Genomic DNA, 57,671 nt, shown 5'->3' on the forward strand with positions numbered 1-57,671 from the left:
CCGGCACCAGCATCGAGCTCAACAGCAGCCCACGCACCACCGACGTCTGCGCCGGGAGCGGTACACCCCCCGTCACTACCGAGCCACCCACCACGACGGTAACCACCCCGCCCACGACGACCGTAACGACGCCACCGACCACCACGGTGACCACACCACCAACGACAACGGTGGTGACTCCGCCCGCGCCCAACGCCAGCTACCGCTCGTCGCTGGACCACGCCCGCTGCGAAACCGTTGGCGGCTGGATTCTGGATGCCAACAACCCCAACCAGTCGGTGAGCCTCGACATTTACATCAACGGTACCAAAGCGGCCACCATTACCGCCGATCAGCCCCGCAGCGATGTGGCCAGCGCCTTCGGCTACAGCTACAACAAGTTTGGCTTCCTGTGGACCATTCCGGCCAGTTACAAGTCGGGCGCGCAGCTGATCGTATCGGTTCGACCCACCGGCACGGACCGCAACATCACGAACAGCCCGCTCACGACGGATGTATGTTCAGGATCGGGCACTCCGCCGGTAACGTCACCCCCACCGAGCACGACCACCACGACCCCGCCGGTTACCACACCACCGATCGTGACCCCACCGCCGTCCACTGATTATCCGATCCTGGACAGTCCGCAGCCGAGCGACTTACGGCCGTTCATCCAGAACGAGCGGGTACGGGTAGCCATCGATCTGGCCGTAGGGGGCGTAGTTCGGGAAGTAACGGATCTTCAGGTTGGCGAGAACATGATCAACTGCCTCGTGAAGGACGGGAAGCGGGATACGGGGCGCGACGACCAGATTGCGATCTACGGACTTCCCGATGCTAATCAGGGCTGGACAACGGGCGGCAGTCAGCTCCATGACAACATTGGCTACAACCCGGTACAGGGTGGTGACGTGCTGCTGAACCGCTCGCCTATCCTGGCCTTTGGTAAGACCAACAACATGCTGTACTGCAAAACCCGGCCGCTGCAGTGGGGCCTGAACAACATCCCGGGCGATTATATCATTGAGCAGTGGATTCAGCTTCAGGGTAACATCGTTCGCCGGCACGTTCGGATTACGGGCAACCGGCCCGAAACCGGCAGCCAGTTCTATGACCATGCCCGCCAGCAGGAATTGCCCTGTACCTATACCAGCGGCTCGTTCTACCAGTACTACGTGGTTCAGGGAACGCCTTACACCAACGCTCCGCTGGTTAAGGTAAACGATATTCCCAACCTCGATGGTAGTGGCAAAACCCTGAACCAGTACGACGATTCGATGGGCCAGATTGCCCCGCTCAACGTCGATGCCTCTGAGCCCTGGATTGCCGCCGTACGTCCGCAGGATAACCGGGGTATTGCGCTGCATACGCCGTTCTCGAACGAGTTCAAGGTAGGTCTGTTCAACAGCGTAGGCTGGGGTCCGCCAGAAGCGCTCAACGCCGGCTATATCGCCAATGGCCTGAAACTGACCCTGGACCGGAACGGCGTTTACGAATTCGACTTCAACATGGTTGTGGGTAGCCTGAACGAAATCCGGAACACGATCAACTCGCTGCCGCAAAGCGAAACCAAGCCACACTACGTGTTTGCAGGGCAGAGCAAACGGCATGGATTCTCGTACCAGAAAGGCTATGATCAGGGCTATCCTGTGGGCGACGAACTGAGCATTACCCCGAAAAACCGGCGGTTCAGCTTCACCTCACCCCGCAAAGGCTACAAAGCATCTGACATCAACCGCATCTACATCAGAATACGGGCGCGCACCAACGAAACCCAGTTTGTGCTGAAGTGGCGGAAAATTGGTCAGTCGCCCATCGAATCCGAATGGGCTGGTCAGTCGATCTCCTTCCCCATTACGGGCGACAACCAGTACCGGACCATTGCAATTCCGGTCGGTAACCACCCGCAGTGGAACGGTATTATCAATGAGTTTTCGATCAACTACGCCAACCCCAATGAAGAACCTGCCAACAACCAGCAGATCGGCATCAAGTGGATTTCGGCCGAAAACCTCGAAAACCAGTAAGACACTCTTAAAATGAGTTCGGATAAAAGCTGATTACTTTAAAGCCGTTTCAGGTCATCTGAAACGGCTTTTTCGTAGTATCACCAGCAAGTTGTATACATCAGGCTGCCATGAGGCCGTCCGTTGCCTGACCTGACTCCAGCATAGGTGCTATGGTCGTGTTCATCCGCTCCCGCACGAAGCTCTCCTGCAGATAAGCGGGCAGCTTACTGACCAGTTGCCGGTACGCGTCCACGCCCAGCGCTTTGGCAATGTACGCTTCATGAACAGCGTTGACATGGGCAACGATATTGACCAGGCTCTGGTGAAACAGCTTCACATCGATCTCGGAGTCGACAAACCGCTCGATTTCCCGGTTGGTCGACGAGATACGCAGGCGGCTCAGCATGTCGAAATAGGTGGTATACCCGATCTGCCTGGCCAGCTGCTTGTATTGCTCAACGCTGAACTTCTGCAGAATCTCACCCGTCTTCGGGCTTCGCAGCGCCGTTTTGGGATTGTTCTGGATGGCATTACGCAGCGACTTCACCCGCTGGTCGCGGGTGGTTTTGAGAAACTGCGCCAGTTCGGCCTGGGCCGACCCCGCCCGCGACGGCAGCAGCAGGTCAGTTTTCGCCGTAACGCTGAATCGCCGGGCCATCGGCAACCGCTGAATGCGGTAGTTATTGATCGGGCCAAGCGCGTAGTAGCCGATGGACGACGGGTAATAGCCACGTACGACCATGTTTCCGATCCGCTTCCGGATCAGCTCTTCGTTACTCACCTGGATGCCCTGCACCGCCAGAAAAGCCCGGGCGCTGAACAGCGCACTGTAATAGGCCTGCGGAAACGTCCAGTGCAGTGAGCTTTGCAGATACTGTTCGTCGTTCACAACGGGCGTGATCCGCAGCGCATATTCGGCACTCCAGCTGTTGAGCAGCAACTTTTCCAGTGCCTTGTAGCTGGCCTCATTCACCCGTCCATGGAACTGTCCGAAGAGGGGAAACTTAGCCACATCGAACAGGTCGTTCTGGTGCTGGATGTGATAATCCATGGCGAAAAAATGGTTCAGAAACACCTGTGCCGGAATAGACTTCCGCCAGTTCTCGTCGAGCGGCAAATGGCTCGCCGGAGCTGGTGCAAGCGGTGCCTGAGCGTTCTGGGAATGCATCGTCACGTTGGTTATCTGTGTCATACTTTATCAACAAAAAAGGCATTCCAGGCGTTCCTTTTCCGACCCCAATTTCACGCATATAAGCTCTTTGAAAATCAATGAGTTACATTATATTTTTAAGCCTTAAAAAACACACATCCAAAGACATATAGAGTGGGTAGGCCGTATTGTATTTTTGCGCGAGCGAAGGCACTTTTGCTTTGCGTTTTTACGTTGAAAGAAAACATGAAACGAATACAGCCTCTCGTTATTTACTGTTGCTTACTAGCTAGTCCGTTGTTTCCACAGACTGGCTGGGGACAAACCCCGCCCATGTCGCCCTCAACGCTTCAGGCCGTCACCTTCGAGGGTTCCGTTGTCGATGCTTCCAACCGGAAGCCGCTCAGCGGAGCTCTTATTTCAGCCACGAATCAGGCCGGCGTGAAAGGGAGTTCGCAACGAACCGGAGCCGACGGTTCGTTCAAAATCACCCTTGGCCCCCGTCAGTCTTATGTAGTAACCATTAGCGCTGATGGCTATCATCCCCTCAACGAACAACTCACGTATACGTCTATCTACGTGAACAAGCTCACCAAAGTGATCCGGCTGTATCGTACCGGGACACAACCCCCTGTTCAGGAAAAAAATGTGACGCTGGCCGATACGCGCCAGACTATGCCCTCTTCAACCACCCAATCCACAGACATACTAGCCTCAGGTACAAACACGGCTAATGCAGCGACGGTACCAGCGGCAGCGGCTCCCGTGGCTACGGCCCCTCCGGCCCGACCGACTCCTCCTCCCGCCAGCAGCCCCCGCGTCACCCCGCCCAAAACTCTCGACGCTAAAGTGGTTTACACTCCTCCGCTCGTTGTGGCTCCGGTCGGAAAAACTACGCAGCTGCGGGCTATTCAGTTTGTACAAAGCAAAGCCGAGCTGTTGCCCGACGCCCAGCCCGCACTCGATCAGCTGCTGACCTTCATGCAGGCCAACACCACCGCCGAAATTGAGCTGGCCGGTCATACCGACAACCAGGGCGATTTCGACGAAAACCTGAAGCTCTCGAAGCAGCGGGTCGATGTGGTCAAAGAGTTTCTGGTAAAGAATGGCATAGCTGCTAATCGAATCAGCACCCGCGGCTACGGCCCAACCCGCCCCATTGCCAGCAACAACCACGAGTTTTCCCGCCAGCAGAACCGGCGCGTCGAGATGATCGTAGTCAAACAGTAGAGACGCGATCGCACCGGCGCACCGGCCCTCGCGTCTCACCCGCGTCAGCAACAAACCATATGGCTGGGTGGTCCGTGAGGACCGGAGCGCCGACCGCACGGACCATATGTAAGAACGTAGAAACGGACTACCCCGCCCTTACCGGCGGCCCAGCCACAGGCCGGATACGACCAGGGCGGTGCCAGCTACGGTGTACAGGGTGATGGGTTCGCCCAGCAGTACGTACGAATAGAGAAAGCCGAAGATCGGGCAGAGAAAGAGCCAGAGCGACGCCCGGACGGGGTCTTGCCGAACGAGGTAGAACCACAGTTGCAGAGCCGCCACCGACACCGGTATGATCAGCCAGAAGACCGACGCCCAGAACCGGGCATCGTAGTTTGAAGCGCCGAACACCGACGGGTCGAAAGCCGCGCTCAGGAGCGTGAAGGGTATCAGCAGAAAGCCCCCCAGCAACACCTGCCAGCCGTTGATGACCAGGTTGGGCAGACGCCATTCAAAACGCGCGTAATAGACCGTTGCGGCCGATACCGAGACCATACCGACCAGCAGGATCACCAGGCCCTCTACGGTAGCGTGCGCATCCTGCAGGAGCGGATACGTTGCCACCCCAACCCCAACCAGCCCCAGCATAAGGCCGGCCAGCTCGTTCGGACGCGGCATACGGCGCAGCCACAGCGCCGACAGCAGCGCAATGAACAGCGGATTGGTAGCCGTAGAAAGACTACCGATTCCGGCCGATACCTGCTTCAGTGCCAGCACAAACGCCCCCAGATAGATCGTCGTGTTCAGCAGCGCAAAAATCGTCAGCCGGCCAAACTCAGCCCGGTTGGGCCAGGCGTCGGTACGCTGTATGCCGTACGCGAACAACAACATGCCGGTACCGGCAATAAAAAAGCGCACATTGGCCAGAATGAGTGGATGCACCGACAGCACGCCAAATTTGGTTGCCGCCGATGCCGACGCCCAGAGAGCCGCGAAAAGAACACCGGGGAGCAGCTGTTTCATCGGCTCCCCCCGGGTTTAGCCACTCGTCGCAGGGCTGCGTGGTTCGTTTGTCTGTCTGTCACGGCAGAATCGTCGGGTTAAAATCCAATCTTACCCCGACGACCGTTGGGCTTTTGCTCGGCAGCCCAGTCGCGCATCTCGGCGAGTTCTTTTTCGTATCCGCCCGACAGAATCGGGAAACGCATCCACGAGCGCGGGTCGAGGTTGTGGTCGTCGAGGTGGAAGCTGGGGGCGTAGCGTTCGCGTTTCCACTGGTTGCGGCTCCAGAGTTTGAAGAACCGCTCTACCCAGATCAGCAGTTTTTCGCGCTCGTGGGTACCGGCAAACTGTACTTCTACGAGCTTCAGCACATCGACAGGGGGCTGCTTGTCGCGGATGGCGGCCTGCTCGATGGCGTTCAGCACATCATACGGCATCAGGTCATCCTCGTCGGTCTGTTTCTTGTCGAGTGGTCGCAGTTCGGCGGTGGGCTGCAGGTTGTTGACAGCGCGCAGTCCTTTTACCTTGATCAGCTCATCGGCCGCAACGGGGCCAATAGCCAGGCTGGTTCGGTCGGTGGGTTCCGTCGCATTTTTGATATTCAGCCCAACGGTTTCGAGCCATACCAGCCAGCTCCGCAGAAAATGCTTGTCGATGCCGGTAATGGGCGAAATACTGCCCGCCGTATCGCCATCCATAGTAGCGTAGCCGACAGCCGCTTCGGAGCGGTTCGACGTACTGAGCAGCAGCGCATTGTTGATGTTGGCAATCATCCAGATACCCGGCGCCCGCACCCGGGCCTGAATGTTCTGCAGCGCCAGATCATCGGTATCCCACGACAGCGTGCGGCCCAGTTGCGCTTCGATCAGCCCCCGGTAGGTTTCTACCAACCCGTTGATGTTGATAGAGAGGAAGGTAGCCCCAATGTCGTCGGCCAGTTCTTTGGCCGAGTTGAACGTATCGTCGGATGAGTTTTCGGTGCCCTGATACATGACCGTCAGCAGCTTCCCGACCATGGCCTCGGGCGTTTCGCAGTCCTGCAGCGCGCGGATGTAGTCGAGTTTTTTCTTGACACCCTCGATGCCGATGTTCTGCACGGCCATCCGGATCATCAGAAAAACGGTAGCCGCAATGGCCGACGAGTCGGCCCCGCCACTCAGCGACAGCACGTATCCCTGCGACCGGCTCTTGCGCAGGTAGTCGAACAGGCCCAGCGCCACGGCCCGGGCAAACTCTTCTTCTTTGAGGTACCCGCCCCGCTCCCAGGCTTCCAGCTCGGCTTTCTGCCTGACGGGCGCCACCTCGGGCCAGTCGAACCGGTCAGCGACGCGCAGGTTCGTCATGGCCAGGGCCAGGTTACCGCGGCTCTGCACCTGGTTGAGCCGCGTCGCGTCGATGTCGATCACAGCCGGCACAATGACGAAGTCGTGGTAGCTCAGCCGCGCGCCCGACACCAGCAGTTCGCCGTTGGAGGCTACCATGGCGTCGCCGTCGTAGATGACCCGCCCGGCTTCGTTCCCGAGCATGTTGGTATAAATGTAGCTGACCCCAAACGCCCGGCTGGCATCGATCACGAAGCGCTCGCGGGTTTGCGATTTGAAGAAGCCAAAGTGGCTGGCCGACGGGTTCATCAGAATATCGACACCCCGTTCGTACAGCGTACGGCCGGGCCGGTTGGCAATCCAGGCATCTTCGCAGATCTCGAACGCGATACGGACGCCCGACAGGTCGAAGACCAGGTCTCCGAACGGATAGGTAAAATCGCCGATCCGGGTTTCGTCGCGCAGGCCCATCTGCCAGGGCTGGAACCAGCGGGCTTCGTAATGGAGCCCATTGTTGGCCATGTACTGCTTGGCCGCAAACCCCAGAATCCGCTTGTTGGCCACCAGACATACCACATCGTAAATCCGGTTGTTATGCCGCAGCGGCATGCCGAGCGCTACGGCAATGTCATTGGTATGCTCAACGATATCGAGCAGTGAGGCAATGGCCTGGTCGATGGTATTTTGCGCAAAAAAGGCGTCCTCGCAGCCGTAGCCGGTAATGGCCAGTTCGGGCAGGCACAGCAGGCTGACGTGCTGCCGCTGCGCTTCCTCAATGGCGTTGATGATGTTTTGCTTGTTGTGTTCCCACGCTAAGGGGGTCTGGTTCAGTACACCGGCGGCTACTTTCAGAAGTTTCATGGATACAGGGAGTGCTTATCGATCCGGCTGGCCCAACGCAGCGGGGCGCTCTCACGACAAAGATGCTGTAAGAATAACAAAAAAGGACGGCAAATGGGTTTAGGTCAGAAATCGCCATAATCGACCTGCAGACAGGTAAGCCCCACCGTTCGGCGCCACATGTCGACAACCTGCTGGCGGTCATCGACCACAAACTCTACCCGGTACCGCCCCCGGATATGCCGATCGAACAGCTCCTGCTTGACGACGGCATCTTTCCGATTGTCGCGCTGGGGACGCATGAACAGCTGATAGTCGACCGTGGTCCAGCCAAAATGCCGGTTGAGCCAGTCCACCGTTTCGGCCCGGCAAACGGCGTCGCGACCGGAGAAAAATACGATGGCATAGCCCGAAGCCTGCATGGCCCTGACCAGACTGATGATGGGCCATTTGGGCGTATCGAGGCCCACCCGCTGCCAGTCATACGGTGAGCGATCGCCTTTGTCGGCTATGGTGCCGTCGATGTCGACCAGTATGCAGCCGGGCAGATGACTCTCCTGCTCGCGTTGAAAGGCGGGCCGGCGGATCAGGGTTTCGGGGGTAAATCGGAATGTCTTTTTCAGGGTTGCCAGCTGCTCGGCCTGCTTCCGGATCACGGCCTCCCCTACCGAATCGTCCCGGTTGCGGTCGCGCCGGATACACTCGTCGAGGGGCGTATCGATGAGCCGGTACTGGATCGTGACCTCGTCTAGATGCTCAGCCAGCAGCTTCCTGAATTCATTGAAATAACTACCCTTTAGGTTGGTATTATCGACCAGCACATGCCACCCCCGGCCCAGCCCCTCCAGAATAGCCGTCTCCTGCATGGCGCTGACAACCGTTTCGATCCGGTTTTTTTCCGAATCGGGGTAGTTTTGCCAGTAGTCGGGCAACGAAACCGGCAGCAGACTACGCCGGAGATCGTCGCGGTTGACCCGCAGCCAGTTGGGGTGGTCGGCGCAGAACTGGCGGGCGTAGGTAGACTTGCCGCTGCCGCTTAGGCCGGTCAGGATCAGCACCTGTTTCATGATTGACGTTTCGACGACTTCGCCTGCCTGCCCAATGCTGCGGGCGCATCGGTCAAGCCAGGCATCGTTTCGTTCTTACTGTTTTATAAAATCGTAGGAAATCAGGCTTTTGCCGTTGGGCATCCGGTAGGTCTGGCGCCCCTCGAAACGCAGGGCCGGAGCGGTATGAGCTAGCAGGCTTTCCTCGGCCACCTCGGTAGCGATAGCGGCTACCGGCTGCAGCGTTGTTACCCCCGTGTTGCTGACCCAGCCGCTGTTGTTGCTGCGCTGGAGTACCACATTCAACAACCCACCCCGCCGGAGGGTTTGCCGGATACTGGCAAAGGCCCGCTCCAGATCGACGTATTCGAGAAACAGGTGGCAGATGATCAGCTCGGCCGAATCCGGCGGAATCGGAACGGGGTCCTGGTTGATGTCGGCCTGTATCAGCACCAGCTCGTTCAGGATGGGGTCGTAGCGCTCGTGGCAGATGGCCAGGTAAGTCGGGTTCAGGTCAACGGCATAGACCCGCCGGGCGTCGGTGAAGTGAACGAAGCCGTTTCCGGTGCAGGCGCCATAAACAGCTATCGTCTGCGGATAACGCTGCTCTATTTTCTCCTGGGTAATCTCACTCAGACAGGCCAGCTGACCAACGGTGTCGTGGCTCATATGGCGTTCATAATCATCGGCAGGAACGTCGCTCCAGGGATTCATAGGTATCGGTTTATCGGTGGCAGCTCTCCCGGCGCAGCGGTCGGTCAGGCAACCATCGGCTCGGGACGGTCCCGAAACTTGCGGCTAAAGTACGCAAACGACGCGACGACCAGTATACCGTAAACGACTGCCAGGATGTACGCGCCGGACACGAAGAACTCCCGGTAGCTGATGCCGCCCTGCCCGAAGTTTTTATACAGCAGCACCCCAACGCTGCCCAGATACCCGTACCAGTCGGCCAGGGTGACGATGAAACCAACCGTGCTGACGTACCGAAAAGCCGCCACCAGCCGCTCGAAATACAGGCCGTTGCAGGGTACATAGCCCATGTACAGACCCAGCCCCGTCAGCAGAAACCAGGTGCCGGGGTCGAGGGTACCCGCGGTGTAGAGCCAGGTGCTGACGCCCACCAGCACCCCGCCCGTCAGCATGATGCCGTTCAGCAGGGCAAACGCCCGAAAATTGTCCGTCACGCGCTGCAGCAGGGCCATGACAACCAGAATTCCCAACGCAACCAGCGTTTCCGTACGGGCAAAAACCGCCGGGTTCTCCACACCCGCATCTTTCATAATTTCGGGCCCGAAGTTGTCGCGAAAGTCGCGGAAGGCGGTCAGCAGGACATAACTGGCGATGAGCAGGGCCAGGCCCGGCCCGAACTCGCGCACGAAAGCCTGCCGTTCGGGCTGGTTCATCGGCTTTCGCTCGGTACGCAGCGCCCGATCTTCGGGCGTAGGCGGAGGCAGCAGTGTTAGCGCGTAGACCGATACGAGCATCGGCAGTACGAACAGACTCCCCGTTACGAAAGGCAGCCAGAACTCCGTTACGCCCCAGCTGGCCCGGATCGACAGCGCCACGGTTTTTACGAAGCCCGACGCGAAGATGAACGAAGCAGTGAGTCCGGCAACCAGCGCATCGGTTTGTCGGCGGCCTTCCAGAAAGCCGAGGGTGATTCCGTAGACCATACCCAGCGGCAGGCCGTTCAGGAACAGAAATACGATATTCCAGGGGGCCGGAACGAGGGCAAAGCCCAGCAGCGCCAGCAGGGCCATGCCAACCAGCAGCAGCATATTGCCAGCCCGGCGCCCCGGCGACATCTCCGATACAAACTTGATACCCAGCCCTTTGGAAGCGGCATAGCCCAGTACCTGCGCCGTAACGAGCCAGATCTTATAGTTGATCCCCGCAAAGGCCATTCCTTCGAAGGTTACCGCCGTGATACCTTTGCGAAAGGCATACATGCAGGCGTAGGTGCAGAAAGCAGCCGTGGCTCCGAAGAGCATGAACGCGGTCGGGTGGCGAAGGAATCTGGGAGTCATGAATCGTCTGTTGACTGACAATAAATGACATTTCTACCAACTAACCAACACCGACAGCCACGCGCTGCGGCCAACACCGTCGACCCCTGACCCGTGGGTCCGGTAGGCTTCGTTGGTCAGGTTTTGCAGTTCGGCGCTGACAGTCAGCATTTTCCAGCGGTAGCCGCCGTTGAGGTTCAGTACCTGCCAGCCGGGAGTGCCGTTCTTGCCGATGCGGTTATCATCTTTGTCGCCCTGGGCCAGCCGGGTTTGTGCCTGTGCATACAGGTACTCGGCCCGCGCCCACCAGCCAGCCCGCTGGTACGTCAGCCCGGCGCGGCCGTTGAGGGGCGGAATCCGACGAAACGGCTCGTTGGCCGTCCTGTTTTCGCCGTAGGTGTAGGTGAGTCCGCCGTACGCCAGCAGGCCCGCCCCGAACTCGTATTCAACCTCCGCTTCGAGCCCGCGGATGACTGACTCCGAGCTGTTCTGCTTCAGATATACCGGATAGCCCTGGATGGAATCCCGACCCGACCGGACGCGGCTGATGAAGTCGGTCAGCCGGTTGTTATACACCAGCAGGGTAGCCGCCAGCCGGCCGGTCCGTACTTTTACGCCGGCCTCGGTTGTCAGTGACCGCTCGGGGCGAAGGCTGGCATTGGGCACTTCGTACCGGAAATCGACGATGCCGAGCGTACCCAGATCATCGACGTTGGGCGCCCGGAAAGCCGACCCCACCGAAGCCACCAGCCGAACCGCTGGCACGATAGCATAGGAGGCTCCGGCCGAACCAACCAGCGCCGACGGTCGGATGGTCGCTTCGCCCAGGGTAGCCTCCGGGGTAGTGATCTGGAAGGCGTTATACCGGGCGCCCGCCGTCAGGGTCAGCCGGTCGACGGTTATCGTGTGGTTCGAAAAGATGGCCAGGCTGCTCATCGTTGCCCGATCCGGATACAGGCCCCGTTTCAGCGTGGCCGCACCGGTTTGGGTATTCACATCCTGCCGGGTGCTGCCAACCCGGTCGTAATACCACTCGATGCCGTTCTGCATCCGCCAGTAGCGCAGCGGCTGGGCGTTGGCCAGCAGGCTCAATCCGGTGGTGGTGGTCTGGTCCCGTTCGTAGACCGCTGTGGGGTTGTTGTTGCGCTGGCTCTGACGCCCTTCGATCTGCCGTTGCCACGATCCTGTCAGCTGCACCGATTGCAGAAACGGATAGTCGTAATAGCCTTCGAGCCGGGCGTAAGCCAGCTGTCGGCGCTGGGGGTTGAACTGGTAATACCGGTAATTTTCGAGCTGGACCCGATGGTAGACCGGTACGCTATCCTGTTGCAGGTTCTGGTAGGCCGCCGTGGCAATGAGCCGGTTCGACAGCTTGAACCGCCCTTTTATATCGCCCGACAGCTGGTTATAGCCCGTGGGTGACTCCCGCCCGAGGCCACGGCCCGCTACCAGATCGCCAAACTTCCGGTACGCGAAGCCGCCCCTGATGGCTACCGACGGGGTCGAAACCCCCAGTTCGGCCCGGCCGCTGTATTCCATATCCTGCGTCATGGCCTTTCCGAAGAAACTGCCCGTTACGGCCGGGCGGTCGGCAAACTGCGGGGTTTTGGTCAGCACGTTTACGACCCCGCCGATGGCATCGGAGCCATAGGCAACCGACCCGCTGCTCCTCAGAATTTCGATCTGCCCCACGCTCTGAGGGTCGATGGTATTCAGGTACTGGTTAGGCCCGGAGCGGAAGGTAGCGTTGTTGAGTCGGATGCCGTCAATCAGCAGCAGCGTCTGCTGGCCAGTCAGCCCACGAACAAAGGGCGAGCCGCCCCCGTGATTGGTCTTCTGCAGAAATACGCCGGTTGCGCCAACCAGGGCTTCGGGTACGGTCCGGGGCGAGCGCTGCCGCAGGTCGCGGGGGGTAATCAGCGTGGTTACTTCAGGGCGGTCAAAATCAACGGATTCGCTGCGTTGTGGGGTAGAGACGAGCTGCTGATTCAGCTGAATAACGCTCGGGGTTGCGTAGACCAGTATCTTCCAGTCGGCCCGGCTGTCTATCGTCACCGTCGAGTCGGTTAGCCGGTAGCCAACCGAGCTTACCCGTATGGTATACTGGCCTTTGGACAGGTTGTAGAAATTGAAGTATCCCCGGCTATCAGTGGTTGTGCCCCGGGTAGTCGGGATGAGTTGCACGGTCATTCCCTGAAGCGGCAAACTGGTTCGGGCATCACGTACCATCCCGCTCAGGGTCTGGCCAAAGGTTTGCTGAAGCAGCAGGAGACTGCCAAGCAGGGTGTACAGTTTGTGCATGATGTTTCAGGTTGATCAGCACATAAGATACTGACTACAGGAGCCAGCCAACGAAAAATGTGCCTACTTCTTAGTTAACGTTGATTTTTAGACTGTTCTCGTTCGTCAATGACGCGGTTGTTACCAATAGTCACTCTGGTTAACGGCCTTCCGTTTGCTGCCGGTAATGATCGGCGCGTTGGTCGGCGCGGTCGTCCATCTCGGGGCCGCGCTGGATTTTACGCCAGTCGAAGTTTTTTTTGTAGGGCTTCATGGCCTCCTGCGGGTCGAAGATGCGGGCGTCGGGCAGGACGGCCGTATAGGGGCGCAGGTCGGGTTTGTCGGTAAAGAAGTCCTGGAGCAGCGAGGCCGTAGCGTCGTACTGATTGACGTAGGGCACGCTGAGCAGGTTGTAGATCATCTTGAGGATCGACCCGAAGTTGGCGTGCGTGTGCGATACATAACCCCGTTTCACGTACGGACCGGCCAGCATCAGCAGCGAGCGGTGGGCATCGATATGATCAACACCTCCCTGCGGATCATCTTCGGTCACGATCACCAGCATATTTTTCCAGTAGGGCGTCCGCGAGAGGAAGTGCAGCATACGCCCCAGCGCCAGGTCGTTATCGGCCATGTACGAGTGCAGATACGGATAGCCTTCGTCCGGACGGGGACCGGACCCGTGGTCATTGGGCAGCATGACCGTGAGCAGTTGCGGCAGGGGCGCCCGTTTTTTACCGAGCCACTTCGCCGTGAACTCCCGTTCGAACTGATCCATCCGAAACTGATCGGGGATGTTGGTGTTATAGCCCGCAAAATTTCGGGAGGTATGTCGAAAAGCGGCCGCCGGCATCGGAAACACGACCGGATGAGCCGCGCCGAAGAGAGTATCAAACTGCTCTTCGTAGTTACCGGCGTATTCGTTGACCTGACCAAAGTTATAAAACGAGACCTTACTGCGTTCCAGCGCTTCCCACAGCCCGCCAATCTCGTTGTAATCTTCAGGATCGATGGCCCCCGACGACTTCGGGAACCGCCGACCGGGCGCTTTCGAGAACGGGTCGAACCGGCCGGCCGAGGCTGCATTGGCCTCTACCCACTCGTTCGGAATGGTGCCCATCATCCAGTGGTGCCCGTGAATGCTGGCGTCAGAATCGCAGTAGAAGTTGTCGGAGAACCCAAACTGACTCGCCAGCCGGGCGTGGTTCGGCATAATGTCGGCACTCGTGATCCGTACCGAATCACCCGGCTGATCGGTGGTACGACCGCTGTTACCCCGCGTGGTGGTTATACGTGACCGTACGGTTACGCCCGTACCGAAACGAGCCAGGGTCGAGTCGCCTTTCCCGGCCCGGAGCTGGCCCAGCACCTCATCGTACGTTCGGTTTTCTTTGGTGATGTAGACGATGTGTTTGATCGGTGAGGGCCGCGTTCTGGGCAGCACGGGCAGCGGATTACGCCCCGGATCAGCTACGGCCACGGTCTGGTAGGTGTTGGCCAGTACCTGCCGGGTCAGGGCGGGCAGGTCGGCCCGCAGGTCTATAGCCTGGAACGTGCCCAGCTGGATATCGCCGATATACGTACCCTGCGGTGGTTTCACGAAGCCTGCGCCCCCATTGGGCCCGGCTCCGTAGCCGCGCGCCGACGTAACATACAGCGTTTTTTCGTCGGGCGACAGCGCCACTCGGGTAGGTCCCCAGCCGGTCGGAATCAGCCCCCGGACCGTGCGGGTCGGCAGATCGACAACGGCCACGGCATTGAACGCCAGCAGGGCCACGTACAGTGTTTTTTCATCCTTGGTCAGCGTCAGGCCAAAGGGCATCAGGCCCCGATACCGATCCAGTTTCGGGTCGACCCGGAGCGCAATCGTACCGGCCAGCTTACGCGATCGGTGGTCGATGATCGAGATATTGTCGTTGGTAGCGTTGGACACATAAGCGTAGCGGCTGCCCACCACCACCGAGTTGGGCGACGACCCACCAACTACCTCCGCTTCTTCGATCATCCGGGCGCCGGTTCGCTCCCCAATCTGCAGACCGGTTTTGAGTTTGGCCGTTACGCGGTTGGTGGCCAGATCGATCAGCCAGACGCTCATGGCCTCGTCGGCCAGCGGACTACCCAGGCCCGGTATACGCCGGCCATCCCGCTCAACCCCTTCCCTTGATTCTTTGGTATGCGCCCCATAGGCCGGAAACTGGAGCATCATGGTGTCTTTATTAGTGGGGGTTACGCCCGGCACCAGCGGGTACGCATACAGACCCACGTTGGCCACAAATGCCTGCTTCCGGTCGGGGGTCAGCGCCAGCCCGAACGGTTGCCGCCCCGTCGGGATCGAGGCTGTAATTCGCTTCGTGGCCAGATCGATGCGCACCAGCCGGAAGTTGGCCCGGTCGAGTGCCAGCAGCTCACGACCGTTGAGCAGCAGGTCCGACGTAAAACTATCGGTATAGCCATTGCCGTTGAGGTCGATGCTATCCGTCGTCCGGAGGGTTTCGGTGTCGAAGATGATGACGCGGCCTTTGTCTCCGTTACTCAGGTAAGCCGTTTTATGATCCAGTGCCAACGCTACGCCGAGGAAGGTAGCTCCCTGTACCGGCGACGGAATCGTACCGGCATAGTCGGGCACCCGGACGGTGGCCAGAGTTGCCGTGTTGATGACCGTCAGCACGCCGTCGTGCAGCGTCAGGGCTTTGGTCCCGTCGGGCGAGAGCGTCAGCCCGAATGGATCATTCGTTATCCGGATCGTCTGCCCCGCCGGGGTTACGTACCGGCCACTCGGCAACACAGCCCGGCCCGCCAGCCGGTTGCGGCCGGTATCGATCCGGCAGTAGTCAACCCGGCCTGGTACCTGTAACGTCGTATAGGTTTTCTGGCCAAAGGCCGACCCGGCGAGCAGCGCCAGGCCAGTCAGTAGATATAACTTCATAAAGTAAGGCGGTTAGACGGACGAAAAACGGATTACAGACCGGCTATCAGGCAGACAAAGCCAGGTAATAGGCAACATCGGGTGTGGGCAAGCCCGGAATTTTCGCCTGCTCGTCCCACCGGCGCAGTTGCAGGATTTCGGCAAAATACGGATGCTGTTCAAAGCGGGCGGCTTCGTCGGCGGTCATCGGTCCTCCCTGAAACTCAAGCGTCCGCAAACTCGCGTCCGACAGCTGAGCGAAGTACTCAGGGTTCTTCGCAACCAGGTAGCGCTTGGCGTTGACGTGATGCTCGATCAGCGCGGCTACTTTCTCCGAGTAGCCGCGCTGCCGCAGAAAATCGGCCCCCAGCCGCTCGTGGTCAACCGTGCCGTAGCCATCCATGTAGCCTTCGGCCGCGTCGGCAGGCAGCAAATGGCCAATATCGTGCAGAAAAGCCGCCTGCACCGTTTCCCGATCGGCCCCGGCCTGTTCGGCCAGCAGCGCCGTCTGCAACGCATGTTCCAGCTGCGTAACCGGCTCCCCGTAATACGCATCCTGCCCCCCCTGGGCAAACAAATCGAGTATTGTAGTCATAGGTGAATGGTGAAAGATGAGTGATGAGTGATGAGTGATGAATGATGCGTAGGGAGTGAACCTGGACGTCACCGTGGCCCTCCGTACCGTGGTCCGTGAGGACACGGACCACTCGTGCGTCAGCAATACCATCCGGATAAGTGGTCCGTGTCCTCACAGACCACGGCGTTGGCTCATCGCTCATCATTCATCACTCATCACTATTTAGTATTGTACGTCAGATACGTTCGTTCTATGGTGCCGTCGTCGTAGAGGTCAAATAAGGCGTAGCCGGCTTTGGTCTGGTGGTAGGTGTCGCTGGTCCACCAGTTGCCGCTGACGGCCCCGTTGCAGAAGTAGGTTACGTTGTTGTACTCGACCCGGTCGAGCAGGTGCATATGGCCGCTCAGGCAAGCCTTTACGTTAGGGTGCTGGTAGAACAGCGCAATCAGATCAACGGCGTCGGTATGATCCCAGCTACCGGGTATCTGCCAGTTGCCATTTTTGACGTTGGCTTTGTCGTAAAAGACTGTTGCCGACACAATCGGGATGTGCGACAACAGCAGCACCGGGGTTTTCGGATCGGTGCGAGCCAGATCGTTTTTGAGCCAGTCCATCTGTTCGGCGTCGATATGGGCCGTATACCACTTGCCCTCGGGGGTGGTCTGTACGCTGTCGAGGATGATAAAGTGCCAGCCGTTTTTGTCGAACGAGCGGTAGCGGTTGCTGATGCCCATCTGCTCAACGGCCCATTTTTTCCCGTAGAGCGGGTCCGCTTTGGCGCCTTCGTACCCCCAGACGTCGTGATTGCCGATGCAGTATTCAATCGGCAGCGAGCTGTTGCCCTTGACGACGGTATGCCAGGCGTCCCACTGCTTTTGCACCTGGCTGCGGTCCTGCCCCAGTGCATCCATGATCGTATCGCCCCCGTGGAGAATAAAAGCGGGTTTATCGGCCTGGTCCTGCGCGTGGTGCAGACAGCGGGCAACGGACTCCATCGGTTTACTGTCGGCGGTGATGTGCGTATCGCCCAGGTACGCGAACCGAACGGATCGTTTACGAACAGCGCTGGCAACAAGGGGCAAATCCGGCGCAACGAGTGGCAGCAGGCCGGCGGTTTTGAGGAGTGAACGACGATTCATAAAAAAAGGGATCGAACAAATGACTGCATCGGCACTGAGTATGAACCCAATACCGATGCAGTTTAGCCAGTTTCGCGGGCGATTGCAACAGTCCGAAGCTGTACTTCCCGTAAAGTAAGGGGCGTCGGCCTACTTGTCCCACCAGACGGCCGTGTTCAGATCGTCGGTTCCCTGACGGGTTACCGCTTCGGCCCGGTTCTTACCGTTCAGCGCCTGCTCCGACTGCGGGTACGGGTAGCGCACTGGCACCCGGTTTCCGTTGAGGTTATCGGGCCCCGGCGTAACGGTAGGAATGCCCGTCCGGCGCCAGTCGAACCAGCCCTCAAGTCCGTTGAACAGCAGCGCCACCCACTTCTGGGTCCCGATTTTTTCCAGCTTCTGCTGGGTAGTCCCCGTATAGGCCACCCCCGCCTGGGTGAAATAGTCGGCCGCGGGGGTTACGTTGATGCCGTACTCGGCCGGTACGATCGCCTTGTAGTAGTCCATATTGGCGCGGATACCATTCAGGTAATACGTTTCGGCACTACCCGTCGAGATCAGATTTTTCTCCCGGGCTTCGGCCAGCAGGAACTGCACCTCGGCATACGTCATCACCAGTCCACGCGCCACGTTAGGCACCGGCGCGGGCGAGCTGCAGACGAGGCAGGCAAACGGCAGACCCACCCGCGAAACACCCTGCGGACCACCGTTGTAGTTCAGCGCCGGCGTATCGCCCAGCCCGTTGGGTACGCCTACGTATTCGACCTTACCCGCCGACGAGGGCCGCTCGACCGGCCGGGCAAAGACCGGCAGCCGCGGATCGTTGATAGCCAGCAGCCGGTCGACCAGCGACTTGCTGGCCCGGAACTCATCGAACGAGCCTACCCGCGAGCCGTAGAGCGGCCACTGATTCGGAGCCGTAGGCTGATAGGTCAGGGCTGCGTTGTCGGCGTTCGATTCCATGATCGGGAATTTGGCCCGGTCGGCAACGATAGCCTGCAGGTCGGCCGCGACGTTCCGCTTGCCGGAAATCCGCATCAGCGCCCGCAGCCGGAGCGAGTTGGCCAGTTTTTTCCAGCGGGCAATAGACCCGGCCCCACCGCCAAACAGGATGTCGCCGGCCAGCACTTCGTTACTAGTACCGAGCAGGTCGTTCGCTTTGGCCAGATCGGCCAGAATACCGGTGTATACGGCTTCCTGCGTATCGTACTTCGGCGCGTAAACACCGCCCGACTTGGCCTGGGTCGCTTCGGTATACGGGATATCGCCGTAGGCATCGGTTGCCAGCGAGAAGAGCCACGACTTCCAGATCAGCGCCACCCCGAGGTAGTTGTTCTGCCCGGCCGCGGTAGCCAGGTCGATGATGTTCTGAACGTTGCGCATATTACCGTAGACACTGTTCCAGACGCCGTTGCGCTCACCCCAGAGGTAGCGATCTTCGTTTACGAACTGAATCTTGGCCGTATGCTGCACAACGATGTTGCCAATGCCCCAGGCCTCACCGACCTGGTCGTTGATCGTATTTCGCAGCACACCCGCCAGCAGCAGATCCGGCGATACCTGCGTCGGGACGTTCGGGTTGGTATTGACCTCTTCAAACTCGTTGTCGCAGGCAGTAGCGACCAACAGGCCCAGGCCAAAAACAATTGATTTAAGCACTTTCATAGCTTTTGAATATCGATGGTAGTGATTGACGATCAGCAAACCGGCAACGACTATGATGATAGAATGGACAGAGACGGTTAGAGTTTCAGCCCCAGGTTGAACCCGAAACTGCGGCTCGACGGAATGGCCATGTATTCGATACCGGGCAGGGCCGTGCCGCCCGAATAGGACAGGGTTTCCGGATCGACATGCGGCACTTTGGACCACACGGCCAGGTTACGACCAACCAGCGTAAACGTTACCCCCCGCAGCGGCACCCGACCCCAGATTCGATCGGGAATGCTGAAGCCCAGCTGTACTTCGCGGAGCTTGGCGAACGAAGCGTCGTACATGACCCCTTCGGCAATGTTGCGCCCGCCGGTCCAGGCCGTGTGCCACTGCCGCGAGTTCAGCTTCACGTCGTTCGGAGCAAAGGTGGTTGACCCATCGGCATTGGTAACGATTTTGGCGCCCTGCCCAATGACGCCGTTGCCGGGCAGGCTCAGGTCATAGCCATTGGCGCGGCCTTCCAGGGTCTCGATGATGATACCGCCCTCACGACCGACGGTCTGGGTCTCGGAATACAGTTTACCACCCTGGCGGATGTCGAACAGGAAGCTCAGCCGCAGGTTCCGGTAGCTCAGGCTATTGTTGATGCCCAGCAGAAAATCAGGGTTGTAGTTACCCAGCTTGATGCGTTCGGTGGTAGCCACCGGCCGCCCGTCGCGGTAGACCATCTGCCCCACGTACTGGCCCGATGCGTCGTAGTACGGCTTCGTTGGGTCGCTGTTCTGCACCCGGGCAAACCCGATTCCGTACATATCGCCCATGCGCTCACCCACGCGGGCTTCGATGCTGACCCGGCGGCTGGCCATCACGAAGTTCTGAATATTGTCAGAGAGCGAGATAACCTTGCTGCGGTTGGCCGAGAAGTTGAAATCGACACCCCAGCGCAGGCTGTTAGGCAGCTCGACCGGCACCAGGTTCAGCGCCACCTCTACCCCACTGTTGCGGATCAGACCGGCGTTGATAGCCCGGCTGTTATAGCCACTGGTGATCGATAGCGGAATGTTCAGAATCTGGTTGCGGGTGTTGGTCAGGTAATACGACACATCCAGCCCCACCCGGCGTTTGAATAGTTTCAGTTCCACACCACCTTCGAACGAGTTGCTGATTTCGGGTTTGAGGTTGAAATTGGCCAGGCGGTCGGTTTCGCCGTATACCTGGCTGTTGCCGAACGGGTCGCTGGGGTTGTACGCCTGGGTAAAGGTGAATGGGTCCGTGTCATTACCTACCGATGCGTAGTTGACGCGGGCCTTCAGGAAGGAGATCGACTGCGGCAGGGCAATCATCTCGCTCAACACGGCGCTGAGCGCAGCGGAGGGGTAAAAGTAAGAGTTGTCCTGGGTACCCAGCGCCCGGGCATACTCGGGCAGCGTCAGCGCGCTCGACCAGTCGTTGCGGGCCGTCAGCTCGAGGAACAGGTAATTCCGAAACGCCAGCTGCGCCGACCCGTAGAGCGAGTTTACCCGCTTGCCAACCAGGCTCTGCGCCACCTGCAGTGGCACCCGCGAGTTGGTCAGGTTGTAGATACCGGGAATGTTCAGCTGACCGGCATTGCTCTCCAGGAAATCCGATTTCTGCCGCAGCTGGTTGCCGCCGAAGGTACCCGACAGGGTCCAGTTTTCATTGAACTCTTTGTTGGCCGTAAACAGAAAGTCGGTGTTGCGTTCTTCGGTAATGATGCGCGAATCGCGGTACTGCCCAAACGGGAACCGCTGGGTGCTGAACGCCCGCCGGTATTCGCGTTTTTCGCTGCTGTAGTCGATGGCCGTACGGCCCTGAACGCTCAGCCAGGGGGTCAGATCGTACTTCAGCGAGGCATTGCCGATCACGCGGTCATACAGTTGTCCATTCGTATTTTCGTAAACCGTCAGGTAGGGGTTGTCGTGGTAGTTGTAATTCCAGCTGAACTGCCGGGTTCCTTCGAGACCCCGCATCCAGAGGTCCTTCATCGGCTCGAGCTGCACCGAGGGCGGCAGCCAGCAGTTGAAGAGATACATGATACTTTCGGTACCGTAGCTGATCGATGGGCGGTTGCCGCTTTCGCCCTTGATGTAGCTAACGAACGCGTTGGCCGAAAATTTGGGGGTGAAGTTATACCCCCCGCTCAGCGAGGTCGTGTAGCGTTTCAGATCGGTATTCGGCACGATACCGGTCTGGTTCAGGAGCGTATGCGCCAGCCGGAAATTGCCGGATTCGTTGCTACCCGTTACGGCCACGTTGGTCGTGTTGGTATGGCCCGTCTGCAGAAACTTCTTCAGGTTATCGGTTTCGGGTACCCAGGCCGTGGGCGTAATGACGCTACCCGCCGGTGCGTTCAGGTCGCCCCCCCGGAACGGAATGGGCTGGCCGTTGAGCGTGCGAGGTGAGTTGTACTGAGGATAGCTTTTGTTGAGCGAGAAGGCAGGTCCCCAGGCTTCGTCGGTTCCGTCGGTCAGGCCGGCTCCGCCCCCGTTGACAAAGGCGAAGTCGCCCCCATTGGCGTTTCCCTGTCCGTATACGTTCTGGTATTCAGGTAGCACGAGGGGCGTTTCGAAGGTCTGGTTCGTATTGATCTCGACCCCGATGCCTTTACTGCCGCGGCCTGATTTGGTCTTGATCACGATTACCCCGTTGGCCGCCCGCGCGCCGTAGAGCGCCGACGCAGCCGCTCCCTTCAGCACGTTGATCGACTCGATGTCGTCGGGGTTGACGAAGCTGGCGCCGTTGCCGAAGTCTACTTCGAGGTTGTTACGGCCCGACCCGCTGGTGAGCCCGTTCGAGATCGGCACCCCATCAATGACGTACAGCGGCTGGTTTTTGTTGAGATCGACCGAGCGCTCGCCCCGGATCGTGACCCGCGCCGAGCCGCCAATGCCCGATGGGCTACCCACTACCGTAACCCCCGCCACTTTACCAGCCAGCTGGTTGGTCACGTTGGTTTCGCGAGCTATAGTCAGCGCACTGCCCTGAATCTCCTGAGTGGCATAACCCAGGGCTTTCTTTTCGCGCTGGATACCGAGGGCCGTTACTACCACTTCGCCAAGCGTCTGGGCATCGCCCTTCAGCAACACATCGACCGTTGACCGGTTACCGACCGCCACCTCCTGCGACTCGTAGCCGATGAACGAAAACGTCAGGGTACGGTTAGGACCCGGCACCGTGAGGGTGTACCGCCCGTCGGCTCCGGTGGTGGTGCCCGTCGTGGTGCCTTTTATGACAATCGATACCCCCGGCAGTGGCTGGTTGTCATCGGCCGAGCTGACCCGCCCGGTAATGGATTGTGCGGTAGCCTCCAGCCCCGACAGCAGACAAAAAAAGAACGCCACCCAGAGTCGGCGCAAACCGGGCAACGGGGGCGTTAAAGAAGGTAAACAGGTTGATTTCATACATGTGCAGGTTAGTCTCGAGTAAGTACCAGCCGCAAATGTATGTCAGCACTGTTACGCTAATATTTCCTGATTATCAATCCTTTATGAACAGAAAAGCCGGATGATCACAATAAAATAACAGCTCCATAGGCTTAGCCTGCTTGCCCCAGAGCCCGGCTACACGCTGACGTTCAGCCACTGCCGAACGGTTTCTTCGGCGAAGCCAGCGCCCGAGCTCATTCCTTTGCCGCCAATGCCCGTAATGATCCGGATATTCTCGTCGACCGGGTAGTCGAAGATCTCATCGGGGGTCTGGCTGTAGAAACCGGCCCAGGTTTTTCGAACCGTTATCGGAAAGCGGACAATACGCCGGGCTTCGGCCAGCATGAGTTCGTTGATAAAGTCCTGCGTATGATAGCCCAGGTCTTCGGCCCGGGTCGCGTCGGCGTATTCGTGCGAGTCGCCGATGATGATCGACCCGTCGACGGCCTGCTTGAACAGGATATGGATACCCCATTCTTTCAGCGCGGCCAGCTGGGGGGGCGTAGCGATCGACGCGTAGGATGGACACTGCTGGAACGACTCGTACCGCCGAATGGTCAGCCCCGTCAGGATATTACCCGGCAGCGACAGACCCGCCACCGGCTCGGCCAGCAGCATCTGCAGCTTGCTGACCACCAGACCAGCCTCGGCCAGCACCTCCGGAAACAGCAGCCGCACCTCGTGTCCGGAGCAGATCAGCACCCGGCTGGCCTGGTACCGCTCCCGGTTGCTGAGGGTAATGATAGCTCCGTTGTAGTTGGACTGGCAGTCGATCACGGCCGCCCCCGACTGGTACGTTACGCCGTACTTCTGCTGGATAAAGGCGATGAGCCGGTGAATCATCTGTTCCGGTTCGAGACTCAACTCCTGCGGGAAGTAGAGCCCACCCCGTACGTAGTCTGCCTGCAGGACCGGGTGCCTATCCAGACACTGCGCCTGACTGAGCAGCTCGCTGGTATAGCCAAGTTGCTGATACCGGTCGTGCAGCTCGTTCACCAGCGTCCATTCATCGGCGTCCGAAGCCAGGTAGACGGAGCCATTGGCCCGCACCGTCAGCTCGGTTTGCGCCTGAATGTCGCGGTAGATCTCCAGGCTCCGACGGCCATAATCGAACCAGCGACCCGCCAGTCCCGACGGTACCGCCTGGCCGAAGTTCCGAACGGTGGCGCCCATCGGGTAGCGGTCTTTCTCGAGTAACAGCACCCGCAGCCCGGCTTTGGCGGCATGATAGGCATGAAACGTCCCCAGTGCACCGGCACCGACAATGATAAGATCGTACATGGATAAACGGTTCAGAGAAGCGGCCCGGCCGATAAGGTTCGGACCGACGGGTTAGCTGACAACAAAGTAGCGGCTGTCTACCAGCTGGGGCAGATCGACCAGCGAAGCCAGCAGAAGGTCGTGCGGATAGGTCTCCAGCTGCTCCTGCGTGTGGGTTCCGTTGGTGATACCGAGGTTGAGGCCTACCCCGGCGGCCCGGCCAGACAGCAGATCGGACGGGGTATCGCCAATGTTGATGACGGCCTTCGGGTTCGTTACGCCCAGCGTGGCCATAGCCCGCTCGATCATGTACGGGTAGGGACGCCCCCGCTCTACCTCGTCGCTGGCGATGGACAGCTGGATCAGGCTATCCCGGCTACCGACGCGATCCTGATCGAGGCCGTCGAGCCAGCCCAGCTTGTCCAGGATGATGTCGGTTACGGTGCGATAAAAGCCTGTTGTCAGCGCTATGGCGATGCCGCGCTCGTGCAGATAGGCGAAGGTATCGAGACAGCCTTCGGTAGGCGTGGCACCGTTGGTGGCGTAGTGGTTCTCCAGAATACCCCGGAAAGCCGCGTACGACACATCGACCTGGTGGTTCACGTCGGGGTGCACATCGCCCAGCTGTTCTTTCCAGAGCGTTTCGAAGACGTACCGTTTGGCCAGCCCCTGCATGGCCAGAATCCGTTCGTCGGTAACGAACAAACCCGTTTCAGCGGCTGCCAGCGCAAAGCACCGCTCTACTTCGTGGTGGTCGGTAACGGTTGTGCCGGCCATGTCAAAAACCACTAATTCAATTGGTTGCATCGGTCAAATCGGTTACGTCAGTTAGGGAAAGAGCGGTAAAGCAACGCAAAGAATCGATACATGCTGTTGGTGAGTCCATTAACAAATAAAGAAATTCTTAGGCCATATACCGGGCTGCGCGCTGCGCCGGGAACCAGGAGGTCAGAATAGTCATCAGAACAACCAGCCCCCCCGTCAGGACAACATCGATCAGATCGAGCCGGACCGGGTACGCATCCACGATAGAACTGGGCGTTCCCATACTGACAAACCCGTATTGCTGCTGCAGCAGACAGATTACGATGCCCAGCACCAGCCCCGTAATGGCTCCGGTCAGCGCAATGATGGCGCCTTCGGTCAGGAAGATCCGCCGTATCATACCCGACGTAGCTCCCATGGCGAACATAATTCCAATGTCCTGCTTTTTTTCGATGACCAGCATCGACAGGGAGAAAAAGATGTTGATCGACGCCACCAGAATAATGAACGATAAGGTCAGCGCCACAAAGAGTTTCTCGACCCGGATGGCCCGGTACAGATCCCGATTGAGGTCGTCGCGGCTCTGAACGGTCAGTTGAACGGCTGGAGCGGCTTTGCTGACAACGGCTTCCAGGGCCTGTTTGGCAGCCTCCTCATCGGTGCCCGGCCGCAGCTGAATTTCCAGACTCGTTACCTCATTGGGCTCGTAGCCGAACAGGGCCCGCGCCACGCTGATTGGCGCCAGCACCACATTATTGTAATTGGGTACTTCGATATAGAACACCCCCCCTACCGTCAGCGCTTCCCGGTTAAACGCGTTCGGGTTGATGGCGCTCAGCGTCTGGCCACTCTGCGGATACAGGATCTCGAGCGGGGTAAGAATATCGACCGGCGAAATGCTCAGGTCGTTGCGTATTCCTTCGGCCACAACGGCATAGTTGACATCGTCCCGACGCAGCACCAGCTGCCCCTGAATCAGGGTTGAGTCGAGCTGGCTGCGCTGGGTATAATTATCGTCTACCCCCTTCAGCTGTACCACCGCCTGCCCGTCTGTTGACCCACTGGCGCGGTAGCGGGCCAGCGCATTATCCTGCGCCACCGCGCTGATGAAGCTGACACCAGGCGTTTGGCGGAGCTGCGACAGGAGCGCCGACGAGGCAACGAACCGCTTTCCTTCAGCGGGCAGTATGGTCATGTCGGCTTCGAAGTTGCGGAAGAGCTGCCGGTTCAGTTCTTCCATCCCGTTAAACACCGACAAAACGATGATGAGCGCCATGGTACCCACGCCCACCCCCAGCATCGACAATATCGACAGCCAGCTGATGAAGCTGCGTTTCTTACGCGAAAAAAAGTACCGGCGGGCGATCCAGGCAGGGAGGTTCATGCTTACGTAGTGAATGAGTAAACAAGTGCGCGGTGAGATTGCATGGCGATCGGTTGAATCGCTCAATCACCATGTACTCATTTACTCAATTAGTATCGTCGTCATCCTCGGCCGGGGCGGGGGGTATCTCCAGGCCGGCGAAGAGTTTATCCATTTTGTCGGCGTATTCGGCGGTGTCGTCCAGAAAGAAATGTAGTTCGGGCACAATGCGGAGCTGGTGCCGCACCCGGTCGCCGAGGTGTTGCCGAATTACTTTGCCTTTTTCCTGGATCAGGTCCAGCAATTCATTCCTGTTTTTGGTGGCCAGAAAGCTCAGGTAGATACGGGCTACGCTCAGATCGGGCGACACCCGCACGTTGGTCACGGTTATAAAGCCCCCTGGACTGGATGGTCCGTTGAACAGGTGCGGTACCTCGCGCTGGAAAATTTCGCTCAAATCTTTCTGCAACTGGCGGGCAACTTTCTGCTGTCGTTTCGATTCCATATCATCTGTGGTTGAGTCACTATCCAGTCGGTTTAACCCCGGCGGACTGACTTTGTTAATGCAGGCCTCGCCCCGTTCCGGTTACCGGTCGCCTGGACCGTAAGATCGGCATTGGGGTGGCCATTCGCGCAAATATCCGACGCTTTTTCCGTTCTGCCGAAATTGACCGTAATTTCGCCCTGACCACCGTTACCCAATACTGGCTTTGCTTCGTTTTTTTCGTTCATATTACCCCTATCAATACGTCAGTCTGCTGGGCCTATTGGTGCTGATCCGGCTGCCGCTTCTGCTTCATCCCTTTCCGCTGCTCATTCCGGAGTTAAACTGGCTCCTCGTTGGTGAGCAGATGAACCAGGGGCACCTGCTCTACCGCGATATCTGGGACAGTGTGAGCCCCTTATCGGCAGCTGTTTACTGGGGGTTGAACGCCCTCTTTGGCCGATCGGCTACCTCTTTGCACGTAGCGGCCACGCTCGTGTCGGTATTTCAGATTGTATACGTCAATTACCTGACCAACGTGCGCGACTTCTACTCCGACCGCTCGTTCTGGCCTGGTCTGGTATACATGCTGTTTCTGCACCTGTCGTTCGACTGCCTGACCCTGTCGCCGGTGCTGATGTCGACCAGTTTTCTGCTGCTGGCACTGGGTACGCTCGTCAAGCAGATGGATCGGCGCGGGGCTACCGATGAAGTGTTCGAGGTCGGTTTTTACATCGGCATAGCCGCGCTCTTTTACCTGCCGTCGGCCCTGTTCATCATCTGGGCGGCCATGTCGATGCTGCTGTATACGGGGGCTACCTTCCGGCAACACTCGCTGTCGCTGTTTGGGTTTCTGTTTCCGCTGGCGGTTACGATTCTGTTTTATTACCTGAGCGATAGTTTCGACGATTTCAACCGCAACCTGCTGTCGTCAGTCTTTCGGGTGCGCCAGTATTCGCTGTCTGACTACCAGTCGCTGGTGGCGTCGCTGCTGATTCCGCTCGGGCTGGGTGTGCTGGGTTTTCTGAGCCTGTTCAACACCAGCAGTCGGTATGTCAACGTACAGCAGCGGATTCAGCAGATCATGGTGCTCTGGTTTGGCGTAGCCGTACTGACCATTGCGCTGATGCCTTTTCTGGCGCCGATGGCCTTTCTGAGCTTTGTGCCTCCGATGGCTTATTTCGCCGTTTTCTACTTCGAAAACGTCCGGAAACAATGGCTGGCCGAAGTGGGGTTCATCTCCGCTTTTGGGCTTATTCTGCTGTTGTTTTACCAGGGCGCGCTGGGCCTTGTGCCGGGGTCCGATTTTGGGCGGCTCAGCAAGTTACAGGTCCGGACATCGCCCCTGACGGCTACGATCCGTAACCAGCGGCTGCTGATCATCGGCGAAGACCTGAGCGCCTACCAGTATAACCGACCCGCCACCCCCTACCTCAACTGGGACCTGGCCAAGTACGACCTGCGCAACCTGGATAATTACGAAGCCGTGATCAACGTCTTCGACCATTTTCGGAAAGACCCGCCCGATTACATCATTGACCGCGAAAACGTGGTAGAGAAGCTGTTCCAGCGCGCCCCCGCCCTGGCCGAACGGTACGAAAAAACGGCAACGGCTGGCGTATATAAGCGAAAATAAAATAGGTTTGTAGTATTCGGCTGCTGGCTGACGATGGCCGTTAGCTAACAACCGGCCCCAACCGCAACCCCAGCTACCCATGCCTTCCTACTCGTTTACCAACAAGCGCACCAATCTGTATATTTTTCTGAGTGCCGTTTTCCTGACAAACGCGCTCATTGCCGAGATCATCGGCGTCAAAATATTCTCGGGCGAAACCCTCCTGGGCACCCAACCCGCTCAGATTCACCTCTTCGGCGACTTCATTCTGGATTTCAACCTCACCGCGGGCGCCGTGATCTGGCCGTTCGTTTTCGTCACCTCTGACATCATCAACGAATACTTCGGCAAGGCGGGCGTTCGGCGGATTTCGTTCCTGACGGCAGGCTTTGTGGCGTATAGCTTCCTGATTATCTATGCCGTGACAACGCTGCCCCCGGCTCAGTTCTGGCTCGATGTCAACGCCAAAGACGGGGCCGGAAACCCCATCAACATCAACAACGCCTTTCAGATGATTTTCCGGCAGGGCCTGGGCATCATCATCGGGTCGCTGACGGCTTTTCTGATCGGGCAGATTCTCGATGCGTCGGTGTTTCAGTATCTGCGGAAGATCACCGGGAGCCGCAAAATCTGGCTGCGGGCTACCGGCTCTACACTGGTGTCGCAGCTCGTCGACTCGTTCGTAGTACTGGGAATCGCGTTTTATGTGTTCGGCAACTGGTCACTGGCGCAGGTCATTGCGGTAGGCATCATCAACTACCTCTACAAAGCGACCACCGCCGTCCTGCTGACCCCGGTTCTGTACATCGCCCACTACGTCATCGATCGGTACCTCGGTAAAGAACATGCCGAAGAGCTGGCCAACGAGTCGGCCATGAGTTCATTTATGTAGGGGCTGGCTTCGTCGCCAGTTATCGAGCAACACCGCCGTAGCGATGCCGACGTTCAGCGATTCGGCATCGCCATAGCGCGGAATCGTAACCCGGTTCGTCACAAACCGCCCTACCTCCGCCCGTATGCCGTTCGATTCATTGCCCATGACCAGGTAGCCTCCCGACCCGAACGGCAGCGTATGCACATCGGCGCCGTCCAGAAAAGCGCCGTAGACGGATACCTGTGCCGGCAGGACGGTTGTTTCCAGAAACGATGTCAGATCGCCGTACCACCACGATACCCGCGTAAACGATCCCTTGCTGGCCGAGATAACCTTCGGGTTATAGACGTCGGCCGTCGTGTCGGAGCAAAGAATTTTACGAACGCCGTACCAGTCGGCAATGCGCAGAATCGTGCCCAGGTTACCAGGATCCCGAATATCATCGAGAATTAACGCTATTTCGCCGGCCTGGGCTACTAAGGGGCGGTTTTCTTTCGTTCTGACCACAGCCAGGGCCGCGTTGTTGCTTTCGAGCGTACCGACCCGCTCGAGTTCGGCCACCGACGCGATTTCGACGGGTGTTCGTTGGCGGTCTGTCAGCTGGACGTTTTCTTTGTAGAAGCCTTCGGTAGCCACCACCAGTTCCGTATGGAAATCGGACAGCAGCACTTCCTGCACGCTCTTGGCCCCTTCGACCAGGAATGCGCTATGTTGCTGCCGGTATTTTTTCTGGTGCAGCGACCGAATGAATGACGATTGACTTTTTGACAGCATGAAGCAGCGAGTGGATAGTGAGCAGCGTATTCATCATATCGATCGACAAAAGTTGGCACAGGGTACTGCGCTCTGGCGTCGTTATTCGGTCTACCTCCTCTACTATTCGATAAGCATTGGTTTATCCGGTTGCCTGAGTTCCAAACAGCTGCGAACCGGCGAGTACCTGCTGACGGCTCAGACGGTTCGCGGCAGCCGCACCATTCCGGCCGATGAGCTGGAAAGTCTGATTCCGCAAAAACCCAACCGGCGCATACTGGGACTTCCGGTTACCCCGCCCCTCTGGTTTTATCAGCTTGGCCAGCGCCGGTACAACCGCGAAGCCGCCGTACAGGCGTTTCAGGCCAAAACTAACGAATTTGAGCAGCAAAGCCAGCAGATCAACAGCGCCGGAACCGAATCGTCGGCCGAACTACGCCGACTCAACCGCCGGTATGACCGGCAGCTCAAGCGCCTTCGCGTACGAGCCGAAGAAGGCAACTGGCTGATGCGCAACCTGGGCGAGCCACCCAGCTATTTTGCCGAAGCCGACGCCCAGACCAACACCGCGAAGATGCAGGAATACCTGAAAAACAAAGGGTTTTTCAACGCAACGGCGGCTTATCGGCTCGACACCCTGCGCCGGCGACAGATCCGGGTTCGCTATAGCGTTACGGAGAACGAACCGTTTTACCTGCGTACCATCACCTACGAAATTGCCGACCCGCGCGTCGACTCGCTGGTGCGGCAATCCCTGTCGGCCTCTCCCCTGCAAACCGGCACCCGCTTCGACTTCGATAATCTCTCTGCCGAGCGGGTCCGGATCGAGTCGCAGCTGCGCGATCAGGGCTACTATGCCTTTTCGCGGCAGTTTGTGCGCGCGACCGATGTCGATACCACCCGCCGGTTTGTTCGGGTGCCGCAGGAAGATTCAGTACAACGGGCCATCGACCTCTATATTCAGGTGCTGAACCCGCCGGGGCAGTCGGCCCATCCGGTCTACCGCATCGGCGACGTTGACGTTCAGATCAGCCCGAACGCCGACTCACCCGGCGCATCGACCCCGGGTAGTGTGGCGCTCGACACGGTTCGGCGCAATGGCGTTCTGTATCTGCTCAACGGCCGGGGCATCTCGACCCGCCTGCTCGACAGTAAAATCAGGATGCGGCCCGGGGCGCTCTACAGCCAGACTAACTACCGCGAAACCCAGCGGCAGCTCTTCCTGCTGAACCAGTTCAAATTCGTCAATCTCAACTTCACCGATACCACTAACCGACGGCTGCGAACCCTGATTACGGCCTCCCCCCTCGATAAGTACGAATACACCTTCGAGGGCGGTTTGTTTGTGCTGTACCAGACCCAGACCACCACCCCGGGCCCGTTTGCCAACCTGACCTTTCGGGTGCGCAACCTCTTCGGCGGTCTCGAAACCTTCGAAACCAGCTTCCGCTACGGCCTCGAGGCACAAACCGGATTCTCCAATGCAGCCACCGGTTCAACGCGCGATGTTTACCGGGCACAGGAGCTGGGCGTAACTACCTCGCTCACCTTTCCGCAAATCCTGTTTCCGGGTCGCCTTCGGTTTGGATTCAGCGCCTATAATCCGCGAACGCAGGTTAGTCTGGGCTTTACCAACACCATACGGCCCGATTTCAGGCGATCACTGCTGCGGGCTACCATGGCCTACAACTGGCAAACCAGCCCTGCCAAACAGTTTAGCTTCCTGATCGCTGATGTGAACCTGATCAACGCCGGCATCGGCACCGAAGCCGACATAAGCCGCCAGTTTCAGGCACAACTTGATACAAACGCCTTTCAGGGGGGCACGCTCTATCTGAGCTTCCGGCGCTCGTTTGCCTCAGGAATCAGCTTTGCCTACACCTACAATACGAACGTTGTCGGCCAGAACCGACGGGCAAACTTCCTGCGTACGGTTGTCGAGTCAGGGGGCACAACCCTGAACCTGTTTAAGCCCGAGCAGCTGGAACGGTTTTTTAGCCCAACCGATTCCACTGGTTTGCAGTACTACAAATACCTGCGTTTCAACGTCGATTACCGGTATTATATACCACTTCGCCCCCGAACCACCCTGGCGTTCCGAATCAATACCGGGCTTGTATTAGGCTACGGACCGGGCCGTACGGCTCCCTATGAGAAGCTATTTTTTGCAGGAGGTAGCAACAGCGTGAGAGCCTGGTTACCCCGCCGGTTAGGGCCGGGCAGCGAGTATCCACTTTTCTCGGCGGCTAACTCCCTAAACCCTGACCCCAGCCGGGAAGGCCAGTTTTTATACACATTCGAAAAACCCGGCGATTTTCTGCTCGAAGGATCCGCTGAGCTCCGTGGTCGGTTGTTCAAACTGTTGGCCGATATTGACGGAGCCATCTTCATAGACGCCGGTAACGTCTGGCGACTGCCGGGCATAACCAGCGGCACCGAACGGGGTGAGTTTCGGCTCAACTCGTTCATTCCGCAAATTGCCGTCGGTACGGGCGTTGGGCTACGGCTGGATTTTTCGTTCTTCATCATCCGGCTCGATGGCGGTATCAAAGTGTGGGACCCGGCCCGACAGTATATCGACACCGACGGTCAGCCGGTTGACGATCGATTTATCCTGCCCAGATTCTCACTCCGCAAACTCTCCAAAGGGCCCAACCCGCTGGTCATCAACTTCGGCATTGGGTACCCCTTTTAACCAGCAGGCTGTCTTGGTTATTAGGAGTTTTTAACAGCTTTTTCTGCCAAAATGACAGCAAGCCGGGTGTTTTCTTCGTAAATTTGCGGCTTCAGCTGGCCAAAAACACAGCAGGCCCCGCCTAAAGACCGGGTGCGGCACGCAGGCTGCCAGTTAATTAACCGATTGACTTCACATGACGCTCATCCCCGAACTGACCATATTACAACCGGCTGATAAGGAAGGCATTGACCAGCCGCGCACCTCAGAAGACGAACTCGCCGTTGGTAAAAAACGGCTGTATATCGAAAGCTACGGGTGCCAGATGAATTTCGCCGATAGCGAGATTGTAGCGGCCGTCATGCGAAACGCCGGTTTTGCCACGACCTCAACCGCCGAAGATGCCGACCTCATCTTTCTTAACACCTGCGCCATTCGCGACAATGCCGAGCAGAAGGTACGCAACCGGCTCAAGCACCTGACCGGGCTGAAACGCCAGAAACCCGAACTGCTGGTCGGTATGCTGGGCTGCATGGCCGAGCGGCTGAAAACCAAACTGCTCGAAGAAGAAAAAGTCGTTGACATCGTGGCCGGTCCCGATGCCTATCGCGATATTCCGAAGCTGGTCGAAGAAGCCGAGTCGGGTCAGAAAGCCGTAAACGTTTTCCTGTCGCGCGAAGAAACCTACGCCGACATTGCTCCGATCCGGCTCAACTCCAACGGGGTTACAGCTTTCGTATCCATCATGCGCGGCTGCGACAATATGTGCAGCTTCTGCGTGGTTCCCTTTACCCGTGGTCGTGAGCGGAGTCGCGATCCGCATAGCATCGTCCGCGAATGCCAGGATCTGTTCGATCAGGGCTACCGCGAAGTTACCCTCCTGGGCCAGAACGTCGATAGCTACAAGTGGACCGAACCAGCGGAGGAGTCGGCTCCCCAGCCCGCGTCGGCCGTAACGTTTGCGAACCTGCTCGAACGGGTAGCGCAGATCCACCCCGACCTCCGGATTCGGTTCAGCACCTCGCACCCCAAAGACATTACCGATGAGGTTCTGTACACCATGGCCCGGTACGATAACATCTGCAAGTACATTCACCTGCCCGCCCAGAGCGGCAACAGCCGGGTGCTGAAGCTGATGAACCGGACGTACGACCGCCCCTGGTACATCGGCAAGATTGACCGGATCCGCGAAATTCTGGGGCCGGACTGCGGCATCTCTACCGACATGATCTCGGGCTTCTGCACCGAAACCGAAGAAGAACATCAGGAGTCGCTGTCGCTGATGGACTATGTCCGGTACGATTACGCCTACATGTTTGCCTACTCCGAGCGCCCCGGCACGCTGGCCGCCAAAAAATACGCCGACGACATTGCCGAAGACGTGAAAAAACGGCGGCTGAACGAAATCATTGCCCGGCAGCTGGAACACTCGGCCCAACGGAACCAGCGCCACATCGGCCAGGTACAGCGGGTGCTGATCGAAGGCCCCTCGAAACGGTCAGACGCCGAGCTCTGCGGTCGAAATGATCAGAACAAAATGGTCGTTTTTCCGCGCGGTCAGTACCAGAAAGGGCAGTATATCAACGTGCTGATTACCGAATGTACATCGGCTACGCTGCGGGGCGAAGTAAGTAGTGACTAATGGATGATGAAGACTGGACAGTGAGCGCGGTATCCATTTCAGCATCCAGTCTTCATGCTACAGTAGTCATTTTTCGATACAGTTATGAATCAACAGGAAATCCAGTCGGTCAAGCAACGCTTCGGCATCATTGGCAATGCACCGGCGCTCAACTACGCCATCAACGTGGCGATGCAGGTAGCGGCCACTGACCTGACCGTATTGATAACGGGCGAAAGCGGTAGCGGTAAAGAATCGTTCTCCAAGATCATTCATAGCCTGAGCGCCCGGAAACACGGCCAGTTCATAGCGATCAACTGCGGAGCCATACCCGAAGGAACGATCGACTCCGAGCTGTTTGGTCACGAAAAAGGATCGTTCACCGGCGCCGTCGATTCGCGCAAAGGCTACTTCGAAACAACGAACGGCGGTACCATCTTCCTCGACGAAATCGGTGAGATGCCGCTGGGCACCCAGGCTCGCCTGCTGCGTGTGCTGGAAAATGGCGAGTTTATCCGCGTTGGTTCGTCAAAGACGCAGAAGACCGACGTACGGGTTGTGGCGGCTACCAACGTCAACCTGATGGACGCCGTCGACAAAGGTAAGTTTCGCGAAGACCTCTATTACCGGCTCAACACGGTTCCGATCTACGTCCCCCCCCTGCGCGAACGGGGCAGCGATATAGAACTGCTGTTCCGGAAGTTCACGACCGACTTTGCCGAACGCTACCGCATCAAGCCCCTGCAGCTGACCGAAGGCGCCAAGCAGTTGCTGATGAGCTTTCCGTTTCCGGGTAATATCCGCCAGCTGAAAAATATTGCCGAGCAGGTATCGATTCTGGAGTCGGAGCAGAACAAGCCCATCGAGGCCGATGTCCTGGGCAAATACCTGCCCCAGTCGCAGCAACCCAGCCGCACGCTGGCCCTGTTTCCGCAGAGCAACGGCGGCCCCGCGGGCGATAACTTCTCGGAACGCGAACTGCTGTACAAAGTATTGTTCGATATGCGTCGGGATATGAACGACCTGAAACGGCTCGTGCGCGACGTACTGGGTAACGAACAGGACGGCCGTCAGATTCTGCATAACCACCGCGACCTGTTCGACTCCATTCCGTCCGATGCCGACCCAACTGCCGATGGTAACGCCCCGCGCTACCTGCCGGCCCTGAATGGAGCCGCTCAGTCGGGCCTGGGTCTGCCAGACGCGCCCCGCAACCGACCGGCCGTCGATTCGTCATTCCGGCCAACGCCCCCGCCCGCCGAAACCTATGGCAGCCATCCGCCCGTTCAGATTTTCGACAATGTAGACGGCGACGTCAACGATATAACCATAGAAGACGTCACCCACGAAACCGAAGACGACGAGTCGCTTTCTCTCGAACGGCAGGAGAAAGAAATGATCCTGAAAGCGCTCCGGCGAAATAACAACAAACGCAAATACGCGGCCCAGGCCCTGGGTATCTCCGAGCGGACCCTATACCGTAAAATCAAACAGTATGAAATTGATGAAGAGTAAGTCCATGATGACGGAGTCCGCCAGTGCCAGCGAATCGACAATCGATTCGTCGATCGATCTGGCCAGGTGGCTCAAGCGGGTCCTGTTGTCGTTCAGCCTGCTTCTTTCGTCGGTCGTCATGCAATCCTGCAGTATCTATTCTTTTACGGGAACAACCCTATCGCCGGATATCAAGACCGTCACGGTCAACAATTTCACCCTGGCTACGGCGGGCGGACCGGCCAACCTGCCCCTGACGTTCAACGAAAAGCTCAAAGAGTATTATCAGCGCTACACGAACCTGAAAGTGCTGCCCAGCAACGGTGACCTGGTGCTGGAAGGCAACATTACCGGATACGACCTGCTGGCCGTAGCACCGACGGCTTCTGACCAGGCCGGCGTTAACCGACTGCAGATTACGGTGCTGGCCCGATTCTACAACAACAAAGACGAGAGTAAAAACTTTGAGCAGTCGTTCTCGTTTTACCAGGATTTTCCGCAGAACCAGACGCTTAGTCAGAACGAAAGCCGGCTGGTACCCAAAATCCTCGACCAGATTGTACTCGATATATTCAATAAAACGGCAGCCGACTGGTAAGGATGAATGATGAATTGACCAATAAAATCATTCGTTATTCATCATTCATCCTTACTTTCGCCTAGCCCGACGCCCCCCATCCGTATGCAGCCTCTTGACAAAGAAACATTCTCCTACTGGGTCACCCATCCCGACGACCTGAGCCCCACCGACTACGTACAATTACAGGAAACCCTGCAACAGTATCCCTACTGCCAGTCGCTTCATACCCTGACCGCCAAGGCAGCTTCGGTACACCTGAAGCCTCAGACCGTACCGCTCATCCGGCAGGCAGCTGCCCATGCGCTCAGCCGGAATGCCCTGCGCAAACTGATCGACAACGAATTTCAGTGGTCCGAAAATCTGCTGACCAAGCTCAATGAGCTCTCGGCCAGACACGTTCCGATTCCCGACGATTACCAGCAGGAAAGCTACGCCCTGTTTAAATCCAAGGCGGGCCTGAGCGACAGCTTTCTTAAACTGCCTCTGCTGCGTTTGCCGGGTCAACCGGTTGAGGAACCAGCCGCCACTGTACCGACGCCCGAAGACCCTACGCTGGCCGAAACCAACCTGCAGAACGAGCTGGCCCAGATTGCAGAAGCCGCACCGGCCGAGCCGACCCTGTCGGCCGCAGACATCGAGCGCCAGCGTCAACTCGACCTGATCGAGAGTTTCATCCGCAACGAGCCGCGTATCTCGCCGATCCGCACCCGGCCCGGTGAGCAGATGGAGCAGGAAGATTTGACCAAACGCAACAAACCGGTTGGTGGCGCAGGCGGCCTGGTGACAGAAAGTTTTGCGAAAATTCTGGAGAAACAGGGGAAATATGCCAAGGCCCGCGAAATCTACGAGAAGCTGATGGCAAAAAATCCGGAGAAAAAAGCGTACTTTGCGGCAAAAATCGGTGAATTAGAGAGCGCGCAGAACGCAACAGGCAACTAAGTGGGTCGTCGTTCACCGAAAACCGCATTAAACCAATTAAGAAACTCTTTACATGATAACGGCACTTATTGTCTTCATTTGCATTCTCACCGTACTGCTGATCCTGGTGGTACTGATCCAGAACTCGAAAGGGGGCGGACTGACCAGCGAAATCGGTGGCTTAGGGTCTAACCAGTTGATGGGCGTCAAGAAAACGACGGACCTCCTCGAACAGATTACCTGGGGCCTTGGTATTGGCGTCATGGTTCTCTCGCTGGCTTCCTACATTGTTGTTGACCGCAACGCAGTAGCTGGTGTCAACAGCGTTAACGTTGACCGGGCGCAAACCCAAACGCTGCCGGGAGCCGCGGCTCCAGCGCCCGCTACCCAGGGCGCGGCCCCCAGCCAGGCAGTTCCGGGCGCTGCAACGCCCGGCGCGTCGACCTCGGCCCTGACGCCCCAGAAATAACAGAGCCGGTATCGGCCCCAAAAAAAGCCCTGACGTCGTGTCAGGGCTTTTTTTGATTGAGCAAATTGATTGCAAGTGTGTATGACGGCTCAGGCCCGTCCCACCTGGGAAGCCAGTAGCTGACGCGCAATGGGCAACAGCGTTTCCTGAATGGGGTAAGTCCGCTTACTTTCCAGCATGAAAGTGGCCGGGTTCGGCAGGTGCCGATGCCGCCGGATCAGGTCTAGCTTGATGCTTTCGAAGGTGGTAGCCAGGCTCTTCCGAATCGCTTCAACGAACCGGAACTGCACCAGTCGCCCCCCCGGCTCCTGCTGCGAATACAGCGTCACCGAAAAGTAGTAAACATGCGTTTCGGGCTGGTTAGTGGCGTGGAGCAGCAGGTATCCTTCTTCGGGCCGTAGCGGCATCAGTCCTATAGGCGCCAGGGTTAGCGTAGCCACGATGTCGGCCCATCGTTGTTGCCCCTCGGTGAGGGTAGATTGTAGGCGCGGCAGGGCGAAATTCAGGGTGGCATCGATCTCGGCCATGAATTCGTCGTCCGTTACCTCAGATTTGTATTCAATTCGGGGGGGCGGGCCGGTAATACCCGTTGCTCGTTTGGGAAAGGCGGCATTAAGCGTACCTTTGCCCCTCGAAAACCGAACACCGGCTTCGTAATGGTTACGTAAGTCGGGTAAGTCAGGACAGAGCTTATCGGCCATAAAATTCTGCTGGACCGCCTGCAGATATGCCAACAAGACATACTTCTGATACTCTGCGTCAAGCCAATTGTGCGTGAACCAATCCGGTTGTAATTTTTTCATAGACGTAAACAAATCGCTTTGTCAGCGCATGAGAAAGTTAAGATAATGAGTTGGACACAAACTGCCAAATTCTGTTTGCCCAATGAGATTCTCCTGCCAAAGAGAATAGAGGTAGATCGGCGAATGGCAGACTGTCAGACAAAACCCTGAAATTTTGACAGACTAGCGTCTTGGCACAGTAATTGGCGGGCCGGAAGCAGAGCCGCCTGAGCGGTTGTGTGATGCATTACACAAACAGTTAATAACCTTAATCAACTCATTACTATGGTAGCTGAACAGGAAAGCGTTAAAGTGAACGTGAAACCGCTGGCTGACCGGGTGCTGGTAGAAGCCGCACCGGCTGAAGAAAAAACCTCGTTCGGGATCATCATCCCTGACACGGCCAAGGAAAAACCCCAGCGTGGTACGGTCGTTGCCGTTGGCGCAGGCAAAAAAGATGAGCCGCTGACGGTACAAGTTGGCGATACGGTTCTGTACGGCAAATATGCCGGTACGGAAATCACCGTTGACGGTAAAGAATACCTCATCATGCGCGAATCGGACATTTTCGCAATCCTTTAAAAACAGAATGATGCGTGATAAGGCATGAGCGCGGAGTGGCTTGCCCTGGGCACCCTTTGCTGTTCATACCGTTGTTCATCATTGATCATTCATAATTTATCATTTTACAACAATGGCTAAGAAAATTTTCTTCGATACCGAAGCCCGCGAGCGTATCAAAAAAGGCGTCGATACGCTGGCAGATGCCGTAAAAGTTACCCTCGGACCTAAAGGCCGGAACGTAATCCTTGACAAGAAATTCGGCTCTCCTGCCATCACCAAAGATGGTGTGACGGTAGCCAAAGAAATTGAGCTGAAAGACGCCATGGAAAACATGGGCGCTCAGCTGGTTAAAGAAGTAGCATCGAAAACGGCCGATTCGGCTGGTGACGGGACTACCACGGCCACGGTACTGGCGCAGGCGATCTACTCGATCGGTGCCAAGAACGTAGCGGCTGGTGCGAACCCAATGGACCTTAAGCGCGGTATCGACAAGGCGGTTATGGCCGTAACGGCTAACCTGGCTCAGCAGGCCCAGACCGTCGGCGACGATTTCGGCAAAATTCAGCAGGTGGCTACCATCTCGGCCAACCACGACGAAGAGATCGGTACGATGATCGCTGAAGCGATGAAGAAAGTAGGTAAAGAAGGCGTTATCACGGTTGAAGAAGCGCGCGGTACCGAAACGGAAGTAAAAACCGTAGAAGGTATGCAGTTCGACCGCGGTTACCTGTCGCCCTACTTCGTTACCAACACCGAGAAAATGGAAGCAGAACTGGATCGTCCGTTCATCCTGATCTCGGAGAAAAAAGTATCGTCGATGAAAGAGCTGCTGCCCGTTCTGGAGCAGGTGGCTCAGACAGGTCGTCCGCTGCTGATCATCGCCGAAGATGTAGATGGTGAAGCACTGGCTACCCTCGTTGTCAATAAAATCCGCGGTGCCCTGAAAGTGGCTGCCGTTAAAGCGCCGGGCTTCGGCGACCGTCGGAAAGCTATGCTCGAAGACATCGCTATCCTGACCGGTGGCCAGGTTATTTCGGAAGAGCGCGGTTTCAAACTGGAGAACGCTTCGATCGACTACCTGGGTCAGTGCGAAAAAGTCCTGATCGACAAAGACAACACCACCATCGTAAACGGTGTTGGTCAGAAAGAAGATATCACTGGCCGCGTCAACCAGATCAAAGCGCAGATTGAAAACACGACTTCGGATTACGATCGTGAAAAGCTTCAGGAGCGTCTGGCCAAGCTGTCGGGTGGCGTAGCTATCCTTTACATCGGTGCGGCTACCGAAGTAGAGATGAAAGAAAAGAAAGACCGCGTTGACGATGCGCTGCATGCCACCCGCGCTGCAGTAGAAGAAGGTATCGTAACCGGTGGTGGTATTGCCTTGATCCGCGCTATTTCGGCTCTGGACGGTGTAAACACCATCAACGAAGACGAGAAAACCGGGGTGAACATCATCCGTGTAGCCCTCGAATCTCCGCTGCGTACCATCGTTGCCAACGCTGGTGGTGAAGGTTCGGTGGTAGTGAACAAGGTGAAAGAAGGGGATGGCGGTTTCGGCTACAACGCTAAAAACGACACCTTCGAAGATCTGTTTGCTGCCGGCATCATCGACCCGAAGAAAGTGACCCGTCTGGCACTGGAGAACGCGGCCTCGATTGCAGGTCTGCTGCTGACGACCGAATGCGTTATTGCCGATGAGCCTGATGAAGCACCAGCTGCTGGCGGTGGAGCCGGTATGCACGGTGGCGGCATGGGCGGCATGATGTAATCATCAGTCCCATTCGTAAAAAAACCTCCTGTCTTTAGACGGGAGGTTTTTTTATGAGCTATCAGTCGCTGTCGTACCTATACACTGACATGCCCGATCCGCATTTTAGCCTGTTGGTTCATCTGCCGAAGGTGTTCTGTATGCAGCACCAGTTTGCCGGGGTTCATAGCGGCATTTGATTGCTGGAGCGCGTCAGCCTGATCCATTTCCTGTACTAGTTTCTCCAATTCGCTCTGCATAGTAATGGCTAGTGAGGTCAGTTGACTGATATGCTGGCTGGTTTGCTTCTCCTCTTCTTTGTTTAAGTCTTGTTTCACACTTTTTGATGCAAGAAGAGTTGAAATCATGTTGTAATGGACATAGAACAGAGTAACTTCTTCAAGCCAACTCACTAATACGGAGTCCATTTCAGCAATATCTGGTATAGGCAATGGTCTTTTGGCAGACTGACCTCTCATAAAATTTCTTGTTTAACTTTTTTAGGTGTATCGTCGCCAAATATTAAACAAAAACCTTGCCTAATAGTACGCAAATAGTCAAATTGATTATTCGGTAGTTCCGAAAGGTGACTTTTAGTGATTAACATTTTTTATAAGTAGTTTATACACAGCCAGCAACACCGCCAAACAGATATTCGTAACCTATTCAACTGATGTGCTTTTATGCAGCTTATCAGCGGCAAAATGTACCGAGCCAGAAAGACAGTAAAGCCCGGAAAACAACCATACAAACAACAACAAGGTTTACAGCCATGATCTCTCTACAACCATTCTCCAGGGACTCCATCCCGTTCGCTATTGCCCTGGAAAACCATCCTGAAAACCGGCGATTCGTGGGTCAATGGGCACATGCTCAATACGATAACGCAGTAGCTGATCCAGACTATGGGTGTTTTATAGTCTTGACCGAAGGAACCCCGATAGGTCACTGCATTCTATCGGGTTTAAAGAGTCCAGATAAAGCCATACTTCTAAAACGGCTTGTTATACAGGCTAAAGGGCAGGGATATGGACGGGCTACACTTGCCCGGCTTATGGAGCTGGTATTTGATGGATATAAGGCCAACCGCCTGTGGCTAGACGTACGGGCGTTCAATATCCGCGCTGAGGCCCTGTATCAGTCGATGGGTTTTTGTCACGAAGGAACCCTGCGCCAGGGTACACACGTAGATGAGGCCTATTATGACCTAAAACTGTACGGATTATTAAGGGAAGAATACGAGCAGCAACAAAGACTGCCGGCGGGTCACTAGTGAAATCAGTGACGGTCTGGTAGTGGGGTAGTAAAAACAAAAAAGCCAAGCGAGACACTCTCTTGGCTTTCTGATTTACTCAACGTTATGAAAAACTTTTCTTTTCGACACAATTATAGAACAAAAATAAACAAGATTGATTCTTTTTCCCAAAATAATTTTTTGACTTTTTTATAAACATCTAATAATCAATCATTAAGTCCGTTTTGGTGCAGAAAATAGCTAATAAATTCGTAAGTATATTTACTTATTCAACCACGCCGTCCCGGATCGTAATGGTTCGGTCAGCCAGAGCAGCAAGGGCCTCGTTGTGGGTGACGATAATAAAGGTCTGGCCAAATTCATTGCGCAGGCGGAAGAAAAGCTGATGCAGATCTTCGGCATTTCGGGAATCCAGGTTACCGCTGGGTTCATCAGCAAAAACTATAGCTGGCTCATTAATGAGCGCCCGCGCCACCGCCACCCGCTGCTGCTCGCCCCCTGACAACTGCGACGGAAAATGATGCTGTCGATCCTTAAGCCCCAGGGTAGCCAGTAATGACGAAGCTCGTTCACGAACGCTGCGCTCGTCTTTGCCGGCAATGAAACCAGGCAGACAAACGTTTTCGAGGGCGCTAAACTCAGGCAGCAGATTGTTAAACTGAAAAACGAAACCGATTTTCTCGTTCCGAAAACGCGCCAGCTGCCGGTCGTTTAGCGAAAAGACGTTCTGGTCTGCCAGATGCAGCTCACCGGTGTCGGGCCGGTCGAGGGTGCCCAGAATTTGCAGCAGGGTGGTTTTACCAGCGCCCGACGCTCCTACGATAGAAACAACTTCGCCAGATTCGATACTCAGGTTGATTCCTTTCAGTACGGGCAGTTCGCCATAATTCCGGCGCAGATCAGAAGCTTGAAGCAGGGGCATTAGCGAGAAGGATGACAGATGAATACCGAACCATAAACGACAATAGCGATGCGTCAATTGACATCATTCATCATTCTGCGTTCATCATTCGGCATTTAGTCTTAATTTGCCGCCAAAATTACGATTTTCAACGCTCTTGTTGCAGTTGCTATGAACATCCACGAGTATCAGGGGAAAGAAATTCTCAAAAAATACGGCGTCCGCATTCAGGAAGGCATCGTAGCCGAATCGCCCGAAAAAGCCGTTGAGGCCGCCAAGCTTATCATGGCGCAGTATGGTTCAAAGTTCGTTGTCGTGAAATCTCAGATTCACGCAGGCGGACGGGGCAAAGGCAAAGTTGTTGGCAGCGAACAGCGGGGCGTGGCCCTGGCCAAATCGGTCGACGACGTGCGTGACATTACCAAAAACCTGATTGGCAACGTACTCGTGACGCACCAGACGGGCCCCGAAGGTAAAAAGGTAAACAAGGTGTTGGTTGCGCAGGACGTTTTCTACCCGGGCGTATCGGAACCGAAAGAAATGTATCTGAGTATCCTGCTCGATCGTACCAAAGCCTGTAACGTCATCATGGCCAGCACCGAAGGCGGTATGGACATTGAAGAGGTAGCCGAAAAAACCCCCGAGAAGATCGTGAAAGAATGGATCGATCCGTCGGTTGGGTTACAGCCTTTCCAGGCGCGCAAAATCGCTTTCGGACTGGGTCTGGAAGGCGACGCGTTCAAAGACATGGTTAAGTTTGTCACCTCGCTCTATAAGGCGTACGTGGATACGGACGCTTCGATGTTTGAGATCAACCCGGTGCTGAAAACGTCAGACAATAAAATTCTGGCCGTCGACGCCAAGGTAAACCTCGATGACAACGCGCTGTATCGCCACCCCGACCTGGCCAATCTGCGCGATATCACCGAAGAAGATCCACTCGAAGTAGAAGCATCGGCCAATGACCTCAACTACGTCAAACTCGACGGCAACGTTGGCTGTATGGTGAACGGGGCAGGACTGGCTATGGCAACTATGGATATCATCAAACTATCGGGTGGCGAACCGGCCAACTTCCTCGACGTGGGCGGTGGAGCCAACGCCAAGACGGTAGAAGCCGGTTTCCGCATCATCCTGAAAGACCCGAACGTGAAAGCCATTCTGATCAATATCTTCGGCGGTATTGTTCGCTGCGACCGGGTAGCCACGGGGGTAGTAGAAGCATACAAAGCCATTGGCGACATTCCGGTTCCTATTATCGTTCGTCTACAGGGTACGAACGCCGAAGAAGGCGCCCGGATCATCGACGAGTCGGGGCTGAAAGTGCAGTCGGCGGTGCTGCTCAAAGAGGCTGCGGCCAAAGTGAAAGCAGTAGTAGAAGCGTTATAACAGGATATGGCCTCCGTAGGTGGCCTGCTACAGACAAAAAAAGCCGGAGCTTGCGCTTCGGCTTTTTTTGTCTGGAAACACGAGCGTATTAGCCCCGGCGGTAGAATTTCATGGCCTCGGGCATCAGTGACTGCAGATCCCGGATACGACGCTGATCGGACGGGTGGGTCGACAGAAACTCGGGAGGTTTGTTGCCACCACCGGCCTTTGCCATGCGACCCCAGAAACCAACGGCTTCCTGCGGATTATAACCGGCCATAGCCATAAAAATGAGCCCCAGCCGATCGGCTTCCGACTCCTGCTTACGGCTGTGGGGCAACGCCCGGCCGATTTGGTAGCCTATGGGCAAAGCAGCACCTACCGACTGCAGCAGGATAGCGTTCACCTGGCCGTTGCTGTTCCGGGCAGCGGTACCCGCTACAATCTGCCCGCCCTGAATCAGCCCGTTCGCCAGCAGTCCTTCGCTCATGCGCTCGGCACTATGATCGGCCAGCGCGTGCGAGATTTCGTGGCCCATGACAACGGCAACACCGGCCTCATTCTGCGTATACGGCAAAATACCGGTGTAGAACGCGACTTTTCCACCCGGCATACACCAGGCGTTGACCTGCGGGCTTTCGATCAGGTTGAACTCCCACTGGAAACCTTTGATCCGATCGCCGTAGTTATTCGCGTTCATGTAGCTTTCCATAGCCGTCCGGAGTCGGCTACCCACCCGTCTGATCATATCGGCCTGCGAACCGCTCCGAACCACCCGGCTTGTATCCAGTACCTCCCGGTAGTTCTGGGCACTCAGAGGCAGCAGCTGATCATTCGAGATTATCTTCAGCTGGTTTCGTCCTGTAATGGGAACCTTCTGGCAGCCAATGGCGAGACCCACGGCCAGCATAACAATTATTGCGTTTTTCATAGAATAATGGGGTATTGAGTGACAACTCTAACGTACTATGACCGACAACGTACTGGATTTGTTCAAATTTTTCAGGGTGAGTTCGGTCAGCCCCTCTTTACTCCTTAGATTTGTGCCATTCAGATTCGTTTACTGTCATTACAGCGGCTGCTGAGTGCCAGCTGACCGGAAAACGCTCGACCGGAGCTTTGCCACAGCAGCTGTTTATGCGCCTTACCTGACTACTATGAAAATTATCTGCGTTGGCCGTAATTACGCCGAACATATTCAGGAGCTCAACAACGAACAACCCGATGACCCCGTCATTTTCCTGAAGCCCGAAACGGCCATTCCGCTCAAAAACGAACCTTTTTTTTACCCTGACTTCTCGTCCGATGTCCACCATGAGGTCGAGATTCTGGTCAAAATCAACCGGGTCGGCAAAAACATCGACGAGAAGTTCGCCCATAAATATTACGACGAAATCGGAGTAGGCATTGACTTCACTGCGCGCGACGTACAGAGCAAGCTGAAAGCAAAAGGGTTGCCGTGGGAGCTGGCTAAAGGCTTTAACGGTTCAGCCCCCATGTCAGGCTTTGTACCGAAAACGGAGTTTGCCGACCTGCAGCAGCTGAACTTCAGACTGGACGTAAACGGCGAGACCCGGCAGCAGGGTAACACCAGCCTGATGCTCTTCAAAATAGATTACCTGATTGCCTTCGTATCGCGGTATTTCATGCTGCAGCAGGGTGACGTAATTTTCACCGGCACCCCGAAAGGGGTTAGCCCGGTACAGGTGGGCGATCGGCTTACGGCCTACCTCGAAGACCGGAAAATGCTGGAGATCGACGTAAAATAAGCAGGCTGTTTACAGGGAGCAGCAAGCCGGCTGGCCTTCGCTGATCAGGAACGTACCCTCACGGAATACAAGCGTATAGTGAAGATTCAACATCTATTGATTGCAGGGCTTTGGGCCATTGGCAGTCTGGCGCTGGCCCAAACACCACCGCCAGCTCCCAACCTGGCCATTGAACCCAATTATTTTCTTTTCCCGATACAGCCAGGCATGCAGAACTCGCTGTCGGGCGGTTTGGGCGATTTACGAGCCAATCATTTCCATGCGGGGCTGGACATCCGCACCGGTGGTCGCGAAGGGCTGGACGTTCACGCAGCGGCCGATGGCTACATCTCGCGCATAGCGGTATTTACGGGCGGGTACGGCAACGTTATCTTCATCCGGCATCCGAACGGCCTTACTACCGTATACGGCCACCTGCGCAACCTGAACGACACCCTCGGCACGTACCTGCGCCAGCAGCAGTATGCCCGTCGTACGTTTGAAATAGACCTCCGCCCGGCGCCGAACCAGTTTCCGGTGCGCAAAGGCGATGTCATTGCCGCATCGGGCAATACCGGCGGCTCGGGCGGGCCGCATCTGCATTTTGAAGTGCGCGACGCCAACGACAACCTGATCAATCCACTACTTTACGGCTTTCAGGAGCTTCGCGATGAAGTGCCGCCCTATTTCGAGCGCGTTGCACTCAAGACCATGACGCCGACTTCGCGCATCAACGGCGAATACCAGCGCGTCAGCTACGCCCCTACCCGACGGGCCGACGGCTCCTACACCATTACCCAGCCCATTACAGCTTCGGGTCTGGTGGGCCTCGAGGTACTGGCCTATGACAAAACCAGCGGTTCGCCCTACCGGAATGGGATCAGCTGTCTGGAAATCCGGCTCGACGGCCGGGAGGTTTTTGCCTACAACATGAATAGCTTTCCGAACGAACAGACGCGGTTCATGAACGTTCACGAAAACTACGAAGTAGAGCAGATGACCGGGCAGCGGTATCACCGGGGCTACATTGCCGATGGTAATATACTAAACCTGTACAAGCTCCAGAGCAACGCCAGCTACCGGGGCCGGCTCCCCCTCCTCGACGGTAAGCCCCACGAGGTCATGCTAACCCTCTACGACGCTTACGACCACGCCACCCGACTGACGTTTACCCTCCTGCCAGAGACCCCCGCGGCCGGCGCAGGCAACGACTCGACGGAGATACCGGCCGCAGGCGCCAACATCAGCGAAGACGCCCCGCTGGGTCAGCCAACGGCCACGATTACGACCGACGAAAATGTGCTCAAGCTAACCGTCCGAAATGTATCAGCCACGGCCCCGCCTGTCGCTAAACTCTTCACCGGACGCTCATTTACGGAACAACCCGCCAGCTACGTCCGTAGCAATCAAGCCGTTTATCTCCTAGATTTGCGACAGCACATGCCAGACTCCGTTCAGTTTGGTCGGGGGGTTGTGCGAACCAATCTGAAAAAACGCATTTTCCCCGGCCGTTCAGAAGTGTTAGTTGATGGAACAACCCGGCTTGAGTTCAGTCCCAAAACTCTGTTCGACACCCTGCATCTGGCCATGCGCACGCTACCGGGTGGGGGTATCGAAATTAACCAGCCGACCATTCCATTAAACGACTTCCTGCTGGTACAGCACACGCCTACGTATCCGATAGCCATCGATACGGCGCGCACCCGAGCCTACTGGACCAGCGGGGGGCGGGCCAGTTTTCTGGGCGGTGTCTGGCGCAACGGCCGGATTGAGTTCAAAACCCGGTCACTGGGCCAGTTTCGGCTGATGACCGACGCGTTGCCGCCAACCGTCGAGATACTGGGCGCAACGCCCAAAGGTATTTCGGCCCGTATTCGCGATGATCTGTCCGGCATTGCCGAATTCCGGGCGCTGGTCGATGGCGAGTGGGTGCTGATGCAGTATGATTACAAACGGGCTTTGTTATGGTCCGACAAACTGGACCCCGACGAACTGTTTGAGGTGGGGGCCGAAGTGCTGGTACAGGTAAAAGACCGATGTGGCAATATAGGTTCTGACAGCACCACCATCAACGAGCCGCGGCCTGTTCGGAAGGCACCGGCAAAAAAGAGAAAAAAACGCTAGCGTGGGGTTTTCCCAGCCCACTGAATACGGTAACCCGAAAACTAACCTGATTATGCCTCTATCCGTCGGCGACCCCGCCCCCGATTTTTCCAGTACCGATCAGGCCGGCAATCCGATCCGGCTCTCCGACTACCGGGGTAAAAAAGTAGTGCTGTATTTTTATCCTAAAGATGATACGTCGGGCTGTACGGCTCAGGCCTGTAGCCTGCGCGACAATTATGCAGACCTGCGGGCAGCCGGCTACGAAGTACTGGGAGTCAGTATCGATAACCAGACCTCGCATCAGAAATTCATCAGTAAATACGACCTGCCGTTTTCGCTCGTCTCGGATACGGACAGGCAGGTTGTTGATGCCTATGGGGTTTGGCAGGAGAAATCGATGTACGGCCGAAAATACATGGGTACCGTACGCACCACCTTCCTGATCGACGAAGCCGGTGTTATTACCGACATTATCGGCAAAGTCGATACCCGAAAGCACGCCGAACAAATTTTATCTTAATCCGGATGTCCACGTCCGGTTTTAACACACGTTTAAAGACAGATGCGGACGTGGACATCCGCGCTACGTATATGGAACTACAACAACTTGAAGGTATTGCTACCGCCGTACGGCGCGACATTCTCCGCATGGTAGCCGCAGTTAACTCAGGCCACCCGGGCGGCTCTCTGGGCTGCACCGACTTCATGGTTGCCCTCTATTTCGACATCATGCGTCGGAAGCAGGACGGAGATGGCAAACCGGTTTTCGACATGAACGGTCACGACGAAGACTTGTTCTTCCTGTCGAACGGTCACATTTCGCCCGTGTTTTACTCGGTACTGGCCCGGGCGGGCTACTTCCCCATTTCGGAACTGGCTACATTCCGCAAACTGGATAGCCGCCTGCAGGGTCACCCAGCTACGGCCGAACACATTCCGGGCGTTCGGATTGCTTCGGGCTCACTGGGTCAGGGCCTGTCGGTTGCCTGCGGGGCCGCCTATGCCAAAAAACTGAACGGCGACGACAAACATGTTTATGTTCTCATGGGCGATGGCGAACAGCAGGAAGGTCAGATCTGGGAAGCAGCTCAGTTTGCCCCAAACAAAAAACTGGGTAACCTGACGGCGATCATCGACCTCAACCACGCGCAGATTGACGGCACCACCCAGAACGTGAACGACAACCGGGATCTGGCGGCCAAGTACCGCGCGTTCGGCTGGTTTGTAGACGAGATGGAAGGTAACGACATCAGTGACGTGATCCGGACGCTTCGTAAATCGCAGGAGAACCCGGATGTGCCCACCATGATTCTGATGCACACCGAGATGGGCTTCGGCGTCGAGTACATGGTCGGTAATTACAAATGGCACGGTACGGCTCCCAACGCCGACCAGCTGCAGCAAGCCCTCAACGGCCTGCCGCTGTCCATTGGCGTTACCGATTATTGAGTCTTGACATAGCCGAACAGCTTGCCGGGAAGGCGTTCTGTTCGACTATCGATGCGATTCTAACCCGCTCATCACCCTGCCAACCCTCGCTTCGGCGAACTAACACAGACGCAACGCATTGTGTCTCTACAAAAACAATGAAAAAATACGACTATACCGACAAAAAAGACACCCGCTCGGGATTCGGTGCGGGTATTGCTGAGCTGGGCCGCTCAAACCCGAACGTCATTGCCCTGACCGCCGACCTGGCCGGATCGCTCAAACTCGAAACGTTCATCAAAGAATATCCGGAGCGCTTCGTACAGTGTGGCATCGCCGAGGCTAACATGATCGGTGTATCGGCTGGTCTGACCATAGGCGGCAAAATTCCCTTCGCCACCACCTTCGCTAACTTCGCCACGGGCCGCGTATACGACCAGATCCGGCAGTCGGTAGCTTACTCGAACAAGAACGTAAAGATCTGCGCTTCCCACGCGGGCCTGACCCTGGGCGAAGACGGCGCTACCCACCAGATTCTGGAAGACCTGGGCATGATGAAAATGCTGCCCAACATGACCGTTATCAACCCCTGCGACTATAACCAGACCAAGGCCGCTACGATCGCTATTGCCGAGTATGATGGTCCGGTCTATCTGCGCTTCGGCCGGCCGGTCATTCCGGTGTTCACCCCCGCTGACCAGAAGTTCGAAATTGGTAAAGCCTGGCATGTGAATGAAGGCGACGCGGTGTCGATTTTCTGCACAGGCCATCTGGTCTGGGAAGCCATTAAAGCGGGCGAAATCCTGAGCGAGCAGGGAATTGAAGCCGATATTGTCAATATTCACACCATCAAACCGTTAGACGAAGAGGCTATCCTGGCATCGGTACGGAAAACGGGCTGTGCCGTATCGGCCGAAGAGCATATGCTCAACGGCGGTCTGGGCGATAGCGTGGCGCAGGTACTGGCCCGCCACTTCCCGGCCCCGCTCGAATACGTGGGTGTACACGATACCTTCGGCGAAAGCGGCACGCCCGACCAGCTGATGCAGAAATACGGTCTTACTGCCGACAAAATTGTTGAGCAGGTGAAGAAAGTAATGGCAAGAAAATAAGATTTTCGGTGGTTGGTGTTCGGTTCACGGACAGGCCTTCAGACGCCAGTTTGCGGTAGTACCCGCCCAGACCGAACACCAGACACCGAAAAGTCAGCACAATGACAGACGAAGAACTCCTAGCCAAGTTTAAGGACCCGTCGAGCCGGAACTACGCCTTTAATCTGCTGATACGTAAGTACCAGCAGAAAATTTATTGGCACGTCCGGAAGATGGTTATTGACCATGACGATGCCGACGATCTGGTACAGGAGACATTTATTAAAGTCTGGAGTAGCCTGGAACAGTTTCGGGGTGACAGTCAGTTATATACATGGATATATCGGATTGCCACCAACGAGTGCCTGAACTTCCTCAACAAGAAACGCCGGCGTTTTTTTCTGCCCATCGGTGATGTAGAGGGTGAGTTGATGGAGAAGCTGGAGAGTAATGCCGATTACGTGACGTCGGGCAACGAGCTGAGTGGCGAAGAAGTACAGCTCAAACTACAGAAAGCCCTGCTCAAACTCCCTGACAAGCAACGGTTGGTATTTAATATGAAGTACTTCGACGACATGAAGTACGAAGAAATTTCAGAAATTACGGGAACATCGGTTGGCGCACTGAAAGCGTCGTATCACCTCGCCGTCAAAAAAATCGAGGATTATCTGACGAAAACCGATACAACTGATTAAACCTGAACGCAAACCAGCTGTCCAACACCCGATACAACCTAAATTGTGTGCAACCTACACAAAGGCCATGAACGACAAGAATTTATACCGGCTCGACGAACTTCCACCGGAGCATCCGCTCCGGCAACCGCCTTTTACGGCTCCCGACGGCTATTTTGACGCGTTGCCCTCGCGGGTACAGGCCCGCCTGGCCCAGCGCTCAAAGCCAGCTTTTACCATCAGCTGGTCGTGGCAACGGACAGCCGCTACGCTGGCAGGCGCCAGCCTGATTGCTGTGCTGGTATGGCAAACGCTACCCGAACGGCAGGAATCGCTGGGCAGTGAAGCCCTGGCGGGTGTAGGCAAAGAAACCATTGCGGCTTACCTCGACGAACAGGGGATCGATCCGTATGAACTGGCCGACAGCGACCAGATTCATTCGTCGATGGGTAACGATACCACCGCTATCCAGTACCTGAATGTTCGGCCGGATGACATTCAGCAACTTATTGATGAACAGAATGTTCGGGAGTCGACCAAACTTGGCTCCTGATGACTATGGCTATTTCTACGACTATGAAATTGAAATGGATAAGCTGGATCATCGGCCTGATGCTTACGGCCCAGGTTGCTTCAGCACAAAATGACCCCAACGGGCGCCAGAAGATCGAAGCAGCCAAAATTGGTATGATCACGAATCGGCTGAACCTGACTACCGATCAGGCGCCACAGTTCTGGGCCGTATATAACGAGTACAACGCCAAAAAGCAGGAGCTGAACCGCCGGATCAGGCAGCTCCGCAACGAACCGGCCCGTAACAACCTGAGCGATGACCAGCTGAAAAATGGCCTGCGGGAGGTAAACGCAACCCGCCAGAAACTGGCCGATCTTGATCAGGAGTATATGGACCGGTTTCTGAAGGTGATCAGCGCGGCCCAGCTGAACGAACTGTACCGGACCGAGCAGGCATTTAACAAGATGCTGCTCAACCAGTTGAACAATCAGAATAACTAGACGCGCATCGGCCTCTTCAAGTGTATACATACAGCAAGGCCCGGTTTGCCAGTGAGCAGACCGGGCCTTGTTTATGAAGAAGCTCCCGTTTAGTAGCGCACCACCTTGAAGCTTGACACCCCGCCGTCGAAACGGATGAGCATTTTCTTCTTGGCGGCATCATAGCCAGGACTGACGTATTCGCCATCGCCTACGCTGGTAAAGTCGTCCAGCTGTTCGATGTTTAGGGCGCCATCCTTTTTGATCCGGCAGCCAACCCCTTTCGGTACGTGAACGGTTACTGAAGCAGCGCCTACATCTAGCTTCACATCGGTCTGATCGGCTTTGTCGCCCAGTTTCAGGTCAAGGTCGGCAGCTCCAACGCCTACTTTCAGGCTCTTGACGGCATACGCACTCAGATCAAGATCTCCCTGCCCGGCGCCCAGCGCTACGTCCATTGACCAGACGGGTTTCGCGTTGAGGTGAATATCGACGCGATTGTCGAATTCGCCATCTTTCAGGTTTATATGCTGATCCTCGTCTGTGGGCTTCAGTTCAATGGTTGGAATCCGGGTCGTGGCGTCCCGGTCAACCGTCATCGAGTAGGTACCCTGGTGCTGTTTCGTATCGGCTTTGATCAGTTCGGCGGTCGGATCACCGATGGTGAACCGACCCGCCCCACCCGCTAGTTTCAGTACGGCCTCCCGCGTGTCGGCATCCATCGACTCCGTAAATGTATTCGACTGAACCGAGTTCCCGTCCGATTGCCGGCGATCCCGCTCCGCGCGGTAATCGTCTTCGTTATCGTCATCGGCCGAGCGGTTGTCGTCGTCATCGTCGTCGTTATCGCGGTGCCAGCGGAAGTTATACTCATCCCGATCGCGATCGTGGGCAAAGAATCCGAAGAGCGTTGTGGGCACGGCGACGCCCAGCATGACGGTCGTTACAAACGCAGCCGAACTGCCACGTCGTTCGAGAATCAGGTTGACACCGGCCAGAATAAGCAGCACCGGCCATAGGTCGACCAGCGAATGCCAGTCTACATCGAGCCATCCTGCGTTTCGGGCCAGGAACAGCACCCCCAGCGTGAGCAGAAAAATGCCCCAGAACAATCCATTATGGCGTCGCATGGTTATAAATCGGTATTCGGGTGGTTCGGATTATTGGTATTGTTAGAATCGAACGGTGTTTTGATCCGATCCTTGAAAATCAGCCACAAACCGATTGCGATCAGGATAAACGGCCACAGATCGCCAAAGTCGATGTTGAAATAGCGGTCAAGCAGAAACAAGACGCCCAGAATAATCAGGACGGCCCCGCCAATAAGACTCCGGTCGGGCGATGCAGGCTGGTTCGGGTTGTAAGGGTTCATGGAGAAAACAGGATTTGAATACACGGTTAATTGATTGACTGACGCACCCAGTGGCTGCTTTGGCATCGCAATCCACAGGATAATGTAAATCAGGAATGCCGGAAAGGCCGGCCAGGGAATACCGATCAGGAAAATTAGCCGCACTACGGTCCGGTTAATGCCGAAATACTGGGCTATACCCGCACATACGCCCCCTACTATGGCTTCGTCGGCGATGCGTTCGAATCGTTTGTTCATGGCTTCTAGTGTCTAAAACCACTGTAAACGTAGCAGGTTGGCAGGATGTGTGGAAACGGAACTGGACAGATGGACGCGGCTATTGATGGAAGTATGTTTTCAATGATAGTAGGTTATGCATAGTAGCTAATCGACCTCAATAGTTTCCAGAATATCCATCAGCTCCCCAAACTCCCGGTTGCCCGGCCTCTCTTCATCGCCACCACGCAGGGCTATACCTTTCACCGGCAGCTCGGCCAGCAGCTGATGAACGTTATCCGCCGAAATGCCGGTGCCCAGCAGTAGTGGATACCGAACGGCCAGTTGTTGAATGGCTTTTTTCAGATCCTCATCGAAATGAACATGGTCGGGACTTTCGAGCAGGACATATTCGGCACCGGCCGCGCCCGATTGAACCAGCGCATCGAGCTGATCGAGGGTTAACTGCGACAGGTCGGCCCGCAGGATCAGCGGTTTGTCGAACGTGCTCAGGTAAGGCAGTATGGCGGCTTCGTCGATCTGAAGCAGATCGGGCTGGTAGGCCTCCAGCAGCTGTTCAATTATGTCGGGATCGCTGGAGCGGGTCTCACCAACGATCTGTACACCGGCCACCCACGACCGTATTTCCGCAAATTTTTTGGGGTCGATATAGTCGGGAGAGTCGGCATCCATGGAGAAGCCCAGGAAATCGACACCCATGCCGGCGCAGTAGCGGGCATCGCTCAAGTTGGTAACGTTAGAAATCTTTACGAGTGTTTGCAGAGCCATATGACCGGTTTTCGGTTTACACGTTGACAGTTGGGGCGCTAAGTTAGGGCGAGTCGGTCTTGATCCTGCGTTTCTGACCGCTGGAAATGTTCGCTGGCGGACGTTATCTGTACGATTCCGGACAGTAATCCAAAAGCTTTTCGTCGTTTCAACGCGCTCAGTCCCCTTCGCCTTGCCTGGCATCACATTTGATCAACAAAGCCTATAGCAACACTAACTACTTGAACAGGCTGTTCCGGAGGGGTTCGACAATGTGGGTTTGCCTGTCGTAACCAAACGTCCCCGTCCCGTTCGCCAGGCTGCCGGACCCGTTTTACCCACGTCCTCTTATGCTTCGAAATTATCTAAAAATAGCCCTCAGAAACCTGGTCAGGAACAAAGGATATGCCTTCATCAACATTGCCGGACTGACCGTCGGGATGGCCGTGGCCTTACTGATCGGACTCTGGATATTCGATGAACTATCGGTCAATACGTACCATCAGAACTATGAGCGCATTGCCCAGGTAATGCGAACCCGGACCATTAACGGGCAGACCGAAACCAAATCGGGCTTGCCGATACCGGCCGTAAACACCCTGCGGACAACCTACGGCGATAATTTCAGGCACGTCGTTCTGGCCTGGTGGACGAGCTGGCATACCCTGAAAGCTGGCAATCAGGTTTTCTCCAGGAGCGGCAAATTCATGACCCCCGAAGCCCCCGACATGTTCTCTCTGGTGATGCGGCAAGGCAGTCGGGATGGGTTAAAAGAGCCCGGTTCCATATTGCTGTCGGAGTCGGCAGCGAAGGCTGTATTCGGAAACGGCAATCCGCTGCACAGGACGCTGACCATCGACAACACCATGACGGTGAAAGTCACGGGGGTTTACGAGGACATACCCGCCGGCAATAGCCTGTCTGACGTACAGTTTATTGCTCCCTGGGACTTGTACTCCGCATCGACGGATTGGGTAAACGAGGCCAAAGATGACTGGACCAATACCTCGTTCGAAATTTTTGTTCAGCTCAATCCACAGGTTACCGCCGAGGCTGTTTCGGCCAGGATCAAACCATTGCTCGTCGGCAAAAGCGAGAGCGGCCAGGCGCTGAAGCCCGAGGTTACCCTCTTCCCCATGTCCCGCTGGCATTTGCATTCAGAATGGAAAAATGGGATCAATGAAGGCGGGCGTATTCAGTTTGTCTGGCTGTTTGGCATTATCGGGCTGTTTGTGCTGGCACTGGCCTGCATCAACTTCATGAACCTGAGTACGGCCCGCTCCATGAATCGCGCCAAAGAAGTAGGCATTCGAAAAACCATCGGGTCAGGTCGGCATGAGTTAGTAGCCCAGTTTTTTGGCGAGTCGCTGCTGGTTGTCACGCTGGCCTACATAGCGGCTTTGGGAGCTGTTTCGCTCACCATTCCGTTCTTCAACCAGATTGCCGACAAGTACATCCAGATACCCTGGCAGTCGCCCGTGTTCTGGCTGCTGGGTTTGGGATTCACGTTGGTAACCGGGTTACTGGCGGGCAGTTACCCGGCGCTTTACCTGTCTTCGTTCCGGCCCGTGGCCGTGCTGAAGGGTACGTTTCGGGCAGGAACTGGCGTAGCTACGCCCCGGCGGGTACTGGTCGTGCTCCAGTTTACGGTGTCAATTACTCTGATCATCGGTACACTGGTCGTTCATCACCAGATTCAACACGCCAAAAACCGCCCCATTGGCTACAGCCGCAACGGGCTGATTTCGCTCCTGCTGAACGTGCCTGATTATGAGGACCACCGCGAAACCGTTCGAAACGAATTGATCAAATCGGGGGCGGTACTCGACGTTGCCGAATCGGCCAGTCCACTTACTGAAGTACGATCGACAAATGGCGGTTTTGACTGGCCGGGAAAGGACCCGTCGCTTCAGGTCAATTTCGCGACCGTAGGCATATCGGCTGAGTTTGGCAAAACGGTAGGGTGGCAATTTCTGCAGGGGCATGATTTTTCCCGGCAGCTGGCTTCCGATTCGCTGGGACTGGTCCTCAACGAATCGGCAGTAGCGTTTATGGGTCTCCGCGATGTGATCGGCCAGCCCATAAGCTGGGAGGGTGAGGGGTTTGACGTTCGGTTTCACGTCATTGGGGTCATCAAAGACATGGTCATGGACTCGCCCTATGACCCCGTAAAGCCGTCGGTTTTTTTCATCGCCCGGCAGCCCGGTAAGTTCCTGACCATGCGGTTGAACCCGGAACGGCCGGCTCAGGCGTCGCTGAGTGCCATCGGTGCTGTGTTGAAAGAGCATCTGCCCGAGGCCCCGTTCAACTACACGTTTGTCAACGACGAATATGACCAGAAGTTTCGACGGGAGGAGCGCATCGGTCAGCTGGCCAGCCTCTTTGCCGGCCTTGCCATTTTTATTTCCTGCCTCGGTCTGTTCGGTCTGGCGTCGTTCATGGCCGAGCAGCGAACCAAAGAGATTGGCGTTCGGAAAGTGCTGGGGGCGTCGGTGTTCACTGTGTGGCGGTTGTTGTCAAAGGACTTTGTGTGGCTGGTGCTTATCGCGTTTGGCGTGGCTACCCCCATTGCATATTACGTACTCAGCAACTGGCTCCAGACGTACGAGTACCGCACGGAGCTAAGTTGGTGGGTTTTCGCCCTATCAGGAACGGGCTCCCTGGTGGTTACGCTACTTACGGTCAGTTTCCAAAGCGTCAAAGCAGCCCTGATGGACCCGGTAAAGAGCTTACGGAGCGAATGAGTAAACTAGTCAGGAAGCGAAGCCCCATTGAACTAACTACAGGGCTGATGCCAGCAGTGTAAAACAGATCAGGAGCCATTCCGCCCCGGAATGGCTCTTTTTTTACTGTCCGACAGTGTCCGCTCTCTGTCCAGAAACGGACAGCCTAACCCAGTTGTATACTACAAAAACAGTCTGTTTAGCCTGGAATGCCGGTTTTCACTCTTTGGCAAGACATTTGACATACAGAAATAGATGAAATAAGTTGAATCCCATATTTCTACTTTTTATCGCATGAGACGGAGCGATTTGGGCGAGTTTGAAGAGGTGGTTTTATTAGCCGTAGCTGTACTGTCTCCAAAAGCCTATTCGGTCGTTATTGCCGAGGTGCTCGAGCAGGAAACGGGCCAGCTGGTAAGTACCGGAGCGGTTCATGCGGCCCTGCAGCGGCTGGAACAGAAAGGATATCTCTCCTCTCATTTGGGCGAAGCAACCCCCGAACGCGGTGGGCGCCGGAAGCGGCTCTTCACCGTTA

General features: G+C 56.5%; 48 protein-coding genes (1 of these 48 running past the window's edge). 24 read left to right on the plus strand and 24 right to left on the minus strand.

The window, feature by feature from the left end; genetic code table 11:
• On the plus strand, window positions 1-2,006 hold a 2,006-nt coding region (locus B1C80_RS05710; RefSeq protein WP_077920115.1), incomplete at its 5' end, for a hypothetical protein.
• Window positions 2,007-2,106: 100 nt separating this feature from the next.
• Here the strand turns inward: B1C80_RS05710 and B1C80_RS05715 are convergent.
• On the minus strand, window positions 2,107-3,180 hold the full coding sequence (locus B1C80_RS05715; protein ID WP_201723555.1) for a hypothetical protein: 1,074 nt from the start codon (window positions 3,178-3,180) through the stop codon (window positions 2,107-2,109).
• A 255-nt stretch (window positions 3,181-3,435) separates the two neighbouring features.
• On the opposite strand from B1C80_RS05715, the gene B1C80_RS05720 reads away from it, so the two are divergent.
• Complete coding sequence (locus tag B1C80_RS05720; RefSeq protein ID WP_236648642.1) at window positions 3,436-4,368, plus strand: OmpA family protein; 933 nt, start codon at window positions 3,436-3,438, stop codon at window positions 4,366-4,368.
• A 138-nt stretch (window positions 4,369-4,506) separates the two neighbouring features.
• Here B1C80_RS05720 and B1C80_RS05725 read toward each other — a convergent pair whose 3' ends face one another.
• The 15 genes from B1C80_RS05725 to rbfA form a co-directional block, all read right to left on the minus strand.
• Entirely contained in the window at window positions 4,507-5,373 is an 867-nt protein-coding gene (locus tag B1C80_RS05725) for a DMT family transporter (RefSeq protein WP_077920118.1), read from the minus strand.
• A 77-nt stretch (window positions 5,374-5,450) separates the two neighbouring features.
• Window positions 5,451-7,535 carry an NAD(+) synthase gene (gene nadE, locus B1C80_RS05730; RefSeq protein WP_077920119.1) on the minus strand — a complete coding sequence of 695 codons (2,085 nt, stop codon included), beginning with the start codon at window positions 7,533-7,535 and terminating at the stop codon, window positions 5,451-5,453.
• 104 nt (window positions 7,536-7,639) lie between these two features.
• Window positions 7,640-8,581, minus strand: a complete 942-nt coding sequence (locus B1C80_RS05735) for an AAA family ATPase (RefSeq protein ID WP_077920120.1) — start codon at window positions 8,579-8,581, stop codon at window positions 7,640-7,642.
• Between the two features lie 75 nt (window positions 8,582-8,656).
• Entirely contained in the window at window positions 8,657-9,274 is a 618-nt protein-coding gene (locus B1C80_RS05740) for a class I SAM-dependent methyltransferase (protein WP_077920121.1), read from the minus strand.
• A gap of 44 nt (window positions 9,275-9,318) precedes the next feature.
• Window positions 9,319-10,590: a DUF5690 family protein gene (locus tag B1C80_RS05745; RefSeq protein ID WP_077920122.1), complete on the minus strand. Its 1,272-nt coding sequence runs from the start codon at window positions 10,588-10,590 to the stop codon at window positions 9,319-9,321.
• A 33-nt stretch (window positions 10,591-10,623) separates the two neighbouring features.
• A complete protein-coding gene (locus tag B1C80_RS05750) occupies window positions 10,624-12,870 on the minus strand; it encodes a TonB-dependent receptor (protein WP_077920123.1) in 2,247 nt (748 codons plus the stop codon).
• Between the two features lie 139 nt (window positions 12,871-13,009).
• Window positions 13,010-15,775, minus strand: a complete 2,766-nt coding sequence (locus B1C80_RS05755; RefSeq protein WP_077920124.1) for a phosphoesterase — start codon at window positions 15,773-15,775, stop codon at window positions 13,010-13,012.
• A 46-nt stretch (window positions 15,776-15,821) separates the two neighbouring features.
• Window positions 15,822-16,349, minus strand: a complete 528-nt coding sequence (locus B1C80_RS05760; protein WP_077920125.1) for a phosphonate degradation HD-domain oxygenase — start codon at window positions 16,347-16,349, stop codon at window positions 15,822-15,824.
• 200 nt (window positions 16,350-16,549) lie between these two features.
• Window positions 16,550-17,470, minus strand: a complete 921-nt coding sequence (locus B1C80_RS05765; protein ID WP_077920126.1) for a metallophosphoesterase — start codon at window positions 17,468-17,470, stop codon at window positions 16,550-16,552.
• Window positions 17,471-17,599: 129 nt separating this feature from the next.
• Window positions 17,600-19,114: a SusD/RagB family nutrient-binding outer membrane lipoprotein gene (locus tag B1C80_RS05770; protein WP_077920127.1), complete on the minus strand. Its 1,515-nt coding sequence runs from the start codon at window positions 19,112-19,114 to the stop codon at window positions 17,600-17,602.
• A 77-nt stretch (window positions 19,115-19,191) separates the two neighbouring features.
• Complete coding sequence (locus B1C80_RS05775; RefSeq protein ID WP_139361593.1) at window positions 19,192-22,524, minus strand: SusC/RagA family TonB-linked outer membrane protein; 3,333 nt, start codon at window positions 22,522-22,524, stop codon at window positions 19,192-19,194.
• A 159-nt stretch (window positions 22,525-22,683) separates the two neighbouring features.
• Window positions 22,684-23,829, minus strand: coding sequence for a TIGR03364 family FAD-dependent oxidoreductase (locus B1C80_RS05780; RefSeq protein WP_077920129.1), 1,146 nt, complete (start codon window positions 23,827-23,829; stop codon window positions 22,684-22,686).
• 51 nt (window positions 23,830-23,880) lie between these two features.
• Window positions 23,881-24,615: an HAD family hydrolase gene (locus tag B1C80_RS05785; RefSeq protein ID WP_077920130.1), complete on the minus strand. Its 735-nt coding sequence runs from the start codon at window positions 24,613-24,615 to the stop codon at window positions 23,881-23,883.
• 97 nt (window positions 24,616-24,712) lie between these two features.
• Window positions 24,713-25,957 (minus strand): FtsX-like permease family protein, encoded by a 1,245-nt coding sequence (locus B1C80_RS05790; RefSeq protein WP_077920131.1) that lies wholly within the window; start codon window positions 25,955-25,957, stop codon window positions 24,713-24,715.
• 85 nt (window positions 25,958-26,042) lie between these two features.
• A complete protein-coding gene (gene rbfA / locus B1C80_RS05795; RefSeq protein WP_077920132.1) occupies window positions 26,043-26,441 on the minus strand; it encodes a 30S ribosome-binding factor RbfA in 399 nt (132 codons plus the stop codon).
• Between the two features lie 205 nt (window positions 26,442-26,646).
• Between rbfA and B1C80_RS05800 the strand changes: the two genes are divergently transcribed.
• Together B1C80_RS05800 and B1C80_RS05805 are read left to right on the plus strand one after the other, a co-directional pair.
• On the plus strand, window positions 26,647-28,056 hold the full coding sequence (locus B1C80_RS05800; RefSeq protein WP_077920133.1) for a hypothetical protein: 1,410 nt from the start codon (window positions 26,647-26,649) through the stop codon (window positions 28,054-28,056).
• A gap of 79 nt (window positions 28,057-28,135) precedes the next feature.
• Window positions 28,136-28,927: a queuosine precursor transporter gene (locus B1C80_RS05805; RefSeq protein WP_077920134.1), complete on the plus strand. Its 792-nt coding sequence runs from the start codon at window positions 28,136-28,138 to the stop codon at window positions 28,925-28,927.
• Here B1C80_RS05805 and B1C80_RS05810 read toward each other — a convergent pair.
• Window positions 28,916-29,683: an RNA methyltransferase gene (locus B1C80_RS05810; RefSeq protein ID WP_077920135.1), complete on the minus strand. Its 768-nt coding sequence runs from the start codon at window positions 29,681-29,683 to the stop codon at window positions 28,916-28,918. The two genes, B1C80_RS05805 and B1C80_RS05810, sit on opposite strands and share 12 nt — an antisense overlap.
• Between B1C80_RS05810 and B1C80_RS05815 the strand changes: the two genes are divergently transcribed.
• The 6 genes from B1C80_RS05815 to secG all read left to right on the plus strand — a co-directional run bounded on the left by B1C80_RS05815 (window position 29,682) and on the right by secG (window position 37,418).
• On the plus strand, window positions 29,682-32,357 hold the full coding sequence (locus B1C80_RS05815) for a BamA/TamA family outer membrane protein (protein ID WP_077920136.1): 2,676 nt from the start codon (window positions 29,682-29,684) through the stop codon (window positions 32,355-32,357). The two genes, B1C80_RS05810 and B1C80_RS05815, sit on opposite strands and share 2 nt — an antisense overlap.
• 175 nt (window positions 32,358-32,532) lie before the next feature.
• Window positions 32,533-33,978: a tRNA (N6-isopentenyl adenosine(37)-C2)-methylthiotransferase MiaB gene (gene miaB / locus B1C80_RS05820; protein ID WP_077920137.1), complete on the plus strand. Its 1,446-nt coding sequence runs from the start codon at window positions 32,533-32,535 to the stop codon at window positions 33,976-33,978.
• An 84-nt stretch (window positions 33,979-34,062) separates the two neighbouring features.
• Window positions 34,063-35,472, plus strand: a complete 1,410-nt coding sequence (locus tag B1C80_RS05825; RefSeq protein ID WP_077920138.1) for a sigma-54-dependent Fis family transcriptional regulator — start codon at window positions 34,063-34,065, stop codon at window positions 35,470-35,472.
• A 4-nt stretch (window positions 35,473-35,476) separates the two neighbouring features.
• On the plus strand, window positions 35,477-36,049 hold the full coding sequence (gene lptE / locus B1C80_RS05830; protein WP_369822682.1) for an LPS assembly lipoprotein LptE: 573 nt from the start codon (window positions 35,477-35,479) through the stop codon (window positions 36,047-36,049).
• An 84-nt stretch (window positions 36,050-36,133) separates the two neighbouring features.
• Window positions 36,134-36,970 (plus strand): hypothetical protein, encoded by an 837-nt coding sequence (locus tag B1C80_RS05835; RefSeq protein ID WP_077920140.1) that lies wholly within the window; start codon window positions 36,134-36,136, stop codon window positions 36,968-36,970.
• Between the two features lie 52 nt (window positions 36,971-37,022).
• Window positions 37,023-37,418 carry a preprotein translocase subunit SecG gene (secG, locus tag B1C80_RS05840; protein ID WP_077920141.1) on the plus strand — a complete coding sequence of 132 codons (396 nt, stop codon included), beginning with the start codon at window positions 37,023-37,025 and terminating at the stop codon, window positions 37,416-37,418.
• A gap of 89 nt (window positions 37,419-37,507) precedes the next feature.
• Here the strand turns inward: secG and B1C80_RS05845 are convergent, their stop codons facing one another.
• Window positions 37,508-38,221, minus strand: coding sequence for a hypothetical protein (locus B1C80_RS05845; protein WP_077920142.1), 714 nt, complete (start codon window positions 38,219-38,221; stop codon window positions 37,508-37,510).
• Window positions 38,222-38,485: 264 nt separating this feature from the next.
• Between B1C80_RS05845 and groES the strand changes: the two genes are divergently transcribed.
• Together groES and groL are read left to right on the plus strand one after the other, a co-directional pair.
• Window positions 38,486-38,782: a co-chaperone GroES gene (groES, locus tag B1C80_RS05850; protein ID WP_077920143.1), complete on the plus strand. Its 297-nt coding sequence runs from the start codon at window positions 38,486-38,488 to the stop codon at window positions 38,780-38,782.
• Between the two features lie 112 nt (window positions 38,783-38,894).
• Complete coding sequence (groL, locus tag B1C80_RS05855; protein WP_077920144.1) at window positions 38,895-40,535, plus strand: chaperonin GroEL; 1,641 nt, start codon at window positions 38,895-38,897, stop codon at window positions 40,533-40,535.
• A gap of 77 nt (window positions 40,536-40,612) precedes the next feature.
• Here the strand turns inward: groL and B1C80_RS05860 are convergent, their stop codons facing one another.
• The gene (locus B1C80_RS05860; RefSeq protein WP_077920145.1) at window positions 40,613-40,993 is read right to left on the minus strand and encodes a hypothetical protein; all 381 of its coding nucleotides are present in this window, start codon (window positions 40,991-40,993) and stop codon (window positions 40,613-40,615) included.
• Between the two features lie 194 nt (window positions 40,994-41,187).
• Here B1C80_RS05860 and B1C80_RS05865 point away from each other — a divergent pair, with 194 nt between their 5' ends.
• A complete protein-coding gene (locus tag B1C80_RS05865) occupies window positions 41,188-41,787 on the plus strand; it encodes a GNAT family N-acetyltransferase (protein WP_077920146.1) in 600 nt (199 codons plus the stop codon).
• Between the two features lie 247 nt (window positions 41,788-42,034).
• Here B1C80_RS05865 and B1C80_RS05870 read toward each other — a convergent pair whose 3' ends face one another.
• Window positions 42,035-42,691, minus strand: coding sequence for an ABC transporter ATP-binding protein (locus B1C80_RS05870; protein WP_077920147.1), 657 nt, complete (start codon window positions 42,689-42,691; stop codon window positions 42,035-42,037).
• Between the two features lie 150 nt (window positions 42,692-42,841).
• Here B1C80_RS05870 and sucC point away from each other — a divergent pair, with 150 nt between their 5' ends.
• A complete protein-coding gene (gene sucC / locus B1C80_RS05875) occupies window positions 42,842-44,059 on the plus strand; it encodes an ADP-forming succinate--CoA ligase subunit beta (RefSeq protein WP_077920148.1) in 1,218 nt (405 codons plus the stop codon).
• An 88-nt stretch (window positions 44,060-44,147) separates the two neighbouring features.
• Here the strand turns inward: sucC and B1C80_RS05880 are convergent, their stop codons facing one another.
• Window positions 44,148-44,969, minus strand: coding sequence for a M48 family metallopeptidase (locus B1C80_RS05880; RefSeq protein ID WP_077920149.1), 822 nt, complete (start codon window positions 44,967-44,969; stop codon window positions 44,148-44,150).
• A gap of 226 nt (window positions 44,970-45,195) precedes the next feature.
• Between B1C80_RS05880 and B1C80_RS05885 the strand changes: the two genes are divergently transcribed.
• From B1C80_RS05885 to B1C80_RS05920, 8 genes are all read left to right on the plus strand, one after another.
• The gene (locus tag B1C80_RS05885) at window positions 45,196-45,807 is read left to right on the plus strand and encodes a fumarylacetoacetate hydrolase family protein (protein WP_077920150.1); all 612 of its coding nucleotides are present in this window, start codon (window positions 45,196-45,198) and stop codon (window positions 45,805-45,807) included.
• A 207-nt stretch (window positions 45,808-46,014) separates the two neighbouring features.
• Window positions 46,015-47,910, plus strand: coding sequence for a M23 family metallopeptidase (locus tag B1C80_RS05890; RefSeq protein ID WP_077920497.1), 1,896 nt, complete (start codon window positions 46,015-46,017; stop codon window positions 47,908-47,910).
• Between the two features lie 52 nt (window positions 47,911-47,962).
• Window positions 47,963-48,412 carry a thioredoxin-dependent thiol peroxidase gene (gene bcp, locus B1C80_RS05895; RefSeq protein ID WP_077920498.1) on the plus strand — a complete coding sequence of 150 codons (450 nt, stop codon included), beginning with the start codon at window positions 47,963-47,965 and terminating at the stop codon, window positions 48,410-48,412.
• A gap of 71 nt (window positions 48,413-48,483) precedes the next feature.
• The gene (locus B1C80_RS05900) at window positions 48,484-49,341 is read left to right on the plus strand and encodes a transketolase (protein ID WP_077920151.1); all 858 of its coding nucleotides are present in this window, start codon (window positions 48,484-48,486) and stop codon (window positions 49,339-49,341) included.
• 137 nt (window positions 49,342-49,478) lie between these two features.
• Window positions 49,479-50,432: a transketolase family protein gene (locus tag B1C80_RS05905; protein WP_077920152.1), complete on the plus strand. Its 954-nt coding sequence runs from the start codon at window positions 49,479-49,481 to the stop codon at window positions 50,430-50,432.
• Between the two features lie 101 nt (window positions 50,433-50,533).
• Window positions 50,534-51,106 (plus strand): RNA polymerase sigma factor, encoded by a 573-nt coding sequence (locus B1C80_RS05910; protein WP_077920153.1) that lies wholly within the window; start codon window positions 50,534-50,536, stop codon window positions 51,104-51,106.
• A 67-nt stretch (window positions 51,107-51,173) separates the two neighbouring features.
• A complete protein-coding gene (locus tag B1C80_RS05915; protein ID WP_077920154.1) occupies window positions 51,174-51,638 on the plus strand; it encodes a hypothetical protein in 465 nt (154 codons plus the stop codon).
• A 5-nt stretch (window positions 51,639-51,643) separates the two neighbouring features.
• Window positions 51,644-52,099 (plus strand): Spy/CpxP family protein refolding chaperone, encoded by a 456-nt coding sequence (locus B1C80_RS05920; RefSeq protein ID WP_077920499.1) that lies wholly within the window; start codon window positions 51,644-51,646, stop codon window positions 52,097-52,099.
• An 89-nt stretch (window positions 52,100-52,188) separates the two neighbouring features.
• On the opposite strand, the gene B1C80_RS05925 is transcribed toward B1C80_RS05920, so the two are convergent.
• From B1C80_RS05925 to B1C80_RS05935, 3 genes are all read right to left on the minus strand, one after another.
• A complete protein-coding gene (locus tag B1C80_RS05925; RefSeq protein WP_077920155.1) occupies window positions 52,189-53,208 on the minus strand; it encodes a LiaI-LiaF-like domain-containing protein in 1,020 nt (339 codons plus the stop codon).
• 2 nt (window positions 53,209-53,210) lie between these two features.
• Window positions 53,211-53,687 carry a PspC domain-containing protein gene (locus B1C80_RS05930; RefSeq protein ID WP_077920156.1) on the minus strand — a complete coding sequence of 159 codons (477 nt, stop codon included), beginning with the start codon at window positions 53,685-53,687 and terminating at the stop codon, window positions 53,211-53,213.
• A gap of 126 nt (window positions 53,688-53,813) precedes the next feature.
• Window positions 53,814-54,434, minus strand: a complete 621-nt coding sequence (locus B1C80_RS05935) for an N-(5'-phosphoribosyl)anthranilate isomerase (protein ID WP_077920157.1) — start codon at window positions 54,432-54,434, stop codon at window positions 53,814-53,816.
• A 329-nt stretch (window positions 54,435-54,763) separates the two neighbouring features.
• Between B1C80_RS05935 and B1C80_RS05940 the strand changes: the two genes are divergently transcribed.
• The gene (locus tag B1C80_RS05940) at window positions 54,764-57,157 is read left to right on the plus strand and encodes an ABC transporter permease (protein ID WP_077920158.1); all 2,394 of its coding nucleotides are present in this window, start codon (window positions 54,764-54,766) and stop codon (window positions 57,155-57,157) included.
• Between the two features lie 273 nt (window positions 57,158-57,430).
• A protein-coding gene (locus tag B1C80_RS05945) for a PadR family transcriptional regulator (RefSeq protein WP_077920159.1) crosses the window boundary here: on the plus strand, window positions 57,431-57,671 show its 5' portion. 95 nt of this gene lie beyond the right edge of the window; the window shows 241 of its 336 coding nt (coding positions 1-241); the start codon lies at window positions 57,431-57,433; its stop codon lies off the right edge, out of view.

Origin of the sequence: Spirosoma sp. 209 (genome assembly GCF_002006735.1) — a bacterium.
Taxonomy (GTDB): Bacteria; Bacteroidota; Bacteroidia; order Cytophagales; family Spirosomataceae; genus Spirosoma; species Spirosoma sordidisoli.

Excerpts from the sequence above, each read along its gene's own strand:
- B1C80_RS05815 (WP_077920136.1), top strand. The coding sequence starts at position 29,682 with ATGAAGCAGCGAGTGGATAGTGAGCAGCGTATTCATCATATCGATCGA.
- B1C80_RS05810 (WP_077920135.1), bottom strand. The coding sequence starts at position 29,683 with ATGCTGTCAAAAAGTCAATCGTCATTCATTCGGTCGCTGCACCAGAAA.
- B1C80_RS05785 (WP_077920130.1), bottom strand. The coding sequence starts at position 24,615 with ATGCAACCAATTGAATTAGTGGTTTTTGACATGGCCGGCACAACCGTT.
- rbfA (WP_077920132.1), bottom strand. The coding sequence starts at position 26,441 with ATGGAATCGAAACGACAGCAGAAAGTTGCCCGCCAGTTGCAGAAAGAT.
- sucC (WP_077920148.1), top strand. The coding sequence starts at position 42,842 with ATGAACATCCACGAGTATCAGGGGAAAGAAATTCTCAAAAAATACGGC.
- B1C80_RS05740 (WP_077920121.1), bottom strand. The coding sequence starts at position 9,274 with ATGAATCCCTGGAGCGACGTTCCTGCCGATGATTATGAACGCCATATG.
- B1C80_RS05770 (WP_077920127.1), bottom strand. The coding sequence starts at position 19,114 with ATGAAAGTGCTTAAATCAATTGTTTTTGGCCTGGGCCTGTTGGTCGCT.
- miaB (WP_077920137.1), top strand. The coding sequence starts at position 32,533 with ATGACGCTCATCCCCGAACTGACCATATTACAACCGGCTGATAAGGAA.
- B1C80_RS05790 (WP_077920131.1), bottom strand. The coding sequence starts at position 25,957 with ATGAACCTCCCTGCCTGGATCGCCCGCCGGTACTTTTTTTCGCGTAAG.
- B1C80_RS05885 (WP_077920150.1), top strand. The coding sequence starts at position 45,196 with ATGAAAATTATCTGCGTTGGCCGTAATTACGCCGAACATATTCAGGAG.
- B1C80_RS05865 (WP_077920146.1), top strand. The coding sequence starts at position 41,188 with ATGTGCTTTTATGCAGCTTATCAGCGGCAAAATGTACCGAGCCAGAAA.
- groL (WP_077920144.1), top strand. The coding sequence starts at position 38,895 with ATGGCTAAGAAAATTTTCTTCGATACCGAAGCCCGCGAGCGTATCAAA.
- B1C80_RS05715 (WP_201723555.1), bottom strand. The coding sequence starts at position 3,180 with ATGACACAGATAACCAACGTGACGATGCATTCCCAGAACGCTCAGGCA.
- B1C80_RS05780 (WP_077920129.1), bottom strand. The coding sequence starts at position 23,829 with ATGTACGATCTTATCATTGTCGGTGCCGGTGCACTGGGGACGTTTCAT.
- groES (WP_077920143.1), top strand. The coding sequence starts at position 38,486 with ATGGTAGCTGAACAGGAAAGCGTTAAAGTGAACGTGAAACCGCTGGCT.
- B1C80_RS05890 (WP_077920497.1), top strand. The coding sequence starts at position 46,015 with ATGCAGAACTCGCTGTCGGGCGGTTTGGGCGATTTACGAGCCAATCAT.
- nadE (WP_077920119.1), bottom strand. The coding sequence starts at position 7,535 with ATGAAACTTCTGAAAGTAGCCGCCGGTGTACTGAACCAGACCCCCTTA.
- B1C80_RS05925 (WP_077920155.1), bottom strand. The coding sequence starts at position 53,208 with ATGCGACGCCATAATGGATTGTTCTGGGGCATTTTTCTGCTCACGCTG.
- B1C80_RS05765 (WP_077920126.1), bottom strand. The coding sequence starts at position 17,470 with ATGAATCGTCGTTCACTCCTCAAAACCGCCGGCCTGCTGCCACTCGTT.
- B1C80_RS05870 (WP_077920147.1), bottom strand. The coding sequence starts at position 42,691 with ATGCCCCTGCTTCAAGCTTCTGATCTGCGCCGGAATTATGGCGAACTG.
- B1C80_RS05915 (WP_077920154.1), top strand. The coding sequence starts at position 51,174 with ATGAACGACAAGAATTTATACCGGCTCGACGAACTTCCACCGGAGCAT.
- B1C80_RS05755 (WP_077920124.1), bottom strand. The coding sequence starts at position 15,775 with ATGAAGTTATATCTACTGACTGGCCTGGCGCTGCTCGCCGGGTCGGCC.
- B1C80_RS05920 (WP_077920499.1), top strand. The coding sequence starts at position 51,644 with ATGGCTATTTCTACGACTATGAAATTGAAATGGATAAGCTGGATCATC.
- bcp (WP_077920498.1), top strand. The coding sequence starts at position 47,963 with ATGCCTCTATCCGTCGGCGACCCCGCCCCCGATTTTTCCAGTACCGAT.
- B1C80_RS05825 (WP_077920138.1), top strand. The coding sequence starts at position 34,063 with ATGAATCAACAGGAAATCCAGTCGGTCAAGCAACGCTTCGGCATCATT.
- B1C80_RS05835 (WP_077920140.1), top strand. The coding sequence starts at position 36,134 with ATGCAGCCTCTTGACAAAGAAACATTCTCCTACTGGGTCACCCATCCC.
- B1C80_RS05880 (WP_077920149.1), bottom strand. The coding sequence starts at position 44,969 with ATGAAAAACGCAATAATTGTTATGCTGGCCGTGGGTCTCGCCATTGGC.
- B1C80_RS05760 (WP_077920125.1), bottom strand. The coding sequence starts at position 16,349 with ATGACTACAATACTCGATTTGTTTGCCCAGGGGGGGCAGGATGCGTAT.
- B1C80_RS05735 (WP_077920120.1), bottom strand. The coding sequence starts at position 8,581 with ATGAAACAGGTGCTGATCCTGACCGGCCTAAGCGGCAGCGGCAAGTCT.
- B1C80_RS05860 (WP_077920145.1), bottom strand. The coding sequence starts at position 40,993 with ATGAGAGGTCAGTCTGCCAAAAGACCATTGCCTATACCAGATATTGCT.
- B1C80_RS05900 (WP_077920151.1), top strand. The coding sequence starts at position 48,484 with ATGGAACTACAACAACTTGAAGGTATTGCTACCGCCGTACGGCGCGAC.
- B1C80_RS05930 (WP_077920156.1), bottom strand. The coding sequence starts at position 53,687 with ATGAACAAACGATTCGAACGCATCGCCGACGAAGCCATAGTAGGGGGC.
- B1C80_RS05750 (WP_077920123.1), bottom strand. The coding sequence starts at position 12,870 with ATGCACAAACTGTACACCCTGCTTGGCAGTCTCCTGCTGCTTCAGCAA.
- B1C80_RS05910 (WP_077920153.1), top strand. The coding sequence starts at position 50,534 with ATGACAGACGAAGAACTCCTAGCCAAGTTTAAGGACCCGTCGAGCCGG.
- B1C80_RS05845 (WP_077920142.1), bottom strand. The coding sequence starts at position 38,221 with ATGAAAAAATTACAACCGGATTGGTTCACGCACAATTGGCTTGACGCA.
- B1C80_RS05905 (WP_077920152.1), top strand. The coding sequence starts at position 49,479 with ATGAAAAAATACGACTATACCGACAAAAAAGACACCCGCTCGGGATTC.
- B1C80_RS05805 (WP_077920134.1), top strand. The coding sequence starts at position 28,136 with ATGCCTTCCTACTCGTTTACCAACAAGCGCACCAATCTGTATATTTTT.
- B1C80_RS05745 (WP_077920122.1), bottom strand. The coding sequence starts at position 10,590 with ATGACTCCCAGATTCCTTCGCCACCCGACCGCGTTCATGCTCTTCGGA.
- B1C80_RS05725 (WP_077920118.1), bottom strand. The coding sequence starts at position 5,373 with ATGAAACAGCTGCTCCCCGGTGTTCTTTTCGCGGCTCTCTGGGCGTCG.
- B1C80_RS05935 (WP_077920157.1), bottom strand. The coding sequence starts at position 54,434 with ATGGCTCTGCAAACACTCGTAAAGATTTCTAACGTTACCAACTTGAGC.
- B1C80_RS05775 (WP_139361593.1), bottom strand. The coding sequence starts at position 22,524 with ATGAAATCAACCTGTTTACCTTCTTTAACGCCCCCGTTGCCCGGTTTG.
- B1C80_RS05940 (WP_077920158.1), top strand. The coding sequence starts at position 54,764 with ATGCTTCGAAATTATCTAAAAATAGCCCTCAGAAACCTGGTCAGGAAC.
- secG (WP_077920141.1), top strand. The coding sequence starts at position 37,023 with ATGATAACGGCACTTATTGTCTTCATTTGCATTCTCACCGTACTGCTG.
- lptE (WP_369822682.1), top strand. The coding sequence starts at position 35,477 with ATGATGACGGAGTCCGCCAGTGCCAGCGAATCGACAATCGATTCGTCG.